Source organism: Dactylosporangium sp. NPDC000521 (assembly GCF_042898305.1).
Taxonomy (GTDB): Bacteria; Actinomycetota; Actinomycetes; order Mycobacteriales; family Micromonosporaceae; genus Dactylosporangium.
Window position 1 is genome coordinate 104,535 of sequence record NZ_JBIAYW010000019.1, and the last position, 55,377, is coordinate 159,911.

Annotated in this window: 55 protein-coding genes (1 of these 55 cut by a window edge); 26 read left to right on the top strand and 29 right to left on the bottom strand. The window is 73.1% G+C overall.

The window, feature by feature from the left end; translation table 11 throughout:
* The first annotated feature begins 199 nt into the window (after window positions 1–199).
* Entirely contained in the window at window positions 200–1,030 is an 831-nt protein-coding gene (locus ACFY3L_RS41760; RefSeq protein ID WP_389337841.1) for a class F sortase, read from the top strand.
* Window positions 1,031–1,054: 24 nt separating this feature from the next.
* The gene (locus tag ACFY3L_RS41765; protein WP_389337844.1) at window positions 1,055–1,279 is read left to right on the top strand and encodes a hypothetical protein; all 225 of its coding nucleotides are present in this window, start codon (window positions 1,055–1,057) and stop codon (window positions 1,277–1,279) included.
* Between the two features lies 1 nt (window position 1,280).
* Here ACFY3L_RS41765 and ACFY3L_RS41770 read toward each other — a convergent pair whose 3' ends face one another.
* Complete coding sequence (locus ACFY3L_RS41770) at window positions 1,281–2,051, bottom strand: EcsC family protein (protein ID WP_389337847.1); 771 nt, start codon at window positions 2,049–2,051, stop codon at window positions 1,281–1,283.
* 339 nt (window positions 2,052–2,390) lie between these two features.
* On the bottom strand, window positions 2,391–2,852 hold the full coding sequence (locus ACFY3L_RS41775) for a MarR family winged helix-turn-helix transcriptional regulator (protein WP_389337850.1): 462 nt from the start codon (window positions 2,850–2,852) through the stop codon (window positions 2,391–2,393).
* Between the two features lie 59 nt (window positions 2,853–2,911).
* On the opposite strand from ACFY3L_RS41775, the gene ACFY3L_RS41780 reads away from it, so the two are divergent.
* Both ACFY3L_RS41780 and ACFY3L_RS41785 read left to right on the top strand, forming a co-directional pair.
* Window positions 2,912–4,186: an FAD-dependent oxidoreductase gene (locus tag ACFY3L_RS41780; protein WP_389338045.1), complete on the top strand. Its 1,275-nt coding sequence runs from the start codon at window positions 2,912–2,914 to the stop codon at window positions 4,184–4,186.
* A 42-nt stretch (window positions 4,187–4,228) separates the two neighbouring features.
* Complete coding sequence (locus ACFY3L_RS41785; protein ID WP_389337853.1) at window positions 4,229–5,296, top strand: serine hydrolase domain-containing protein; 1,068 nt, start codon at window positions 4,229–4,231, stop codon at window positions 5,294–5,296.
* A 60-nt stretch (window positions 5,297–5,356) separates the two neighbouring features.
* Here ACFY3L_RS41785 and ACFY3L_RS41790 read toward each other — a convergent pair whose 3' ends face one another.
* From ACFY3L_RS41790 to ACFY3L_RS41800, 3 genes are read right to left on the bottom strand one after another with little or no spacing between them, the layout of a single operon-like run.
* Window positions 5,357–6,088, bottom strand: a complete 732-nt coding sequence (locus ACFY3L_RS41790; protein ID WP_389337856.1) for an SDR family oxidoreductase — start codon at window positions 6,086–6,088, stop codon at window positions 5,357–5,359.
* Between the two features lie 9 nt (window positions 6,089–6,097).
* Window positions 6,098–7,024, bottom strand: a complete 927-nt coding sequence (locus ACFY3L_RS41795; RefSeq protein WP_389337859.1) for a glutathione S-transferase family protein — start codon at window positions 7,022–7,024, stop codon at window positions 6,098–6,100.
* A 5-nt stretch (window positions 7,025–7,029) separates the two neighbouring features.
* Window positions 7,030–7,728: an SDR family oxidoreductase gene (locus tag ACFY3L_RS41800; RefSeq protein ID WP_389337862.1), complete on the bottom strand. Its 699-nt coding sequence runs from the start codon at window positions 7,726–7,728 to the stop codon at window positions 7,030–7,032.
* A gap of 85 nt (window positions 7,729–7,813) precedes the next feature.
* Between ACFY3L_RS41800 and ACFY3L_RS41805 the strand changes: the two genes are divergently transcribed.
* Genes ACFY3L_RS41805 through ACFY3L_RS41815 form a run of 3 tightly spaced genes read left to right on the top strand, consistent with a single transcriptional unit; the run spans window position 7,814 to window position 9,570 of the window.
* The gene (locus tag ACFY3L_RS41805) at window positions 7,814–8,413 is read left to right on the top strand and encodes a TetR/AcrR family transcriptional regulator (RefSeq protein ID WP_389337865.1); all 600 of its coding nucleotides are present in this window, start codon (window positions 7,814–7,816) and stop codon (window positions 8,411–8,413) included.
* Window positions 8,410–8,745 carry a DUF1330 domain-containing protein gene (locus ACFY3L_RS41810; RefSeq protein ID WP_389337868.1) on the top strand — a complete coding sequence of 112 codons (336 nt, stop codon included), beginning with the start codon at window positions 8,410–8,412 and terminating at the stop codon, window positions 8,743–8,745. Before ACFY3L_RS41805 ends, ACFY3L_RS41810 begins: the two co-directional genes overlap by 4 nt.
* Before the next feature lie 30 nt (window positions 8,746–8,775).
* Window positions 8,776–9,570, top strand: a complete 795-nt coding sequence (locus ACFY3L_RS41815; RefSeq protein ID WP_389338048.1) for an SAM-dependent methyltransferase — start codon at window positions 8,776–8,778, stop codon at window positions 9,568–9,570.
* Between the two features lie 30 nt (window positions 9,571–9,600).
* Here the strand turns inward: ACFY3L_RS41815 and ACFY3L_RS41820 are convergent, their stop codons facing one another.
* The 4 genes from ACFY3L_RS41820 to ACFY3L_RS41835 all read right to left on the bottom strand — a co-directional run bounded on the left by ACFY3L_RS41820 (window position 9,601) and on the right by ACFY3L_RS41835 (window position 12,477).
* Window positions 9,601–9,807, bottom strand: coding sequence for a hypothetical protein (locus ACFY3L_RS41820; protein WP_389337871.1), 207 nt, complete (start codon window positions 9,805–9,807; stop codon window positions 9,601–9,603).
* A gap of 412 nt (window positions 9,808–10,219) precedes the next feature.
* The gene (locus ACFY3L_RS41825) at window positions 10,220–11,458 is read right to left on the bottom strand and encodes an Ig-like domain-containing protein (RefSeq protein ID WP_389337873.1); all 1,239 of its coding nucleotides are present in this window, start codon (window positions 11,456–11,458) and stop codon (window positions 10,220–10,222) included.
* 87 nt (window positions 11,459–11,545) lie between these two features.
* Window positions 11,546–11,902: a DUF427 domain-containing protein gene (locus ACFY3L_RS41830; RefSeq protein WP_389337876.1), complete on the bottom strand. Its 357-nt coding sequence runs from the start codon at window positions 11,900–11,902 to the stop codon at window positions 11,546–11,548.
* Window positions 11,899–12,477, bottom strand: a complete 579-nt coding sequence (locus ACFY3L_RS41835) for a TetR/AcrR family transcriptional regulator (protein WP_389337879.1) — start codon at window positions 12,475–12,477, stop codon at window positions 11,899–11,901. Before ACFY3L_RS41835 ends, ACFY3L_RS41830 begins: the two co-directional genes overlap by 4 nt.
* A gap of 93 nt (window positions 12,478–12,570) precedes the next feature.
* On the opposite strand from ACFY3L_RS41835, the gene ACFY3L_RS41840 reads away from it, so the two are divergent.
* The 5 genes from ACFY3L_RS41840 to ACFY3L_RS41860 all read left to right on the top strand — a co-directional run bounded on the left by ACFY3L_RS41840 (window position 12,571) and on the right by ACFY3L_RS41860 (window position 16,490).
* The gene (locus ACFY3L_RS41840) at window positions 12,571–13,773 is read left to right on the top strand and encodes an MFS transporter (RefSeq protein WP_389337882.1); all 1,203 of its coding nucleotides are present in this window, start codon (window positions 12,571–12,573) and stop codon (window positions 13,771–13,773) included.
* Window positions 13,774–13,865: 92 nt separating this feature from the next.
* The gene (locus tag ACFY3L_RS41845) at window positions 13,866–14,057 is read left to right on the top strand and encodes a hypothetical protein (protein ID WP_389337885.1); all 192 of its coding nucleotides are present in this window, start codon (window positions 13,866–13,868) and stop codon (window positions 14,055–14,057) included.
* A 17-nt stretch (window positions 14,058–14,074) separates the two neighbouring features.
* Window positions 14,075–14,743 (top strand): VOC family protein, encoded by a 669-nt coding sequence (locus tag ACFY3L_RS41850; protein WP_389337888.1) that lies wholly within the window; start codon window positions 14,075–14,077, stop codon window positions 14,741–14,743.
* Window positions 14,744–14,811: 68 nt separating this feature from the next.
* Window positions 14,812–15,537, top strand: a complete 726-nt coding sequence (locus ACFY3L_RS41855) for an alpha/beta hydrolase (protein WP_389337891.1) — start codon at window positions 14,812–14,814, stop codon at window positions 15,535–15,537.
* Window positions 15,534–16,490 carry a hypothetical protein gene (locus tag ACFY3L_RS41860; protein WP_389337894.1) on the top strand — a complete coding sequence of 319 codons (957 nt, stop codon included), beginning with the start codon at window positions 15,534–15,536 and terminating at the stop codon, window positions 16,488–16,490. Before ACFY3L_RS41855 ends, ACFY3L_RS41860 begins: the two co-directional genes overlap by 4 nt.
* On the opposite strand, the gene ACFY3L_RS41865 is transcribed toward ACFY3L_RS41860, so the two are convergent.
* A complete protein-coding gene (locus ACFY3L_RS41865) occupies window positions 16,450–17,418 on the bottom strand; it encodes an NAD-dependent epimerase/dehydratase family protein (RefSeq protein ID WP_389337897.1) in 969 nt (322 codons plus the stop codon). The genes ACFY3L_RS41860 and ACFY3L_RS41865 overlap by 41 nt on opposite strands.
* Window positions 17,415–18,707, bottom strand: coding sequence for an enolase C-terminal domain-like protein (locus ACFY3L_RS41870; protein WP_389337900.1), 1,293 nt, complete (start codon window positions 18,705–18,707; stop codon window positions 17,415–17,417). Before ACFY3L_RS41870 ends, ACFY3L_RS41865 begins: the two co-directional genes overlap by 4 nt.
* Window positions 18,708–18,770: 63 nt before the next feature.
* Between ACFY3L_RS41870 and ACFY3L_RS41875 the strand changes: the two genes are divergently transcribed.
* Window positions 18,771–19,670, top strand: a complete 900-nt coding sequence (locus tag ACFY3L_RS41875; RefSeq protein WP_389337903.1) for an ROK family protein — start codon at window positions 18,771–18,773, stop codon at window positions 19,668–19,670.
* Here ACFY3L_RS41875 and ACFY3L_RS41880 read toward each other — a convergent pair.
* The gene (locus tag ACFY3L_RS41880; protein WP_389337906.1) at window positions 19,661–20,209 is read right to left on the bottom strand and encodes a DUF4291 domain-containing protein; all 549 of its coding nucleotides are present in this window, start codon (window positions 20,207–20,209) and stop codon (window positions 19,661–19,663) included. The genes ACFY3L_RS41875 and ACFY3L_RS41880 overlap by 10 nt on opposite strands.
* Window positions 20,210–20,239: 30 nt before the next feature.
* Here ACFY3L_RS41880 and ACFY3L_RS41885 point away from each other — a divergent pair, with 30 nt between their 5' ends.
* Entirely contained in the window at window positions 20,240–20,569 is a 330-nt protein-coding gene (locus tag ACFY3L_RS41885; RefSeq protein WP_389337909.1) for a MazG nucleotide pyrophosphohydrolase domain-containing protein, read from the top strand.
* 661 nt (window positions 20,570–21,230) lie between these two features.
* Here the strand turns inward: ACFY3L_RS41885 and ACFY3L_RS41890 are convergent.
* Window positions 21,231–22,253, bottom strand: coding sequence for a LacI family DNA-binding transcriptional regulator (locus ACFY3L_RS41890; RefSeq protein ID WP_389337912.1), 1,023 nt, complete (start codon window positions 22,251–22,253; stop codon window positions 21,231–21,233).
* A 156-nt stretch (window positions 22,254–22,409) separates the two neighbouring features.
* On the opposite strand from ACFY3L_RS41890, the gene ACFY3L_RS41895 reads away from it, so the two are divergent.
* Genes ACFY3L_RS41895 through ACFY3L_RS41925 form a run of 7 tightly spaced genes read left to right on the top strand, consistent with a single transcriptional unit; the run spans window position 22,410 to window position 28,996 of the window.
* Complete coding sequence (locus ACFY3L_RS41895; RefSeq protein WP_389337915.1) at window positions 22,410–23,732, top strand: ABC transporter substrate-binding protein; 1,323 nt, start codon at window positions 22,410–22,412, stop codon at window positions 23,730–23,732.
* Between the two features lie 4 nt (window positions 23,733–23,736).
* The gene (locus tag ACFY3L_RS41900; RefSeq protein ID WP_389337918.1) at window positions 23,737–24,660 is read left to right on the top strand and encodes a carbohydrate ABC transporter permease; all 924 of its coding nucleotides are present in this window, start codon (window positions 23,737–23,739) and stop codon (window positions 24,658–24,660) included.
* Window positions 24,650–25,507, top strand: a complete 858-nt coding sequence (locus tag ACFY3L_RS41905; RefSeq protein ID WP_389337921.1) for a carbohydrate ABC transporter permease — start codon at window positions 24,650–24,652, stop codon at window positions 25,505–25,507. The genes ACFY3L_RS41900 and ACFY3L_RS41905 overlap by 11 nt, the downstream gene beginning before the upstream one ends.
* Window positions 25,504–26,616, top strand: coding sequence for a Gfo/Idh/MocA family protein (locus tag ACFY3L_RS41910; RefSeq protein WP_389337924.1), 1,113 nt, complete (start codon window positions 25,504–25,506; stop codon window positions 26,614–26,616). Before ACFY3L_RS41905 ends, ACFY3L_RS41910 begins: the two co-directional genes overlap by 4 nt.
* A complete protein-coding gene (locus ACFY3L_RS41915) occupies window positions 26,613–27,461 on the top strand; it encodes a sugar phosphate isomerase/epimerase family protein (protein WP_389337927.1) in 849 nt (282 codons plus the stop codon). The genes ACFY3L_RS41910 and ACFY3L_RS41915 overlap by 4 nt, the downstream gene beginning before the upstream one ends.
* Window positions 27,462–27,491: 30 nt before the next feature.
* Window positions 27,492–28,004: an RNA polymerase sigma factor gene (locus ACFY3L_RS41920; RefSeq protein ID WP_389337930.1), complete on the top strand. Its 513-nt coding sequence runs from the start codon at window positions 27,492–27,494 to the stop codon at window positions 28,002–28,004.
* On the top strand, window positions 28,001–28,996 hold the full coding sequence (locus ACFY3L_RS41925; RefSeq protein WP_389337933.1) for a hypothetical protein: 996 nt from the start codon (window positions 28,001–28,003) through the stop codon (window positions 28,994–28,996). Before ACFY3L_RS41920 ends, ACFY3L_RS41925 begins: the two co-directional genes overlap by 4 nt.
* A 46-nt stretch (window positions 28,997–29,042) precedes the next feature.
* Here the strand turns inward: ACFY3L_RS41925 and ACFY3L_RS41930 are convergent, their stop codons facing one another.
* The gene (locus tag ACFY3L_RS41930; RefSeq protein WP_389337936.1) at window positions 29,043–29,744 is read right to left on the bottom strand and encodes a copper homeostasis protein CutC; all 702 of its coding nucleotides are present in this window, start codon (window positions 29,742–29,744) and stop codon (window positions 29,043–29,045) included.
* A 100-nt stretch (window positions 29,745–29,844) separates the two neighbouring features.
* On the opposite strand from ACFY3L_RS41930, the gene ACFY3L_RS41935 reads away from it, so the two are divergent.
* Both ACFY3L_RS41935 and ACFY3L_RS41940 read left to right on the top strand, forming a co-directional pair.
* The gene (locus ACFY3L_RS41935; RefSeq protein WP_389337939.1) at window positions 29,845–30,834 is read left to right on the top strand and encodes a LacI family DNA-binding transcriptional regulator; all 990 of its coding nucleotides are present in this window, start codon (window positions 29,845–29,847) and stop codon (window positions 30,832–30,834) included.
* A 28-nt stretch (window positions 30,835–30,862) separates the two neighbouring features.
* Window positions 30,863–31,774: a fatty acid desaturase gene (locus ACFY3L_RS41940; RefSeq protein ID WP_389337942.1), complete on the top strand. Its 912-nt coding sequence runs from the start codon at window positions 30,863–30,865 to the stop codon at window positions 31,772–31,774.
* Between the two features lie 4 nt (window positions 31,775–31,778).
* On the opposite strand, the gene ACFY3L_RS41945 is transcribed toward ACFY3L_RS41940, so the two are convergent.
* The 11 genes from ACFY3L_RS41945 to ACFY3L_RS41995 all read right to left on the bottom strand — a co-directional run bounded on the left by ACFY3L_RS41945 (window position 31,779) and on the right by ACFY3L_RS41995 (window position 45,168).
* Entirely contained in the window at window positions 31,779–32,726 is a 948-nt protein-coding gene (locus ACFY3L_RS41945; RefSeq protein WP_389338051.1) for a WxL protein peptidoglycan domain-containing protein, read from the bottom strand.
* A 72-nt stretch (window positions 32,727–32,798) separates the two neighbouring features.
* Window positions 32,799–34,007 (bottom strand): Ig-like domain-containing protein, encoded by a 1,209-nt coding sequence (locus tag ACFY3L_RS41950; protein ID WP_389337945.1) that lies wholly within the window; start codon window positions 34,005–34,007, stop codon window positions 32,799–32,801.
* Window positions 34,008–34,151: 144 nt separating this feature from the next.
* Window positions 34,152–34,970 carry a phosphate ABC transporter ATP-binding protein gene (locus ACFY3L_RS41955; protein ID WP_389337948.1) on the bottom strand — a complete coding sequence of 273 codons (819 nt, stop codon included), beginning with the start codon at window positions 34,968–34,970 and terminating at the stop codon, window positions 34,152–34,154.
* Between the two features lie 25 nt (window positions 34,971–34,995).
* Entirely contained in the window at window positions 34,996–35,982 is a 987-nt protein-coding gene (locus tag ACFY3L_RS41960; protein ID WP_389337951.1) for a sortase, read from the bottom strand.
* Window positions 35,979–36,677, bottom strand: coding sequence for a hypothetical protein (locus ACFY3L_RS41965; protein WP_389337954.1), 699 nt, complete (start codon window positions 36,675–36,677; stop codon window positions 35,979–35,981). Before ACFY3L_RS41965 ends, ACFY3L_RS41960 begins: the two co-directional genes overlap by 4 nt.
* Before the next feature lie 82 nt (window positions 36,678–36,759).
* Window positions 36,760–37,854: a hypothetical protein gene (locus ACFY3L_RS41970; protein WP_389337956.1), complete on the bottom strand. Its 1,095-nt coding sequence runs from the start codon at window positions 37,852–37,854 to the stop codon at window positions 36,760–36,762.
* A gap of 104 nt (window positions 37,855–37,958) precedes the next feature.
* Window positions 37,959–40,559, bottom strand: coding sequence for a hypothetical protein (locus ACFY3L_RS41975; RefSeq protein ID WP_389337959.1), 2,601 nt, complete (start codon window positions 40,557–40,559; stop codon window positions 37,959–37,961).
* A gap of 44 nt (window positions 40,560–40,603) precedes the next feature.
* Entirely contained in the window at window positions 40,604–42,184 is a 1,581-nt protein-coding gene (gene pstS, locus ACFY3L_RS41980) for a phosphate ABC transporter substrate-binding protein PstS (protein ID WP_389337961.1), read from the bottom strand.
* Entirely contained in the window at window positions 42,174–43,601 is a 1,428-nt protein-coding gene (gene pstA / locus ACFY3L_RS41985) for a phosphate ABC transporter permease PstA (RefSeq protein WP_389337964.1), read from the bottom strand. Before pstA ends, pstS begins: the two co-directional genes overlap by 11 nt.
* Window positions 43,598–44,620, bottom strand: a complete 1,023-nt coding sequence (pstC, locus tag ACFY3L_RS41990) for a phosphate ABC transporter permease subunit PstC (RefSeq protein WP_389337967.1) — start codon at window positions 44,618–44,620, stop codon at window positions 43,598–43,600. The genes pstA and pstC overlap by 4 nt, the downstream gene beginning before the upstream one ends.
* Window positions 44,617–45,168 (bottom strand): hypothetical protein, encoded by a 552-nt coding sequence (locus tag ACFY3L_RS41995; RefSeq protein WP_389337969.1) that lies wholly within the window; start codon window positions 45,166–45,168, stop codon window positions 44,617–44,619. The genes pstC and ACFY3L_RS41995 overlap by 4 nt, the downstream gene beginning before the upstream one ends.
* A 222-nt stretch (window positions 45,169–45,390) precedes the next feature.
* Here ACFY3L_RS41995 and ACFY3L_RS42000 point away from each other — a divergent pair, with 222 nt between their 5' ends.
* Both ACFY3L_RS42000 and ACFY3L_RS42005 read left to right on the top strand, forming a co-directional pair.
* Window positions 45,391–46,110, top strand: a complete 720-nt coding sequence (locus ACFY3L_RS42000) for a peptidylprolyl isomerase (RefSeq protein WP_389337972.1) — start codon at window positions 45,391–45,393, stop codon at window positions 46,108–46,110.
* Window positions 46,111–46,151: 41 nt separating this feature from the next.
* Window positions 46,152–46,547, top strand: a complete 396-nt coding sequence (locus ACFY3L_RS42005) for a VOC family protein (protein WP_389337975.1) — start codon at window positions 46,152–46,154, stop codon at window positions 46,545–46,547.
* A gap of 252 nt (window positions 46,548–46,799) precedes the next feature.
* Here the strand turns inward: ACFY3L_RS42005 and zwf are convergent, their stop codons facing one another.
* Window positions 46,800–48,320, bottom strand: a complete 1,521-nt coding sequence (gene zwf / locus ACFY3L_RS42010; protein WP_389337978.1) for a glucose-6-phosphate dehydrogenase — start codon at window positions 48,318–48,320, stop codon at window positions 46,800–46,802.
* A gap of 298 nt (window positions 48,321–48,618) precedes the next feature.
* Between zwf and ACFY3L_RS42015 the strand changes: the two genes are divergently transcribed.
* Window positions 48,619–49,074 carry a hypothetical protein gene (locus tag ACFY3L_RS42015; RefSeq protein WP_389337981.1) on the top strand — a complete coding sequence of 152 codons (456 nt, stop codon included), beginning with the start codon at window positions 48,619–48,621 and terminating at the stop codon, window positions 49,072–49,074.
* A gap of 64 nt (window positions 49,075–49,138) precedes the next feature.
* Here the strand turns inward: ACFY3L_RS42015 and ACFY3L_RS42020 are convergent, their stop codons facing one another.
* The 3 genes from ACFY3L_RS42020 to ACFY3L_RS42030 all read right to left on the bottom strand — a co-directional run.
* Window positions 49,139–50,032, bottom strand: coding sequence for an acyl-CoA desaturase (locus ACFY3L_RS42020; RefSeq protein ID WP_389338054.1), 894 nt, complete (start codon window positions 50,030–50,032; stop codon window positions 49,139–49,141).
* Between the two features lie 143 nt (window positions 50,033–50,175).
* A complete protein-coding gene (locus tag ACFY3L_RS42025; protein WP_389337984.1) occupies window positions 50,176–51,522 on the bottom strand; it encodes an FAD-binding oxidoreductase in 1,347 nt (448 codons plus the stop codon).
* Window positions 51,523–51,573: 51 nt separating this feature from the next.
* Window positions 51,574–55,377: the 3' portion of a BTAD domain-containing putative transcriptional regulator gene (locus ACFY3L_RS42030; protein WP_389337987.1), read on the bottom strand. 102 nt of this gene lie beyond the right edge of the window; only the last 3,804 of its 3,906 coding nucleotides appear in the window; its start codon lies beyond the right edge, outside the window — the gene reads right to left on this strand; the stop codon is at window positions 51,574–51,576.

Below are 55,377 nucleotides of genomic sequence, written 5' to 3' on the forward strand. Positions count from 1 at the left end.
GGACGAGGCGAGAGAAGGCCCCGCCACGCAGGACGGGACGGAGGGGAACCTTGCCGCGCAGCCCCGGATAAGTCCGGGCGCAGCCGCCGGACTTATCCGAAATTTCGTATCTGTCGTTAAGGCGGCGATCGGGAGTGGCGCTGCGGGGCGGGGTGGGGTTGGGCTGGTTGTCAGGCGTGGGTGGGAGCGGTGGTCGGCGGTGGAGGCTCGGCGGCGGCGGCGAGTCCTCGACGTCGTGACCGCCGTCTGTGCCGTCGCCGGGCTCACGCTCGTGATCGTGGGGGCCGCGCCGGCGGAGGAGCCGCGGCGCGCCGAGCAGGCCGCCGCGGCCGATCAGGAAGTGATCGGGCCGCCAGGGCCTAGCCTGTCCGTCCGAGCGACGACGGTCGCCGGCGCCGCGCCCGGTCCCGCGGCCGGCTCCACCACCGGCACCCCGTCCGGCTCCACCATCACCGGCACCGCGGCCGGGACAGAGCCCGGGGCAGGGGCTGGGCAAGGGGCCGGAGCAGGAGCTGGGGCAGGTGGGGGCGGCACGATCGAGCCCGCGGGCGGGGCGGTGGTGGGGATGGGGTTCTCGGTGCCCGTACACCTGGAGATTCCGGCGATCGGGGTCAGCACGGCGCTGATGGAGCTCGGGCTCAATCCTGACGGGACGATCGAGGTGCCGCCGCTGCGGGCCAAGGCGCCGGCGGGGTGGTACCGGCAGCTCGCCGCGCCCGGGGAGGTCGGGCCGGCGGTGGTCCTCGGGCACGTCGACACGAGAAGCGACGGGCCGGCGGTGTTCTACCAGCTGCGGGAGCTGCGGCCGGGCGACGAGGTCAGCGTGCGCAGGGCCGACGGGCGGACGGCGGTGTTCGGGGTGGACCGGGTCGAGGAGTACGCGAAGGCGCAGTTCCCGTCCGACGAGGTCTACGGTGCGGTCGACCGGCCGGCGCTGCGGCTGATCACGTGCGGTGGGACGTTCGATCGGTTGCGGCGGTCGTACCGTGGCAACGTCGTCGTCTTTGCGACGCTGCGCCGGGCCGGGTGAGGACGTGACCGTAGGGTCTGCAGGATGTTCGCGACGATGTTCGTGGCCGCGCTCATCGCGGTGGTCTACTGCCTGCTGATCGCCCGGGTCCTGGTGGTGGCCAGGGCCGAGCGCCGGGAGCGGCCGCTCGACGTGGAGAGCGCGGCGGCGCGGGGGCTGCTGGACGGCACGGTGACCAGGGCCGCGTACCGCGCGACGATGGAGTCCGTCGCGCGGCAGGCGGGGCACCTGATCAGGGTGCCGGAGTGAGTCAGCCCCGCTTCGGGGCGGGCGGCAGCTGCATCGGCGGGCGTTGCATCGGCAGCGCCGGCCGGCCGTAGAGCTCGATCGCCTTCTTCGCGAGTGCCTTCGTCGCGCCCGCGTTGGCGAAGCTGCCGAGGATGATGGCGGCGCCGGGGACGATCTTCGCGAAGAGCCGCTTCGCGGCCTTGACGCCGGCCATCTGGGCGAGCTTGAGGCCGAGGGTCAGCAGCATCTGGTTGATCGGCCGGCGCTTGTCCGGCAGCAGCGCCCCGATGCCCTCCCGGCCGCGCGCGACCTGCAGCGCGGTGCGGGCCGTCTGCGTGTACTTGTGCACCCCCTGCAGCACGAGCAGCTCGGTGGCGCGCTCGGGGTCGGCCGGGTCGTGCCCGTACGCGACGGCGATGAGCAGCACCATCTTCGCCTGCGTCCAGGCCAGCACGCCGACGTCGAGCACCGCCCCGGCCAGCCCCACGGCGCCGGAGACCGCCCCGGAGAGCCGGGCGTGGTTGGTGTACCGGTAGGCCACCATGCTCGCGATGGCCTCCGGCGGGGCGCCCGGGTTCTGGGCGCGCAGCTTCTGCAGCTCGAGGACCATCTTCGGCCCGATCCTGGTGACGGCCTCGAGCGCGAGGTGCTCCGGCGCGTACTCGGGGTCGGCCCGCATCTTCTGCCACAGCCCCGGCGACGGCCCGTCATCGACACCGTCGGGCGACGGCTGCGAGGGCTGCGGCCCGGGGCCCTCGTCGCCGGGCACCCACGGCGGACCCGGATCGACCATCGGCGCCCGCGGCGGCCCGCCGTCGTCGACCCCCGCAGCAGCCCCGGCGAAAGGCGCGGCAAAAGGCGCAGGACCAGCGGAAGGCCCGGCGAAAGGCGCGGAACCAGCGGAAGGCCCGGCAGAAGGCACAGGACCAGCGGAAGGCCCGGCGAACGGCTCACCGGAAGACGCGGCAGTGGACGCCCAAAGCGGAGCAGGCGGAGCGGCTTGCGAGGCGCCGTCGGCGTGGTCAGGGTTCTGCGGCGGCACGTCGGTCACACGAAGACTGTAGGAGATCCACGCAAACAGCGCGCGGACCGATATCCGACCCCCAGAAGCCGCGGCCCGCCGGCCCGCGACTCAATCCGCGAGCCGCGCCGCGTGCCGGTGCTGCTGTTCGGTGGCGAACGACACGAACTCGATCATGTGGCGCAGCGTCGCGTCGTCGTACCGGGCGAGGTGGGCCTTCCCCTCCGCCACGATCGGGCCGTAGATCTCCGCGACGACCCGGTGCGCGTGCGGCGTCGGGTGGACGGTGACCCGGCGGCGGTCGGCGGAGTCACGCTCGCGGGTCACGTACCCGGCGCGCTCCAGGCGGTCGATCGCCGTCGTCACGCCGCCCGTGGTGAGCCCGGCGGCCGCCGCGAGCTCCCCCGGGCTGAGCGGCGCCGGCGCGAACAGCAGCTCCAGGCAGCGCATGTCGGTCCGGTTGAGGCCGAGCCGGTCGGCGACGCGCTGGTCGAGCACGTCGATGGCGCGCTGGTACGCCTGCATGACCTGCCCCAGCTCGGCGAGCAGCTCCGCGCGTGCGGTCGTTCCCACTTGTCGATCGTACGGGACCCCTCGTACGCTAAGACACTAGAAAATCTAGCTACTAGACAATCAAGGAGAACTCCGTGCGTGTGATCGTGATCGGCGGCGGTACCGGCGGCATGTGCCTCGCGCACGGCCTCCGGCGGGCAGGGGTGGACGTGCGGGTCTTCGAGCGCCACCGGACGCGGACCGACGGGCTGCACGGCTACCGGGTCGGCATCGACCCCGACGGCAGCCGGGCGCTGAAGGCGTGCCTGCCCCCGGACGTGTACGACCTGTTCGTCCGCACCTGCGCGCGGCCCCCGGAGACGTTCGCGTTCCTGGACGAGCGGCTGCGCCGGACGCTCACCGTGCCGCTGCGTACACCCACCGACGACGTCAACGACGAGAAGTCCGTCAGCCGGATGACGCTGCGGCAGGTCCTCTACACGGGCATGACCGACGTCGTCCGCTTCGGCAGCGACTTCACCCACTACAAGCAGACTGAAACCGAAGTCACGGCGTATTTCGCGGACGGCAGCGAAGTCACCGGTGACCTGCTCGTCGGCGCCGACGGGACCAACTCGCGGGTGCGGGCCCAGAAGCTGCCGCACGCCCGCGTCGAGGACTCCGGCATCGTGGCGATCGGCGGGAAGGTGCCGCTCACCGGCGAGACGCGGGCGCTGCTGCCCGAGGGCGTGTTCCCCGGCATCGGCCTGGTGCTCGCCCCGCGGGGCATGGCCTGCATCCTGCACGTCATGGAGTTCCCGTGGGGCACCGGCGGCGGCTCGCCCCTGCCCGGCGACCCGACCGGCGATCACATCAACTGGGGCGTCTCCGCGCACCGCGACCGCTTCCCGGCGGACGTCACCGGCTTCGACGGCCCGCGGCTGGTCGCGCAGACCCTCGCCATGACCCCGCGGTGGAGCCCGGCCCTGCGGCGGCTCTTCACGCTCACCGACCCCACCACCTGCTTCCCGATCAGCGTCCGCACGTCGGTGCCGGTGCCGGCGTGGCCGACCGACCGCGTCACGCTCCTCGGCGACGCCATCCACACCATGACCCCCGGCCAGGGCGTCGGCGCCAACACCGCGCTGCGCGACGCCCACAACCTCGTGCGGGCACTCACCTCCGGGAGCCGTTCGCCGCAGGTGTACGAGCGGCAGATGCTCGGCTACGGCTTCGCCGCCGTGGCCGCCTCGAAGGCCCGCACCGGCGGCGACCAGCTGGTCCACCGGCCGGTGATCGGGCGGCTGGCCCTGGCGGGCCAGCGGGCGTTCCTGCGGACCACCGACCGGGTCCCGGCGCTGAAGCGGAGGTTCGAGGCTTCGCTGTACACCTCCCGCGGCGGCGACCGGGAGTAAATCCCCGGCGCGCGTCCCCAGGGCCCCGGTAGGGTGCGGCGCGTGACAGAGCGCGGGACAGACATGGTGCGGGGCAGCGTCGCCCCCGGGTTCGAGCCGGTCCGCGCGGCGTTCGAGGAGCTGTTCGCCTCGGGCGCGGAGACCGGCGCGTCGGTCGCGGCCTACGCGGGCGGCACCCTCGTCGTCGACCTGTGGGGCGGCTGGGCCGACGCGGCGCGGACGCGCCCGTGGGAGCCCGGCACGCTGTCGACCGTGTTCTCCGCCGGCAAGCCGGTCGCCGCGATGGCCGTGCTGCGCAGGATCGCCGACGGCAGGATCGACCTGGACGCGCCGATCGCCTCGTACTGGACGGCGTTCCCCCACCAGACCGCCACGGTCCGCCACGCCCTGTCCCACCAGGCGGGCCTGCCTGCGGCGGCGGTCTCGGAGGTCGCGGAGATCCTGGACAGCGCCCGCTTCGCGGCGGCGATCGCGGCCACGCCGCTGGAGTGGGAGCCGGGGACCGCGTTCGGGGAGCACGCCCTCACGTACGGCACCATCCTCGGCGAGATCCTCCTCGGCGCCACCGGCGAGACGGTCGGTGAGGTGGTGCGCACCTTCGGCGTGGACGTCCACTTCGGGCTGTCCGCCGCGGACGCCGCCCGCTGCGCCGAGGTCGAGCACGCCACCCCCGACTGGCCCGAGCGCCAGCTGACCGGCCACGGCGAGCTCTGGTCCCGCGCCCTCGGCCCGGTCGAGCTGCTCGCCACCGAGGTCGTCAACGGCCCGCTCTGGCGCACCGGTGAGCTCCCCGCCGTCAACTGCCACGCGACCGCCCGCGGCCTCGCCGCCCTCTACGAGGCCCTGCCCCGCCTGCTGCCCGCCCCGCTGCTCGCCGAGGCGCTCGCCCCCCAGGCGGTCGGCGTCGACCGGCTGCTGGAGGAGGACGCGACCTGGACCCTCGGCTGGCGCCGCGACGGCGCCTGGTTCGGCATGGGCGGCATCGGCGGCTCCTCCGCCGGCCACGACGAAGCGCTCGGCTACAGCCTCGCGTACGTCACCCGCCGCCTCGGCGACCACGACCGCGGCGACACCATGTACGACACCCTCGAGGCCGCCCTCCGCGCATGACCCCACCGCCGGACCAGCACCGGACCCCTCGGCGGGATCCGGGGCGTGCGGCGGCCGGGGTCAGCGGCCGCCGGCCACTCGCAGCGTCGCGCCGGTGGTGTACGAGGCGGCGTCGCTGAGCAGCCAGGCGATCGCCTCGGCGACCTCGGCGGGCTCGCCGGGGCGGCCGAGCGGCAGGTTCGGGCCGGCCTTCTCGGCGCGGTCCGGGTCGCCCGCGACGGCGTGCATCTCGGTGCGGATGATGCCGGGGGCGACGCCGTTGACGCGGACGCCGGCCGGGCCGAGCTCCTTCGACAGGCCGAGGGTCAGCGTGTCGAGGGCCGCCTTGGTGGCGGCGTAGTGGATGTACTCGCCGGGGCTGCCCAGGGTGGCGGCGCCCGAGGAGACGTTGACGATGGCGCCGCCGCGGGGCAGGACGCGGGCGGCCTCACGGGCGCACAGGAAGGCGCCGATGAAGTTGACGTCGACGACGTGGCGCAGGTCGGCGGTGCGCAGGTCGGCGAACGGGCCCATCGGGGACGTGACGGCGGCGTTGTTCACCAGGCCGGTGACGGGGCCGAGCTCGGCGGCGGCCGTCGCGAAGAGCCGGACCACGTCCTCCTCCACCGACGTGTCGACCTGCACGGCGACCGCGTGACCGCCCGCGGCCGCCACGGCCGCGACGACCGAATCGGCCGAGGAGGCCGATCGCTGGTATCCGACGGCGACCCGGTGCCCGTCCGCGGCGAGCCGGACGGCGGTCGCCGCGCCGATGCCCCGGCTGCCGCCCGTGATGATCGTGATCTTCTCCATGCGCGGAGCCTAGGCGAGCGCGGCCCGGTCGTGGGGCAGCTGCCAGCCGGACAGGTCAGGGCCGAGGGGCACGACGCCCGACGGGTTGATGTCGCGGTGGACCTCGTAGTAGTGGCGCTTGATGTGGTCGAAGTCCACCGTGTCGCCGAAGCCCGGGGTCTGGAACAGGTCGCGCGCGTAGTCCCACAGGACCGGCAGCTCGGTGAGCTTGTTCCGGTTGCACTTGAAGTGGCCGTGGTAGACCGCGTCGAACCTGACCAGCGTGGTGAACAGGCGGATGTCGGCCTCCGTGATCTGGCCGCCGACGAGGTACCGCCGGGTCGACAGCCGCTCCGACAGCCAGTCCAGCCGCGCGAACAGCCGCTCGTAGGCGGCCTCGTATGCCTCCTGGGTGCCGGCGAACCCGGCCCGGTACACGCCGTTGTTGACGTCCTTGAAGACCAGCGCGTTGACCTCGTCGATCTCGTCGCGCAGGGCCGGCGGGTACAGCTGCGGCGAACCCGGCCGGTGCAACTCCGCCCACTCCGTGGAGAGGTCCAGGGTGAGCTGCGCGTAGTCGTTGGTGACGACCTGCCCGGTGGTGACGTCGACGACGCACGGCACGGTGATGCCGCGCTCGTAGCCGGGGAAGCGGGCGAAGTACGCGTCCTGGATGCGCTCGATGCCGAGCACCGGGTCGCGCCCGCCCGGGTCGAGGTCGAAGGTCCAGCTGCGCGCGTCGTGCGTCGGGCCGCAGACGCCCATCGAGAGGACGTCCTGCAGCCCGAGCAGCTCCCGTACGATGATCGCCCGGCTCGCCCACGGGCAGGCCCGGCTCACCACCAGCCGGTAGCGGCCGGGCTCGACCGGGTAGCCGTCCCGGCCGTCGGCGGTGATGCGGGTGGTGATGTAGTTCTGGTCCCGCTTGAACTCGCCCGTCGACCGGTATGCACCCATGCGACCTATGCTGCCACTCGCGCGTACCGCTCACCCGGCTCAGCGGTCAGGGACTGCTTCGCGCCGCGGGACGTGTCGTCGGCGAGGACCTCGTCGCGGTCCTGCTCGATCGCGTCGAAGACCTGGACGGCTACCGCGCCGGGGCTGACCTTCGGGACGTCGAACGACGCGGTCATGTCGGTGTCGACGTAGCCGACGTGCAGGCCCGTCACGCCGATCCCCTGCGGCGCGAGCTCCAGGCGCAGCGCGTCGCTGGCGGACCACAGGGCGGCCTTGGTCGCGCTGTACGACCCGCCGAGCGCCACCCATGACAGCGCCGAGTGCACGTTGACGATCCGGCCACCGCCGTTGGCGAGCAGCTGCGGCACGAAGGCCCGCGTGACGTTGAGCGGGCCGTAGAAGTTCGTCTCGAACTCGCGCCGGACGTCCGCCAGGTCGCCGGTGACGTAGCTGGCCCCGACGTAGATGCCGGCGTTGTTGATCAGGACCGTGACGTCGCCGGCACGCTCGGCCGCCCGCCGCACCGACTCGGGGTCGGTCACGTCGAGGGCCACCGCCTCCACCCCCGGCGCGGTCACCGTACGCGGGTCGCGGGCCGCGGCGTACACCTTCCGCACGCCCCGCGTCCGCGCCTGCGCCACGAGGGCCTCGCCGATGCCCCGGTTGCCGCCCGTCACCAGCACCACTGCCTGCTTGAGATCCATGTCAGCACTCCTTCCGCAGCAGCCGAAAACCGATCGGTTTCCGGCCTCGATGGCAACGATAAACCGATCGGTTTACGATCGGGGTGTGACCTCTCCGACACGGGACCGCCTCTTGCTTGCCGCCGCCGACCTGTTCTATGCGGAGGGCGTCGGCGCGGTCGGCGTCGAGCGCCTGTGCCAGACCGCGGGCGTGTCGAAGCGGTCGATGTACCAGCTGTTCGCCACCAAGGACGACCTGGTCGCCGAGGCCCTGCGGGTGCACGGCCCCGCCACGGTTGCACGCTACTTCGCTCCCGAGGACGCCCGGCTCACTCCTCGGGAGCGGATCCTGCACGTGTTCACGACGCTGGAGGAGCAGGCGGGCTCCCCTGGCTTCCACGGTTGCCCGTTCGCCAACACGACGATCGAGCTGCACGACGCGTCGCACCAGGCCAGCCGCGTCGCGCTGGCGTTCAAGGAGCAGCTGGAGGGGTACTTCCAGCGCCAGGCCGCCCTGCTCGGCGCCCGCGACCCGGAGCTGCTCGGCACGCAGTTGCTGATGCTCTTCGACGGCGCCTCGGTCCGCGCCGTCATGCGCGGCGCGGCGATCGGCGACGTCGCCAGTCGCACCGCGGCGATGATGCTGGACATGACGTCCGAGGTAATCGACCCGCCTACCTCCGGCGGGCGAGAATCTGGGGCATGACGGCTTACGCGCTCGCCCACCTGCACACCCCGACGACCAACGAGGACGTCCTGACCTACCTGGAGCGTATCCAGGGGACCCTGGACCCGTTCGGCGGCACGTTCATCGTCCACGGCCCCGACGTCGAGGTCCGCGAGGGCGACTGGCCCGGCACGGTCGTGATCATCGCCTTCCCCTCGCTGGACGCCGCCCGCTCGTGGTACGACTCGCCCGCCTACCAGGAGATCCTGCCGCTGCGCACGGATCACATCGCCGGCTCCGCGATCCTCTTCGACGGCGTGCGCCCCGGCCACGATCCCGCGAAGATGGCCGCCGCGATCCGGGCTTCCTGACAGCGGGCGTATACAGTTTGGCGCGTGTCCATGGACCGGATCGACACCAGCGTCGCCCACCCCGCGCGGCGGTACAACTACTGGCTCGGCGGCAAGGACCACTTCGCCGCCGACCGAGCCTCGGGCGACGCGATCGCCGCGGCCTGGCCGAGCGCGCCGATCGCGGCCCGGGAGAACCGGCACTTCCTCGGCCGCGCGGTCCGGTTCCTGGCCGGCGAGGCGGGCATCCGGCAGTTCCTGGACATCGGCACCGGCCTGCCGACCGCCGGCAACACGCACGAGGTCGCCCAGGCGGTCGACCCCACGGCCCGGGTCGTCTACGTCGACAACGACCCGATGGTCATGGTCCACGCCAGGGCGCTGCTGACCAGCGCCCCCGAGGGCCGGACCGCCTACCTGGAGGCGGACCTGCGCGACCCGGGCCGCATCCTCGCCCACCCCGACCTGCGGGCGACGCTGGACTTCACGCGGCCGGTCGGCCTGATGCTCGTCGCGGTCCTGCACTTCATCCACGGCGAGGGCGCCGGCGCGCCGATCGTGCGGGAGCTGCTCGCCGCCCTGCCCGCGGGCAGTTACCTCGTCGCCAGCAACGCGACGAAGGACTTCCTCCCGCCGCAGATCGCGCAGGTGTACGACCGGATGCTCGCGGCGGGCCAGACCGACATCTGGCCCCGCACCGGTGCCGAGTTCGGCGCGCTGTTCGAAGGGCTGACGCTGGTCGACCCGGGCGTCGTCGCGGTGCACGAGTGGCGCCCCGACACCGCACCGGACCCGGCGCTGACGCCCGCGGACGTGTCCGTCTACGGAGCCGTCGGCAGGCTGTAGCTCCCGGCGTGCGCGGGTTCAGCGCTCTGTTCAGCGCTCACGGAGGCTGTCCACGTCGGCACCGTGGTCGAGCAGGAACCGCACGGCCCGGTCGAGGTCGGCCTGCCGGAGCACGAGCGCCCCGACCCGCGTCTTCCGGGCGTCCTGGGCCCCGCGGTCGTACACGTCGACGCCACGCGCCCGCACCTCCAACCGCCACCGCCCGTCATCGGTGACCAGCACCCGCATCCCCCGCACCGCATGATTCTGGTGCCGCGACGCCCCGACTTGCCGCCTAAATCGCAAAAATCGGATTTGTCCGGCGAGGGTCGCACAGATGAGGCGTGAGTGAGGGCCGGACAGAGAGGAGCGGGTGAGGGTCGGGCAGATGAGGCGCGGTGGGCGCAGCCCAGACCAGGCAGGGTGACACCGGGCAGAGAGGCGCGGGTGAGAGCCGCACAGATGAGGCGCGGCGGGCGCAGCCCAGACCAGGCAGGGTGACACCGGGCAGAGAGGCGCGGGTGAGGGCCGCACGGATGAGGCGCGGCGGGCGCAGCCCAGATCAGGCGGACAGAGACCGGCCCGAAGCGGCACCGACGATGATCCGGGAGAGTCTGTGCACCCCGGCGGGTGCGAGGTCGGCCGGATCATCGGCGGCGAAGTGCGTGGGTCACCACTGGGCGTAGGGGATGTTCCAGTCGCCGAGGCCGTCGGTGAGGGGCAGGTTCTTGGGGGTGTTGCGGACCTCGACGACGTCGCCGACGTCGAAGGTGTCGTAGAACCACTTGGCGTGGTCGGGGGCCACGTTGATGCAGCCGTGGGAGGTGTTCTCCTTGCCGTGCTTGGGGATGTTCCAGTCGGCGAGGTGGACGTACTCCCCCGAGAGCGAGATGCGGCACGCCAGCCGGATCTTCTCCTCGTAGTAGTTCGGGTCGCTCTTGTTGGTCACGCCGTAGCTGGCGGAGCTCATGGTGACCACGGGTTCCTTGGTCATGAGGACGTGGACGCCGCTGGCGGTCAGGTAGTCGATCTTCTCGCCCTTGGAGCCGATGGTGCCCTTGCCGCCCTTGCCCATGCTGCAGGGGATCCGGCGGACCATCTGGCCGTCGATGTAGCACTCCATCTGCTTGGTGTTGGAGTCGGCGATGGCGATGCGCGACTTGCCGATGGAGAAGTTGGCGGAGGCGTTGGCGCCGCCGTAGACGCCGTTGCCGATGTCGACGCCGAGGAGGTTGGCGCTGACCTTCACGGTGGTGCCGGGGGCCCAGTACTTCTCGGGGCGCCAGTGGGCGCTCTGCGCGCTCACCCAGTGCCACTTGCCCTCGACCTCGGGCGAGGTCGTCACCTTCATGGCCTGCTCGACGGCGTCCTTGTTGGTGACGGCCTTGTTGAAGAAGACGATGACGGGCTGGCCGACGCCGTACGTGTTGCCGTTCTTCAGCGCGAGCATCGGGTTGGCCTGGAACGTGATGCCCACCGTGCTGGCGGGCTTCAGCGTGGTGAACGTCGCGGTCTGGTTGACGGCGGCGCCGGCCGTATCGGCACCGGTGACCGTGACGGTGTAGGTCTGGCCGTACGCGAGGGCGCCCGTCGACTGCCAGCCGTGCTTGTCCTCGGCGAGCGTGCCGGCCAGGGTCTTGCCGCCCGCGGCGACCGTGACGGTGTCGAGCGTGCCGTTCTCGATCGCGACGGTGACCGGGCTCGACGGCGCGACGTCCTTGCTGTCGGCGGCGGGCGTGATGGTGACCTTGGCCGGTTGGGCGCCGCCGCCGCCACCGCCCCCGCCGCCCGCGTCGCCGGTCGCACCGGCGGCCGCGCCGGTCTTCTTCGGCGTGTCGGAGCACCCCGCCAGCACCGCGGCGGTCGCGACCCCCGCACCCGTAACCAGCACCTTGCGACGACTCAGCATGTCTCGTCCCTCCCCGCCCGCGAACGCTACCCACACGAAGACGTCCCGCAAAACCCTTCGCGTTGCATTCGACAGTGAGGAAGGCGTCTACTCCACGGTCAGCTCGACCTGGTTCGGGTAGAAGGCGACCCGCTTCGCGATCGGCGCGACGGCCGGATAGGGCGTCTCGTAGGTCCAGATGACGTTGGTCAGCTCCCGGTCGGGGGTGACGACGCTGTAGTACGACGCGTCGCCCTTGAACGGGCAGTGGGTCTGGTGCTCGGTGCGCCGCAGCAGCGACTGGTCCACGTCGTCCAGCGGCAGGTAGTACACCGGCGGGTAGGTCGACTCCTGCAGGGTGAGCGCGTCGGTGGTGTCGGCGACGGTGACGCCGTCGACGCGGACCGTCACCCGGCGGCCGGTCGGCGTGACGGTGATCGGGTGGCTCGCATCGGGAATCTTCATGGTCCCGACCCTAGCTCGGCGTCAGGCGCGGCGCGGCCCGTCGCGAGCAGCCGGTCGACGTACCGCTCGGCGAGGCTGGGACCTTCGGTGAGCGTCCAGGGCAGGAAGATCACGCGGTAGATGATCGGCGCGATGACCAGGTCGATGAGGTCGTCGGCGGCGAACGGCGCGCCGGACCGCGAGGCGAGGACGACGGCCTCGGCCCGGCGGTTGCGCAGGCAGTCGGACTCGGTCTTGCCGGCGGAGGCGGCCCCGCCGCGCAGCAGGGCGGCGTTGACGGGCTTGGCGTAGTGCTCGACGATCTCGCCGGCCCAGGCGACGAGGTCGGCCCGCAGCTCGCCGGTGTCGGGCAGCGGGCGGGCGGGGTCCAGCCGGTAGGTGGCGATGTCGTTGAGCATCGTCGCCAGGTCGCCCCACCGCCGGTAGATCGAGGTCGGGTTGACGCCGGCCCGTTCGGCGATCAGCGGGATGGTGACCCGCTCGGCGCCACGCTCCCGGACGAGGTCCTCGACCGCGGTCCTGACCTGCGCGAGCACGGCGGCGCTGCGCCCGCCGGTCCGCTTGCCCGTCGACATGTGACGCTCCTAACGCAACGATATTTGCTTTAACTGGCACACAAGCGCGTAGCTTCAGCCTAACGCAATGAAATTTGCTTTAGGGGGTGCGCCATGACCACCGCGCTGGCCAGACCGTTCACACTGCCCGCCGGCGTCGCGTTCGCCGGCACGGGTCTCGCGTTCTCGTCGCTCTACCTGGCGGCCGGCGCGCCGACGCCGCTGCTCGTGCTGTTCGAGCGGGAGTGGGGCTTCGCGCCGTGGGTGCTCACCGTCGCGTTCGCCGCCTACGCGCTGGGGCTGCTCGCGTCGCTGCTCGTCGCCGGCTCGCTGTCCGACCACGTCGGCCGCCGCCCCGTGCTGGTCGGCGCGCTCAGCGTCGAGGTCGTCGCGATGCTCATGTTCGTGTTCGCGCCGGACATCGGCTGGGTCATCGCCGCCCGCGTCGTGCAGGGCGTCGCGACCGGCGCGGCCAGCAGCGCGTTCACCGCCGCGCTCGTCGAGCTGGCGCCGCCGCACCGCAAGCGCCTCGGCACGGTCGTCGCCGGCGCGGCACCCGCCGGCGGGCTCGGCCTCGGGGCGCTGCTGACCGGCACGGCCGTGCAGTTCACCGGCTCGGCGAACCTCATCGTCTTCGGCACGCTCGCCGTCATCATGGTGCTCGGCACGCTCACCGCCGCACTGTCCGGCGAGACCGTGGCCCGCCGCGCCGGGGCGCTCGGCTCGCTCAGGCCGCGGGTGACGGTGCCCCGGGCGGCCCGCCGCGAGTTCGGCGCCGCGATCCCCGTGCACCTGGCCAGCTGGATGTTCGCCGGGCTGTTCATGGGCCTCGCCCCGACGATCGTCCGCGACATCTTCCACCTCGACAGCGGCCTGCTCAACGGCGCGACCGCGTTCCTGCCGCCCGCGGCGGCCGCCACCGCCGGCTACCTCCTGGGCCGGCTGCACCCGCGCCGCACGATCCTGCTCGGCGGCACCGCCGTCCTACTCGGCGCCGCGATCGTGCTCACCGGCATCGTCGCCGTCGTGCTGCCGCTCGTCTGGATCGGCGGGATCGTCGGGGGTGCCGGGTTCGGGGCCACGTTCTCCGGGGCGCTGCGGGCCGTCGGCCCGCTCGCCGAGCCGCACCAGCGGGCCGGCCTGTTCGCGGCCGTGTTCATCGTCGCCTACCTGTCCTTCGGCGTGCCGGCGATCGTCGCCGGGCAGCTCGTCGCCCCGCTCGGACTGCTCACCACGGTCCTGCTGTACGGCACCGCGATCCTCACCGCCGCGGCGGCGGGCCTGCTCACCCAGTGGGGGCTGACCCGGGCCGGATGACCCGGGCCGGATGATCGGCACGGAACCTCTTCAGGGTGGGGTGGCGGTGCCGATGTGGACACGACCAGCCCGGCGAGCAGAGGAGACACAGCGTGGACGTCGGTTCGATCGCATCGTCCATCACCTGGAGCGTCCCGGCCGCCGGCCGTGGCGTCGACCCCGCCACCGCCCAGGCACAGGTCAACGCGCAGGCCGACACCCTCAGCGCGCTCATGGGCACCAGGCACAACACCGCGATCGCCGCCGGCCTCTCCGACGGCAAGGGGGTCGACATCTACCTGTAGGGACTAGATTCGGTCGAATGAACCGGCAGGAAATCAGTGACGCCGTCATCGACGTCGGATGGCGGTACATCCTCGGCACGATCATGACCATGGTGCCCGTCGGATCGGTCGGGCAGGCCGCCGAGGTCGCGGCCAGGTGCACCGCGGTGGCCGGCGACGACGCCGACCGGCACCTGTGGCTCGACCTGCGCGCCGACCACGTCCTGCTCACCCTCCAGACCCTCGGCGAGGCCACCGTCACGGCTCGTGACATCGAGCTGGCCCGGGCGCTCACCGGGTCGCTGCGGGAGATCGGCCTCGGCACCGTGCCCTCGACCGGCCGGGCCGCGCAGCTCATCGAGGTCGCCGTCGACGCGATGAACATCCAGGCGGTCCGCCCGTTCTGGAAGGCCGTGCTCGGCTACGAGGACGAGGCCGGCGGCGAGGGCGACCTCGGCGCGCCCGTCGTCGACCCGCACCGCCTCGGGCCCGCCGTCTGGTTCCAGCAGATGGACAAGCCGCGGGTCGAGCGCAACCGCATCCACCTCGACATCAGCGTCCCGCACGACGCGGCGGCCGACCGCATCGCCGCTGCCCTCGCCGCCGGCGGCGTCCTCGTGTCGGCGGCCGCGGCGCCCGCGTACTGGATCCTCGCCGACATCGAGGGCAACGAGGTCTGCATCACCACCTGGCAGGGCCGCGACTGATGACCGACGTCGCCGCGTTGCGCAGGGGCGGGGCCGAGCGCGCCGCATCGCGTCCGCCCGGTCCGCCGATGCCGGTGGCGGACGGCACCATCCATGGTGTCGGGATCCGCCGGTACGAGCAGCGCGGCGACGACACGATCGTCTTCGCCCACGGTGGCGGCTTCGTCCTCGGCGACCTCGAGACCCACGACGCGTTCGCCCGGCGGATCGCCGACGCCACCGGCCGGACGGTCGTCGCCGTGGACTACCGGCGGGCGCCGGAGCACCCGTTCCCGGCGGCGCTCGACGATGTGCTCACGGTGCTGGACGCCGTGCTCGACAGCCGGCCGGACGGCAGGGTGGCGCTCGCCGGCGACTCCGCCGGCGGGTTCCTCGCGATCCTGGCGGCCCTGGCCCGGCGCGACCGGGTCGACGGGCAGCTGCTCGTGTGCCCGGTCGCGGAGGTCACGCTCCCCGGCACCAGCCGCAGCGTGGCCGAGAAGGGCACCGGCTTCGGCCTCGACGTCGCGGAGCTGCGGGAGTGGATCGGCTGGTGGGCGCCCGGGAAGGCGCCGGACCCGCGCTCCGAGGACCTCACCGGCATGCCACCGGCGCTCGTCGTCACCTGCGAGCACGACCCGCTCCGCGACGGCGGCGACCAGTACGCGCGGCGCCTCCGACAGGCCGGGGTGCCGGTCGTACACCGGACGGAGCCCGGACTCGAGCACAACTTCGCCCAGTCGGTGCACCAGTCCCCCGCCTGCGCCGAGGCCGACGCCCGCTGGCTGGGCGACGCGGCCCGGATCCTGCGGTGAGCCGGACCGAGCGGCACGAGCGGGTGTCCTCGCGGCTGGCGCTGCTCAGCGACGCCGCGGTGGCGGCGATGCTGGACGACGCGCGGCCGGACGCGGTCGGCATCGGCGGGCACACGGCGACGCTCGACGTCGGCGGGGTGTCCGTGTTCGTCAAGCAGGTGCCGGTCACCGAACTGGACCTGGCGCACCCGCACTCCACCGCGAACCTGTTCGGGCTGCCGATGTACTGCCAGTACGGGGTCGGCTCGACCGGCTTCGGCGTGTGGCGGGAGCTCGCCGCGCACCGCGTCACGACCGGGTGGGTGCTCGCCGGCCGGCACCCGGCGTTCCCGCTGCTGCACCACTGGCGGATCCTGCCGGCGGCCTTCGCCTGGGAACGCGTCGACATCGAGGAGCGGGTCGCCTACTGGGGTGGCGCGCCGTCGGTGCGGCAGCGGCTGACACAGCTCCAGGAGGCCCCGGCGCGGCTGGTGCTCTTCCTCGAGCACCTCCCCCAGACCGTCCACGAACTCCTCAGAGACCGGCCGGAAGCGGCGCCCGGCGTCGACGTGTGGCTGCGGGACGCGATCGCGTTCATGAACGGCGCCGGGCTCTGGCACTTCGACGGGCACTTCAACAACATCCTGACCGACGGCCGGCAAGTGTACCTCGCGGACTACGGCCTGGCCCTGCACGAGGGCTTCGAGCTGACCGCTCCCGAGCGCGCCTGGCTGCGCGGGCACGCCGACTACGACCTGCGGTACACGACCGGGCACCTGGCCACCTGGCTGGCGGAGGAGTTCCGCGGCGACGCGGACCGCGCCGCCGTGCTCCGCGGCGAGGCGCCGTTCCTGGGCCCGCCCGCCGCCGCTTCGGTGATGCGCCGATACGCGGACCGGGCCCTCGTCACAAACGCGTTCTTCCACGCGCTGGTCACCGGGGCGAAGACGACGCCGTACCCCGTGATGGCGTGAACCCGAGCAGCCGCGTCGCGGCGCCGGTGTCGATCGGTACGCGGCGGCCCGGGATCGGGGTCCGGACCGGCACGCCCGGGTGGTGGGCGGCGATCAGCTCCTCGGTCGGCGTGTCGCAGAACGTCTCCGGCGCGGCGAGGAAGCACCGGTGGAACCCCGTCAGCGGCACCGTCGCGGCCAGCCACGCTGCCTCGGCGGCGTCGTCGACGTGCAGGTACGCCCACGAGTTCCGGGCGCCCTTCGCCGGGTCGGCGCGCACGTCGGCGGCCGCCTTCGCGAGCCGGTCGGTGTCGCCGGTGAACGGGAACCGCAGCGCGACGACGTCCATGCCGTCGCGGCGGTGGAACATCTCGCCGGTCAGCTCGTCGACGAGCTTCGACAGCGCGTACGGGTCCTCGATCCGCGGCGGGGCGGCCTCGTCCAGCGGGTAGTACGGCGGGTGCAGGTCGTGCGGCGAGAACGGCATCCCGAGCAGCGCGTAGCTGCTGGCCAGGACGGCCCGGCGGACCCCGCGGCGGGCGGCCTCGTCGAGCACCACGAAGGTGGCCCGGGTGTTGCCGCCGAACACCTCCAGGCCGGTGCCGAGGGTGGGCGCGGGGATCGCGGCCAGGTGGATGACGGCGTCGACCGGTCCCTCGAACGCCGCCGCGACGACGTCCGGGTCCCCGGCCGATCCGATGACCACGTCGACGCGGCCGCCGCCCCCGTTGCGCGCCTCTGGGGCGCCGGCCGTAACGGCGCCGGAGCGGCCGCCGCCGTCGACCCCGGTACGTGCGTCCGGGGCGCTGGCGGTACCGACGCGGGAAACGACGTCAGGAAAGGTGACGGGCTCCAGGGACAGGGCCACGACGTCCGCGCCGGCGGTGCGCAGACGGGCGACCGTGGCGCGGCCGATGTTGCCCCCGGCGCCCGTGACGACGATCCTCACGGTGCCTCCAGCGAGCCGTCCGGGCGGCGGACGACCGCGGCCCACCGGTCGAAGAGGAACTTCGTCGGCGGGTACTTCGCCGCCTCGGCCTCGTCGACGTCCACGCCCCAGCCGGGCCGGTCCGACGGGTACATGTAGCCCTTGATCACGTCGGGGCAGCCGGGGAAGACGTCGTGGGTGGCCTCGTTGTACTCGTGCGACTCCTGGAACCCGAACGCGTGGCTGGAGATGTCGACCGCGAGGTTCGCCGCGACGCCGACCGGGGACACGTCCGCCGGGGAGTGGAACGCGGTCCGCACCCCGCACAGCTCGGCGAGCGCCGCCAGCTTCCGCGTCGGGGTGAGCCCGCCGACCGCGGACGTGTGCAGGCGGATGAGGTCGACGCCGCCGTCACGGATCAGCCGGGCCGCGTCGGCGACCGAGCTCACCTGCTCCCCGACGGCCAGGGGCACGGGCGACGCGGCGCGGATCTCGGGCAGCCGGTCGTAGAGCTCCGACGGGATCGGGTCCTCCAGGAACGACAGCCCGTAGGGCTCCAGGGCCCGCGCCAGGACGACGGCCTGCTTCGGGGAGAGGCGGCTGTGGACGTCGTGCATGAGGTTGACGCCCGTGCCGAGCCGCTCGCGGGCCGCCGCGAACAGCGACGGGGTGCCCCGCAGGTAGCGCTCCGGGTCCCAGCCGTCCGGGTTCGGCGAGTCCGGGTAGTGGCCGCCCGTCCCCGCGTGGCCGTAGCTGCCGAGGCCGGGCTCCGCCCGTTGGAGGCGGATGCAGCGGTACCCGAGGGCGATCAGCCGCTCCGCCTCGTCCAGGACCTCGCCGGTGTCCGCGCCGGACGCGTGCGTGTAGACCTCGACGCCGCCGCGGACCCGCCCGCCGAGCAGTTCGTGCACCGGCAGCCCGGCCCGCTTCCCGGCGATGTCCCACAGTGCCTGGTCCAGGCCCGACAGGGCGTTGTTGAGGACCGGCCCGTTGCGCCAGTACGACGAGAAGTGCACCGTGCGGGTGATGTCCTCGATGTCGGCCGGGTGCCGCCCGACGGCCAGGGGGCCGACGTGCTCGCTGACCGCCGCCGCCACCGCCGCGTACCGCTGGGTGAAGGTCGCGCAGCCCAGCCCGTACAGCCCCGGCTCCGTCGTCTCGACCTTGACGACGACCAGCGGCAGGCCCTCGGGCGCCGTGACGATCGGCCGGACCCTGGTGATCCGGAGGCCGTCGCGGGCCGGCCACGGCGGCACGGACTCCGGCAGGCCACCGTCCGGCCCGAGCAACCGGTTCGGGTCGTGGTCCACGGCTTCCCCCTTCGGCGGTGGTCGCTCATGATCCGTCGATCATGGGTGCGCTAACGTTACGCCGTGCACTTGCCCTCTTCCGACGCCGACACCCGGCCGATCTGGGTCCTCGAGGTCGGGGGCAGCCACGTCACCGCCGCCGGCGTGCTGCTGGACGACCGGCAAGTGATCCAGCGGCAGCGCCACCCGCTCGACCCGAGCCTGTCTGCCGACGGCATCGTCGACGCCCTCGCCCGCGCCGCGAAGCTCCTCGACCCGCAGGCCGGCGACCGCTGGGCGATCGCGATGCCGGGCCCGTTCGACTACCGCACCGGCGTGTCCCTGCACGAGGGCGTCGGCAAGTTCGACAGCCTGCACGGCCTGGACCTGCGGGCCGCCCTCGCGCACGCCATCCCGGCCGCGGCCGACGCCTTCACGTTCGTCAACGACGCCGACGCGTTCCTGCTCGGCGAGTGGGTCGACGGCGCCGCCAAGGGCGCGTCCCGCTGCGTCGCCATCACCCTCGGCACCGGGATCGGCTCCGCGTGGCTCGCCGACGGCAGCGTCGTCACCACCGGCCCGACCGTCCCGCCCGACGGCGAGGTGCACTTCTGCACCATCGACGGGGTCGAGCTGGAGGACGTCGTCTCCGACCGCGCGCTCATCCGGGCGTACCGCGACGCCACCGGCATCGACGTGGACGGCATGCGGGGCCTGGCCGTCCGCGCCCGGGAGCTGGACGCCGCCGCCCAGACCGTCATCGACACCGCGTTCGGCGCCCTCGGCCTGCTGCTGACGGAGTGGCTCACCCGCTTCGACGCCGAGGTGGTCGTCTTCGGCGGCTCGATGACCGGCGCCTGGGACCTGATCGAGCCGGCGCTCGCCCTCACCCTCCCGGCCCGGCCGGTGTCGGACACGGAGCACGCCGCCCTGATCGGCGCCGCCTGGGCCGCCGCCCACCCTTCCGCCGCCGTCTACGGGTAGGCCCTTTCCGGCGGTAGCAGCGCGGCGGCCTCGTCCAGGGCGCGGGCCTCGACCAGGGCGTGGATCTCGTGGGCCAGCGGCGTGACGTCGCGGATGCCGACGGTCCAGTCGTCCACGTACCGGTGGACCGCGGCGCCGCTCAGGCCGAGCTGCAGCGAGCGGTGCTCCAACGGCCGCAGGTGCAGGTCGCGCTCCGGGTCCCACTGGACGCGGACGGGGCTCGTGCGCAGGGCCCGCGACCAGGCCTCGCGGCTCTCGTGGACGCCCGGCACGTAGTGGCTGAGGCAGGCCTCCGAGACGGCCTCGTCGAACCCGGCGCGGCGCAGCCGGACCGCCAGGACGTGCTCCTGGCCCTCCTTGGTGGCCCAGCCGCTGCGGTACATCATCCACAGGAACGACGGCTTGACCCACGTCATCCGGTCCCGCTTGAACGGCGCCACGAACCGCTGCGCGTCCAGGGCCGGCAGCGCGATCGCGGGGCTGTATGCCTGGTAGACGGTGATCGTGTCAGCGTCGAAGACGGCGCGGATCTCGTGCATCACGGACGACGGTAGAGGTTAGGGTGCGGTGTGTCATTCGCATTGAACGACCTGCCCGCGACCGCAGCGGACGTCGCCGCCCACCTGGAGGCGGCCGGCTTCACGGAGTCGGCGCAGCTGCGGCAGACCCTGGCCCTCGCCGAGGAGGTCGGCGAGTTCGTCGGCGCCGTCCGCCGCCACGCCGGGATGGCCCGCCGCTCAGGCCCGTTCAGCGCCGTCGAGGAGGAGCTCGCCGACGTGGTGCTGACCGCGTTCGTCACCGCCCACACCATGGGCATCGACCTCCGCCAGGCTCTCGAGAACAAGCTGGCCGTCGTCTACTCCCGCGGCTGGAAAGACCCCACCAACCCCGCTCCGTGATCCCGAACGACTCCAGTAGCTCCGGCTACCAAAAACCATTCAGGATCACGGAAAGCCCAGCCCCGCCACCGCAGCAGGTGCACCGAATCCGACGCGCACGCAAAGCCCCAGCCAGACCCAGCAATGCGAATCGCGGCGCCGGCAGCGTTTCCGTGATCCCGTGCGATTCCAGTAGCCAGGACTACCAAAACCATTCGGGATCACGGAAAGCCCAGCACCGGCCACGCGTAGGGCAAGCACCGTATCCGGCGCGCACGCAAAGCCCCAGCCAGCAAGGCGAAGTGCAGCGGCCGGCCGCGTTCCGTGATCCCGAACGATTCCAGTAGCCAGGACTACCGAAACCAATCGGGAACATGAGAGGGGTGCGCCCCGCCAGCGCTGCGGCCGGCCGCTGCCCCCGTTTCCGTGATCCGGAAGACTTATTGCTGCTCTGGCGACAAGAAGTCTTCCGGATCATGAGGAACCCCACCCCAGCCACCGCGGAGGGCGACCACCGGATGGGCGCGGATGCGCAATCCGGCCGCGCGGAGCGCTGGCTGTGCGAGCGCAGCGGGCATTGGGGGTCCGGGGTGAGAATCCCCCGGCGGGACCCGCCGCGCCAGCGGTGGGGCGGTGAGCCCATTGCGAAGCAACAGGCGGGAAACAGCGCTATAGCCGAAGGCTACTGGCGGGTAACCGGGCCGGTGGAGCCGCGGACGGTCAGGTGGACGGGCAGCATCACCGACTGGCGCATCGCCGGGGCGGCCGGGTCGAGGCGGGACAGCAGCATCGACACCGCGACCCTGCCCGCCTGCTCGATCGGCGCGGTGAGCGTGGTCAGCGGCGGGTGGCAGAAGTCGGCGCCGAAGATGTCGTCGCAGCCGACGACGCTGAGGTCCTCCGGCACCCGCACCTCCCGCTCCCGCAGCCGCTGCAGGATGCCGATGGCGAGCAGGTCGTTGAAGACGATGCAGGCGGTCGCGCCGGTGTTGAGGACCGCGTCGGCGGCGGCGGAGCCGGAGCGGCGGCCGGAGGGGAACGGCCCGACGCGGGTGAAGGTCAGCCGGTGCCGGGCCGCGACCGCCCGCACGGCGTGCCAGCGGGCCTCGTTCGGCCACGACCGTTCGGGGCCCGAGACGTAGGCGATGTCGCGGTGGCCCAGGGAGATCAGGTGCTCGGCCGCCTGACCCATCCCGGCGGGGGTGTCGATGATCGCGCTCGGCACGCCGCGGACGTTGCGGTTGATGGTGACCAGGGGGATGTCCTGGGCGAGCGCCGCCAGGGCCCGGTCGGGCAGCCGGGACGCGGCGAGGATCGCCCCGTCCAGCGAGCGGCGCATCTTGTGCAGCAGCTCCACCTCCAGGTCGCCGGAGTCCTCGGTGTCGATCAGCAGCTGCGCGTAGCCGGCGGCCTTGAGCTGCATCTGGGTGCCGCGCAGCACGCCGAAGTAGAACGGGTTCGTCACGTCGGAGACGAGGACGGCGATCGCTCCGGTACGACCCGAGCTCAGCGCCCGGGCCTGCGAGTTCGGCACATAGCGCAGCTCGCGGGCCGCGGCCTCGATCCGCTCCCGGGTCGCCGGGTTGACCCGGCCGGGGTTGTTCAGGGCGCGGGAGACCGTCGACGCGGCGACCCCCGTGGCCGCGGCGATGTCGTTGATGGTGACGGGCCGGTCACCGGATCCGAACTGATGCGCACGGGGCATGGGACGAGAAAAGCAGATGATGGCAAACGATGGCAAGCGGTTGCCACCACAAAGACGGCGCTGATAGCGTCCGCCCCCAAGCAGCAATGAAAGACGCCCGCCAGCAGCAACGATGCGCTCCGTCACACCCCCAGTGAACGAGGAGTGGACACCCCTATGAAACGCGTTTCCATCATCGCCGCGAGCCTTGTGTTCTTAGCCGCCTGCGGCGGCGGCGACACCAAGTCCGGCGAAGACACGGGCCTCAACGGCGCCGGCAAGACGCTCAACGTCCTCGTCCAGGCCAACACGATCTACCCGGACCAGCAGCGGTCGTGGTTCACGGAGATCAACGACAAGTTCAAGGCGCAGACCGGCGCCGAGGTGAAGTTCGAGACGTTCGCCTCGCCCAACGACGAGCTGACGAAGATCCAGACGTCGGTGCTGTCCGGTCAGGGCCCCGACATCTACTCTCTCGGCACCACGTTCACCCCGACCGCCTACGCGACCGGGGCGTTCCTGGAGCTCAAGGACGACGACTGGAAGAAGCTCGGCGGCAAGGACGCGTTCCTGCCCTCGACGCTGGGCATCTCCGGCCCCGACGCGGAGCACCAGGTCGGCATCCCGTTCACCAGCCGGCCGTTCGTCATGGCCTACAACACGGAGCTGCTCAAGGCCGCCGGCATCGACAAGCCGGCGACGAGCTGGGACGAGCTGCTCGTACAGGCGAAACAGCTCACGAAGGGCGACACCTACGGGCTCGCGGTCGCCTACGCCGACGGCTTCGACCCGTGGAAGTTCATCTGGGCGATGAGCGTCCAGGCGGGCAACCCCCTCGTCAAGGACAAGAAGGCGTCGCTGAACGACCCGGTGACCCTGAAGGCCTACCAGACCTACCTCGGCTGGCTCGCCACCGACAAGGTCGTCAACCCGGCCGCCGTCGGGTGGAAGAACGCCCAGGCGATCGCCGACTTCGGCGCCGGCAAGGCCGCGTTCCTGCCGATGGTGTCCGCCACCTCGAAGGTCACGCTCGACAAGTCGCCGGTCGCCGGCAAGTACGCCTACGCGATCATGCCGACCGTCCCGCCGGGGCAGACCAGCACGCCCGGCGTCGGCGCGACCAGCATCCTGTCCGGCGACAACCTCGTCGTGGCGAAGTACACGAAGAACAAGGACCTCGCCCTCGCGCTGGTGAAGCTGCTGACCAGCCCGGAGCAGCAGGAGTCGTACTACAAGACGTTCGGCGAGCTGCCCACGAACGCGACCGCGGCGAAGAAGCTGCAGGCCGACCCGGCCCTCGCGCCGATCATCGACTCGGCGTCGAAGGCGAGCGGCACCCCGTTCAACGGCGCGTGGAGCCAGGTGCAGCTGGCGCTGGTCAACGTCGTGGTGCAGTCGATCCCGGCGCTGAAGGACGGCAAGCTCGACGAGGCGAAGCTGAAGCAGCTGATCGCCGACGGCCAGAAGGCCGCGCAGGACGCCCTGGACAAGAGTAAATAGATTCATGGCGATCGAAACTGCCGCACCGCCGGCGGCCCGGGGCACCACGCCCGGGCCGCCGGCCCGCCGCCGCCCCCGGCACCGTCCACTGTGGATGCTGACGCCGGGCGGCGTCCTGCTCGTCCTGGTGATCCTGGTGCCGCTCGGCGTCGCCCTGACCGTGTCCCTGCTCGACCTCGACCAGTACACGCTGCGTGAGTGGACCGGCGCGCCGTTCATCGCCCTCGACAACTACGTCGAGGCGGTCACCGACACGCCCCTGCCGCACGCGATCTGGGTCTCCGTCGGCTACTCGGCGCTCGTCACCGTCGCGACCCTGCCGATCGGCCTCGCCGCCGCCCTCGCCACCCAGCAGCGCTTCAGGGGCCGCGCCCTCGTCCGGTCGGCGTTCCTCATCCCGTACGTGCTGCCCGCGTTCGTCGTCGGCACCGTGTGGCGGACGATCCTCATGCCGTCCGGCCCGGCGAACTCGCTGCTCGGCGACGAGCGCCTGTGGCTCAACGGCCCCGACAGCTACTGGACCCTCGTGGTCGTGCAGCTCTGGACGTCGTGGCCGCTGCTGTACCTCCTGGCGGCGTCGGGCCTGCAGAGCATCGCCGAGGAGGTGCACGAGGCGGCCGCGCTGGACGGCGCCGGCTGGTGGGCGAAGCTGCGCTACGTCGTCCTGCCGCACCTGCGCGGCGTCCTCGCCCTGGCGCTCATCATCGCGTTCCTGCACAACCTCAACAGCTTCACGCTGCCGTACGTGCTGTTCGGCGTGCCCGCCCCGCACGACGTCGAGGTGCTGCCCGTGCTGACCTACGTGGAGAGTTTCCAGAACTTCCGGTTCGGGCTCAGCGCCGCCATGGCCGTGCTGTCCCTGGTACTGGTGGCGATCCCACTGTCGGTGTACCTGCGCGCGGTGAGGCTGAACCAGCATGAGGACTGACGTACAGAGAGTGCTGCCCCGCAGTGTCCAGGCAGCCGTCATCACAATCCTGCTCGTCTTCGTGCTCACCCCGGTGCTGTACATGCTGTTCGCGTCCGTCAACGACGACCTCGCCGTCGCCCGCGGCGCGTTCTGGCCGAAGGGCCTGCACCTGGACAACTACAGCAAGATCTGGTCGACCGTCGCCCTCGGCGCCGGCCTCGGCAACAGCGTGGTCGTCGCCGGCAGCGTCGCCGTGGTGTCCGCGCTCGTCGCCGTCGCCACCGCGTACGTCCTCGTGCGCTTCCAGTTCCTCGGCCGCGGCCTGATCCTGCGCGGCCTCCTGGCGCTGCAGTCGATCCCCGGCACGCTGATGCTGCTGCCGGTGTTCGTGCTGTTCGCGAACCTGTCCGCGGTCCTCGGCGTGCAGGTCATCGGCACCCGGTGGGCGCTGTTCGTCACGTACCTGACGTTCGCGCTGCCCTTCTCGACGTGGGTGATGGTGACGTACCTGCGGGGGCTGCCCGCGGAGCTCGACGAGGCCGCCCGCCTCGACGGCGCCTCCTCGTGGCGGATCCTGCGCTCGATCGTCATCCCGCTCAGCTGGCCCGGGCTCGTCGTGGCGAGCATCTTCGCGTTCCTCCTCGGGTGGAACGACGTGCTGTTCGCCTCCGTGATGACCAACCCCGACAGCCGTACCGTCGCGGTGGCCCTGCAGGTGTTCGGCGCCACCCAGGAGGGTGGCGCCATCCCGGTCTACGGGCAGCTGATGGCCTCCGCGCTGATCTGCGCACTGCCGGTGGTGGTGTTGTACCTGGTATTCCAACGGTTCCTGGTCGGCGGCCTGACGGCCGGGGGAGTGAAATGACAGACCTGATCAACGTGGCGATCGTCGGCAGCGGCATCATCGGCGGCAACCACGCCGACGCGATCCTGCGCCATCCCCGGCTGCGGATCGTGGCCCTCGTCGACGCGGTCGACGCGGCGAACGCGGCCCTGGCCGCCCGCATCGACCCGCCGCCCTCGTGCCACCGCACCCTGGGCGACGCCCTCGCGGCGGAGCAGGTGGACCTCGTCGCGATCTGCACGCCCAGTGGCCTGCACGTCGAGGCCGCCGAGGAGACCCTGCGGGCCGGCGCGCACCTGCTCGTCGAGAAGCCGCTGGACGTGTCGCTGCCGAAGGCCCGCGCGTTCGCGAAGGTCGCCGCGGAGGCCGAGCAGCGCGGGCTCGTCTGCGCCGTCGTCAGCCAGCACCGTTTCGACCCGGCGATGGTCGCCGTGCAGCGGGCCGCGCGCGAGGGCCGGCTCGGCCGGCTCACGTCCGCGGTCGTGTCCATGCCGTGGTGGCGGGACCAGGCCTACTACGACTCCGCCGACTGGCGCGGCACGTGGGAGTTCGACGGCGGTGGCGCCGTCGCCAACCAGGGCATCCACCTCGTCGACCAGATGCTGGCGCTGCTCGGCCCACCGGTCGAGGTCACCGCCCGCACCGCCCGCGTCGCCCACGAGCGGATCGAGGTCGAGGACCTCGCCGTCGCCACGCTCCGCTTCGCCGGCGGCGCGCTCGCCGTGCTGCACGCCAGCACCAGCGCCCACCCCGGCCTGCCGGTGCGGCTGCAGCTGCACGGCACCCGCGGCTCCGCCGTCCTGCACGACGACCAGCTCGAGTACTACCACTGCGCCGACACCGGGGAGACGGCCGCCGACCTCGTCGCCGCCGAGGACCTGTACGGCGCGCCCAAACCGGCGGACGGCTTCGTGCTCGGGCACCTGCGCCAGTACCAGGACCTCGTCGACGCCATCGACCAGCGGCGGCCTCCCGGGGTACGGGTCGCGGACGGCCTGCTCGCGCTCGCCACGGTGCGGGCCGTGTACGTGGCGGCCACCCTCGGCCGCCCGGTGCTGTTCGACCAGGTCCTCGACGGCGTCCACGACGACGTGCAGCCGGCGGTCTCGACAATGGAGGTTTCCTCGTGAGGTTCTCGGTCTTCACCGCGTCCACCCCGGACTGGACCCCGGAGGAGGTCGTGCGGCACCTCGCCGCGCAGGGCTGGGACGGCGTCGAGTGGCGCGTCGTCGACCAGGACCCCGCCCCTGACGAAGCCCCCCAGCCCGGCTTCTGGAAGGGCAACCGGGCCACCTGGCCGCTCACCGGCCTCGAGGCGGCGCTGCCGGAGATCGCCGCCCTCACCCGCGGCGCCGGCCTCGAGTACTCCGGCGTCGGCGGCTACGCGCGCAGCTTCGAGCACGACGACGTCGCCCGGCTCCTCGCAGCCACCGCGATCCTCGGCGCGGGCCGGGTCCGGGTCACCATGCCGCTGCTGTCGACCGGCCGCTACCCGGACCTGTTCGACGCCACCCGCAAGGACCTCGAGTGGGCGACCGGGCTCGCCGAGCAGCACGGCGTCACGATCCTCATCGAGCTGCACCACGAGACGATCGTGTCGTCGGCGTCCGCCGCGATGCGCCTCGTCGACGGCCTCGACCCGCGGCACGTCGGGGTCATCCACGACCTCGGCAACCTCGTCATCGAGGGGCACGAGGACCACCGCGCGGCGTTCGAGCTGCTGGGGCCCTACCTGCAGCACGTACACGTGAAGAACGTCGCGTGGAGGCCCGTGGACACCGCCGCCGACGGCACCGTCACCTGGGCGCACGACTGGGCGCCGCTGCGGACCGGCCAGGCCCACGTCGGCCGCTACCTGCGGGCGCTCACCGCGCACGGCTACGACGGCTGGGTCACCGTCGAGGACTTCTCCACGGAGGTGCCCCTGGCGGAGCGGACCGCGGACAATCTCGGATATCTGCGGAGCCTGCTGTAACCACTCCCCCGGCGGCGACATAACCGAGGTATGGACGACGATCGTGACACCGGCTGGTTCCGGGGCGTGTACGCCCGGCACTACGCCGACGTCGTGCGCTACGGCATGCGCCGGCTCGACGGCACCGCGGCCGCGGAGGAGCTGGCCCAGGAGGTGTTCCTGGTCGCCTGGCGCCGCCGCTGGGACGTGCCACCGGTAGCGCTGCCGTGGCTGTACGGGGTGGCCCGCCGCCTGCTCGCCAACCAGCGGCGGGCGCAGCGGGCCGCCCCACCGACCGTCGAGCTCGCCGAGCACCCTGCCGCCGATCGGCACGACGGGGTCACCGAGCTGCTCGACGTGCGGGCCGCGCTCACCCGCCTCTCCGACGACGACCAGGAGATCCTGCGGCTCGTGGCGTGGGAGCAGCTCGCCGTCGGCGAGGCCGCGCTCGTGCTCGGCTGCGGCGTCACCGCGGCGAAGGTGCGCCTGCACCGCGCCCGCCGGCGCCTCACCGACCTCCTCGCCGAATCCCCGACGCCGGCCCGCCTGGGGGGTGCCCGATGAACGACCGGACCCTGGACCTCCTCGCCGCCGCCGACCCGGCCCGCGAAGCGCCCGTCGCCCCCGGTGACGTGGAGGCGCTGCTGCGGCGCGCCGCCCACGACGTCACCAGCTACGAGGTGCGCGTCCCCGACCGCCGCCGGCGGGCCCTCGTCGCGGTCGCGGCGGGCGTCGCGGTGGCCGCGGTCGCCGGCACCGCCGTCGCCGTGCTCACCGGCCCCGGGGCGGGCCCCGCGGCACCCGTCACGACCCCGCCGGGCGCGGTGCCGTCCAGCGTCGCCACCAGCTGCCTGGAGCGGATCGCCGGCGACATCCACGCCGCGCCGTACGACACGGCGGCGGGCGCCTACGAGTACCTGAGGACCTGGTCGCACGGCGGCGACACGGTCCAGCTGCAGGACGGCCGGTTCGCGCGGGCGGCCTACCAGGTCGAGCTGTCCACCTGGACGGCCGCGGACGGCGCACAACGCCGCCGGACCGTGGTCCAGCAGGTGACCTACGCCGACGAGACGTCCGAGGCCTACTTCCGCGCCCACCCCAGCCAGCGCCAGCGGACGGACCCCAGGGTCGAGGACGTCCCGGCCGGCCGGACACCCGTCCCCGCCGCGGACCCGGCAGCGATGGCCGACGCCCTGTTCCGGCCACGGGAGAACGGCCCGTCGCAGGCGCTCGTGGGTGTCGCCGACCTCGTCCGCGTCCGCGTCCTGGACGCCGCGCACCGGGCCGCGCTGCTGCGGTTCCTCGCCCGCACCGACGGCGTCACGTGCGGCGGCGAAGCGACCGACCCCACCGGCCGCACGGGCGTCACGGTCACCGCCCCGATCGGCAAGGGCCCCCAGCCGAGCCCGGGCGACCACGGCTCGGAGCTGCTGCTCGTCGACCCCGCCACCGGCGACATCCTCGCCGCCGGGTACGCAGACGGCACCGGCACCATCTGGCGGGACACCTTCCTCGAGCGCGGCTTCACCGACTCCCGGCCTCCGGTGACCCCGTAACGGCACCGCTCCCCATGATCCGAACGGTTCCGATGGCCGGATCGGATCATGGGGCGTGGGGCGGGTCCAGGGTGAGCCGCAGGCCGCGCACCAGGAGCGGGTCGACGGGGGCCGTCCAGGTGCCGCCCTCGCGGACCGCGCTGCCGGAGTGGAACGCGGTCACGCCCGCCGCCCGCAGCGGGGCGACGTGCTCGTGCCGCAGGCCGCCGCCGGCCAGGATCCGCGGACCGGTGGCGGTCCGCGATCCGGCGCGGGCCTCGGACAGGATCGTGGCCAGGCCGTCGGGCAGGCCGGTCGGGGCGCCGGAGGTCAGGACCGTGTCGAGGCCGGGCAGGCCGGCGATCGCGGCCCAGGCGGCGGCCCGGTCGGCGGCGTGGTCGATCGCCCGGTGGAACGTCCACGGGGCGCCGCCGAGGACCTCCAGGACCTCCAGGACCGCCGGGAGGTCGACCTCGCCGGCGGGAGTGAGGAAGCCCAGGACGAACTCGGTGGCGCCGGCCGCCAGGAGGTCCTTCGCCGTGTCGCGCAAGGACTGGACGTCGCCGGCGGCGAAGCCCGCGGCCGCCCGGACCATCACGCGGACCGGCAGCTCGACGGCGGCCCGGACCGCGGCCACGGTGGCCGGGGCCGGGCTGAGGCCCGCGGCGGCCATGTCACTGACCAGCTCCACGCGGTCCGCCCCACCCTCCGACGCCAGTCGCGCGTCCACGGCGTCGAGGGCGATGACCTCCAGCAACGGCCTGATCATGAACCAATCGTGCCAGCGCCGCGCCCGGACCTGCCCGTACAGGGCCGCCGAGGTGTCCGGCGGCACACCCGGGCGGTGCTGGGGCGCTAGGGTTGGCGCGGTGCAGCACAAACGCCCCACCCTCGACGACGTCGCGCAGGCCGCCGGGGTGTCCCGGGCCACCGTCTCACGGGTCATCAACGGCAACCCGCGCGTCGCGGCGGACGTCCGCGAGCTGGTGGACCGGGCCGTCGAGCGGCTCGGCTACCGGCCCGACCCGGTCGCCCGGGCGCTCGCCCGCGGGCACGGTGACGTCATCGAGCTCATCGTCATCGACGACGAGCCGACGTGCTTCGGCACCAACCCGTACTACGGGCGGGTCGTCGCCGGGATCGTCGACGGGCTGCGGCGGTCCGAGGCGCAGATGCGCGTGCACGTCGTCGGGCAGGCCGACGCGCCGGGGCTGCTCGACCGCGTCGCGCACACCGTGAGCGCCGGCGCGATCCTCGTCAACGTGCCCGCGCCGCTCGCCGCGGCCTTCCACGCGGTCTGCCCGCGCGTGGTGTCGATGGGGCGCACCGCGGCGCCCGTGCCGTCGATCGTGCCGGACAACACGACGGGCGCGTACGCGGCGGTCCAGCTGCTGCACCGCAACGGCCGGAAGCGGATCGCGGCCGTGCCCGGGCCCGCGCACATCGCCGACGCCGTCGACCGCCGCGCGGGCTATCTCGCCGCGGTCCGTGACGCGGGGCTCGAGCCGATCACCGGCGAGGCCGGCGAGTTCAACCGGACGTCGGGTGCGGAGACCACCCGGCGGCTCCTCGCCGAGCACCCGGACATCGACGCGCTGTTCGTCGCGTGCGACCTGATGGCCTCCGGGGCGCTGCAGGCGCTCGCCGCCGCGGGCCTGCGGGTCCCCGAGGACGTGGCGGTCATCGGGTTCGACGACAGCCTCATCGCCACGTGTACGACGCCGCCGCTGACCTCGGTCCGCCAGCCGGTGGAGGAGATGGCGGCGGCCGCCACCCGCGCGCTGCTCGGCGGCGAGACCGGGCCCGGCTGGCAGGGCACGTTCCCCACCACACTGACCGTCCGCGGCAGTTCAGGCTGAGTTCTCCTACCGGCGCTACGTTTCCGGCATGGCTGCCCGTCAGACATTGATCTCGGGGGTACTGACCACCGCCGCCGCCGGCACGCTCGTGCTGCAACTGCTGATCCTGCCGGTGTGGCTGCTGCCCGCCGACCCGCGCTGGGGCTGGCTGCTCGTCCCCCTCGCGCTCACCACCGTGCCGCTGTGGTCGCTCATCCACGAAGGGATCCACGGCACCCTCCTGCGCGACCGGGCGTGGAACGACCGCCTCGCCAGGGTCCTCGCGACCGGTTACGGCGCCCCGTTCTCGCTGCTGAAGGCCGGGCATCTGCTGCACCACCGGTACAGCCGCACCCGCCGCGAACGGACCGAGGTCTACGACCCGGCGGTCACCACCTGGCTCGCCGCCGCCCGCGGCTACTACCCGCGCCTGCTCGGCGGCCTCTACGTGCTGGAGGCCGCGTCGGTGGTGCTCGCCGTCGTGCCCGCCGCCGGGTGGCGGTGGCTGGTGCGCCGCACCGACTCCCTCGACTCCGTCACCGGGCTGCTCTTCGAGCGGGTCTCGAAGCGGGACACGCTGCGCCGCTTCCGCGTCGAGGCCCTGGCGGTGGTCGTCGTCCACGCCGGTGCCGTCGTCGGCTACGGGCGGCACGCGTGGATGCTCGCGGTCGCGGTCGGCGGGCGGGCGCTGCTGGTGTCGTTCGCCGACAACGCCTACCACTACCGCACGGAGCTGGAGCGCCCCCTCGAGGCGATGAACCTGCGGCTGCCCCGGCCCTTGGAGCTGTTCGTGCTCGCGTTCAACCTGCACAGCGTGCACCACCGGCACCCCGGCCTGCACTGGTACGAGCTGCGCGCCGCCTTCCACGCCGACGCCGACGAGTGGCATCTCGGCTGGGGCACCGCGGTCGTGCGCCAGCTGCGCGGGCCGATCCCAGAACCGGCCCTGCGACAGCGTTGAGGGCTCAGGCGCGCAGCAGGCGGCGGCGCAGCCGCCAGCGGACGACCAGCGCGACCGCGCCCAGCACCAGGACCAGCAGGCCGACGAGCCCCCACGGCGACGCCCACACGGCGGCGCTGCGGCTGGCGATCGGCAGCCGGCCCTCCTTCGCCTCCGCGTTGACCGTCACCGCGGCCGTCAGGCGCCCCAGCGACATGACGCCCGGGATGCGCTTCTGAACGCTCAGCTCCGCGCCCGGCAGCAGCTCCGGCACCGTGATCTCCTCGCTCTCGCCGAGGCCGACGCCGAGCAGCCCGCTGGCGCGGACCCGGGCGGTGCCGTGGACGCGGACGTTGCCGGCGTTCTTCAGCCGGTACGTGACGACGAGGTCGCCGGTGCCGAACGGCAGCGCGGGCGAGCCGTAGTCGACGTCGAGCGAGGACACCTGCACGAGCGGCTGGACGGGGCCGGCGACCCGCAGGTACATGCGGGCGGCGATGCGGCGGTCGACGTTGACCTGCTGGCCCTGCGGGTTCGTCTGGCGCTCGATGACCGAGGCGACGATCCCGCCGGCGTGGTCGCCGGGCGTCGCGTTGGTGGGGACGCGCAGCGTGAAGGCGATGTCGGCACGCTTCTTCGGCTGCACCGTGTACGACTTCGGCGTGAGGTCCGTCCACGCGCCGATCCCGGTCGGCTGGGTGGCGCCGGTCAGCAGCGCGAACGCGCCGTCGGGCGCGGTGAACGCGTCCGTCGAGTAGACGGTGAAGGTGATCGCGGCGTCGCTGAGGTTGCTGACGCCGACCATGTCGGTGATGACGTCACCGGGCTTCGCCTCGAAGTCGAAGGCGGCACGGCCGTTCGGGCCCTCGGGCCCCGACGGGGTCACCGCCCAGCGCAGGTCCTCACCGTCGCGTGCCGACGCGGGGGTGGGCGCTACCAGTACCGACGCGGCAACGGCCAGGACGAGAAGCATTCGACGCACGGAAGACCTCCTACGACGCAAGGGTGCGGCCCGTGACGGACCGCACCCCGCTGGATGAACCGATCAGGCGAGCGTCAGCGTCAGCGTGGCGCTGTACGCACCGGGCGCGACGTTGTCCGGGATGACCAGGGTCAGGCCGGCGCCGCACTCGAACGTGCCGGCGCTGCTGCCGACATTCGACTTGCACAGGGTGGAGGGGTTGCCGAGGCCCGACGCGTTGGCGCCGGTGACAACCGCGCCCGAGCCGCTGACCTTGGTGGACGAGGGCGCCCAGCCGAGGTTCGAGCCCGGGATGGTGCTGGTGGCACCGCTGAAGTCGCTGACCTGGCCGACGAGGTTCCAGCCGGCGTTGGTGCCGCGCAGGTCCACGACGGTGGCCTTGTTCAGGTTGCCGGTCGCCTGGCCGCCGACGGAGCCGCCGGTCAGCGAGACGTTGGTGCCGGCCACGTTGAGCGAGAACTGACCCGGCGCGATGTCACCGGTGATCGTCTGCTCCTTGGTGATGGTGCCGGCCGGCGCGGTGACGGTGAACGGGACGTTCACCGACGCCGAAGCCTTGTACTCCGCCGTCGCCGGCGAGAAGGCCGCCGAGAGCGAGAACGCGCCCACCGGCAGGTTGCCGACCGTGAGGGTCGCGGTGCCGTTGACGACCGGCGCGGTGCCGATCGCGGTCGCGCCGCGGTTGAACGTGACCTGGCCGGTCGCCGCGGCCGGGGCCACGGTGGCGGTCAGGGTCACCGGGGTGCCGGCGACCTGCGGGCTCGCCGGGGAGACCGCGAGGGAGGTGGTGGTGTCGACGGCCGGCTCGGCCGCGCCCTTCACCTTCCAGTTCTCACCCGTGACGGTGATGACCGTGCGAAACAGGTCCGGGTGGTCACCGGTCGACTCGCCGGTGCACAGCACGGCGATCTCGTAGTCGCCGTTGCTGAGCGCGGTGCCGCCGTACGCCGAGACCATGGACCGGTTCGCGTCGAGCGTGAACGCGGCCTGGTCGTAGTTGCCGGCGTCGCCGACGCGGGCGAGGTTGCGGTAGTCGCCGCTGCCGACCTTGCCGATCTTCAGACCCGCGTTGGTGCCGTAGTTCGCGGGGCAGGCCACCGACGTGAGCGCCGACAGGGCCGGGTTGGTCGTGGTCAGGCCCTGGGTGGGCGTGAGCGTGAGCGTGCCCAGGTCAGCGGCGTTGGCCGGGGCGGCGGCGAGGCCGACGACCGCCACGGAGGCCGCGGCGGCCAGGACGACCGCCCGGACCAGCAGGGACTTCGGACCCTTCATGAATCACTTCCTCTACTCGAAAGAGGCGCGCTTGCGTTGCGGGATCAGGTTTTCGGCGCGGCGTTGCCCGGCGGGCAGGCCAACTCATACGCCGGACATGCGCAAAGCGAATTCGAGGTGTCAGCCCTCGTTCGCGACGGCCGTCTAGCCGAACCGGCCGTGGACGTAGTCGGCGGTGCGGCGGTCCTGCGGGGTGTCGAACATCGCCGAGGTCAGGCCGTGCTCGACGATGACGCCGGGGGTGCCCTGCTCGGCGAGGAAGAACGCGCAGTGCTGCGACACCCGCTGCGCCTGCTGCATGTTGTGGGTGACGATGACGATGGTGACCTCGGCGGACAGCTCGCCGATCGTCTCCTCGATCCGCCGGGTCGAGGTCGGGTCCAGCGCGGAGCACGGCTCGTCCATGAGCAGCACCCGCGGGCGCACGGCCAGGGACCGGGCGATGCACAGCCGCTGCTGCTGGCCGCCGGACAGGGCCCCGCCGGGCGAGCGCAGCCGCGCCTGGACCTCGTGCCACAGCCCGGCCTTGCGCAGGCACTCCTCGACGAGGTCGTCCTTGGTGCGGCGGGACGCCCGCACCGCGGTGAGCTTCAGCCCGGCCAGGACGTTGTCATAGATGGACATCGCCGGGAACGGGTTCGGCTTCTGGAACACCATGCCGACGTGGCGCCGGGCGTCGGTGATGCGGCGCGACGGGTCGTAGAGGTCCTCGCCGTCCAGCAGCACCTCCCCGGCGAGCTCGGCGCCCGGGACCAGCTCGTGCATCCGGTTGAGGATGCGCAGGAACGTCGACTTGCCGCAGCCGGACGGGCCGATGAGCGCGGTGACCTGCCCCGCCGGCATCCGCAGCGAGACGCGGTCGAGGACCTTGTGGCCGCCGAACCACGCGGAGATGTTCCTGGCGTCCAGCTCGGCGGTCGTCGGGGAGTCGACGGTGGACGGGTCGAGCGTCGTGCTCGTCACGGCAGTGCCCTCGCAATCGGTGTGGTCACAGGACGTTCGGCAGGAGCCGGACGGCGACGTCGGACGTGGCGGTGCCGAGCACGGTGAGGACGGGGACGCCGACGATCCACGCCTGCGCTCCGCCCCAGCGCCGGCGCGCCCAGGTGATGCCGAGGCCCGCGGCGAGCAGCGCCTGCCCCCACAGCACCAGCGGCATCCAGGCGGCGTCGTCGCCCGCGAGGACCCGCTCCGACGCCGGCAGCTGCTTCGTGCCGAGCGGCCGCGGCGGCGACGGCACCGTCTCGGTGCCGTTGTCGAGGTCGGCGTCGACGCGGACCACGTCGGACGGGAAGAACATCGTCCCGGCCGCGGTCATCAGCGTGACCCGGCTGCGGCCCGCCGCGACCGGTGCCGGGGTGAGGTCGCCGGCGTGGCGCACGCCGAGGACCACGAACACGAACTCGCCCTGGCCGGTGACGACCTCGATCCGGTCGCCGGAGTTGAGCCGGAACAGGCCCGCGAACGGGGCGCCGTAGGCGGCGTTCCGGCCCATGATGACGCTCGTGCCGGCCTGCCCGGGCAGCGGCGTGTCGCGGCGGTGGCCCGGCCCGGACTGCATGACCTCGCCGGTGGTGCCCTCGAACACGACCTGCTGGAGGCCGAGCGCGGGGATCCGCAGCACGGCGACGGGCGTGCCGAGGGCCAGCAGCCTGCCGTCGGGGCCGGTCTGCCCGACGGGGGCGGTGGCCTCGGCGAGGGCGCCGCGGAAGTCGGCGTACGCGGTCTGCTGCACCCGGGCGTACCCGAGCTGGGACAGCAGCGTCACGTGCAGCGTGAAGCCGACGAGCAGCACCGCGAGGATGCTCAGCCCGTTGCCGGCGATCCGCAGCCCCGACGCCGGCCGGTCCGGCGGTGTGTCCGGCCGGTCCGGCTGCTCGATCTTGTCGGGCGTCGCCTCCGGCGCCTCGAGCAACGGTTCGGCCGGCGGGAGCTGCACGGTGACCGCGCCTCCGCTGCGCTCCGGGCCGCTCATGCCAGCCGCCGGCGGCGGACGAGGCGGACGATCAGTACACCGGCGGCGACCAAGCCGAGACCGACGGCCGCGATCTGGGCGACCGCCGAACCGGTCCGCGGCAGGCCACCTCCGGTGGTGCCGGTCGGCGACGGTGAGGCGCTCGTCGCGGCGGGGCCGACCTCCGTGTTCAGGGTCTGCTTGTTGCCCGTGCCGCCGGTGGGCCCGGTGGTCGGGCCGGTCGTGGGGCCGGGGCCGCCGCCGCTCGCGGTCCAGGCGGTGCCGGTGACCCGGATCGTGGTGCTGAACACGTCGGGGTGGTCGCCGGCGCTCTCGCCGGTGCAGACGATGACGAGCGTGTAGTCGCCGTCGGTGATCGGGGTCGTGCCGAACGCCGCCCGCATCGACCGGTTCGGCTTCAGCGTGGGCGGCACCGCGTCGTAGTTGCCGTCGTCGCCGACCCGGGTCAGGTTCGCGAACTGCGACGTGCCGGCCCGGGCGATGCGCAGGCCGGCGTTGGTGCCGTAGGTCGCGGGGCAGGCCGCCGATGCGGTGGCCGAGGTGAACATCGGGTCGGTGTCCACGCTGCCGCTCGCCGGCGTCACGGTGATCGTGCCGAGCGGCGCGGCGTGGGCCGGGGCCGTCAGGGGACCGGGCAGGGTGACGGCGGCCACGGTGACGGCGGCGGCCACCGCGGCGATTCGGCGCAGGCGCATGGAGGATCCTCGTCTCGACAGGGATGGCCGGGCGTCCACAGTGGACGCCCGGCCGGTTGGCCTTACAGTGCGGTCGCGGTGCTCAGGACGCGGCCTTGAGCGTGGTCGAGCCGCAGGCACCCTCGAACAGGGTGGCGCCGGCCGTGGCGCGGTAACCGAAGCCGAACAGCTCGATGACCGACTGGTTGGCGCAGACCGCGGACGTGGCGCCGACGAACGTCTGCGCGATGACCGGCTCCGCCAGGCGGCGGGTCGGGACCACGTTGTAGACGTCACGGATCAGCTGCGGACGGAAGTTGATGTTGAGCTTGCCGTTGACGATCGGCTGGAGGCCGTTGACGCGGCCGATGCGGGCGGTGCCGCGCCGGTCCTCGACGACGACGCCGGTCTGGGTCGCGATCGTGGCGGCGTTGCCCTGCGCGATGAACTGCCCGACCGAGAACGGCACGATGTAGTCGTTGTGGCCGGCGAGGACCCGGGCGTCGTGCTCCTGGATCTGCTGGCCGTTCACCGTCTGGATCAGGCACGGGTAGTCACCGTTGGCGATGTCGGTCTCGGCGATGCCCATCTTGCTGAGCCAGAAGGACCGGGTGCCCGAGCCCGCCTGCACCAGCAGCGGCTTGACCGGTACGCCGCTGACGACCGTGGTCAGGCAGCGGTAGATGCGCTGCAGCTGCACGAAGGTCAGGCTGGTCGGCAGGTCACTGTCGGTGTTGACCGCGAACGACACCGCGTCCACCCCGAACGGGATGTACGTGTAGTTGCCCGTGGTCTGCGGCGAGGAGCCACCGCCGTAGCTGGACGAGCGCGCGAAGTCCACGCACCCGGTGACGTTGACGCCCTGGTAGACGTTGCCGCCGTCGTTCTCGGACGCCTTGAGGGCGGTCCGGCCGGCGCCGGAGCCGTCGGGACGGTTGAACTCGCAGCCGGTGGTCTTGGTCTTGATCAGGCCGGTCGGGCGGGCGTCGTAGGACGCGATCACCTTCGTGCCGCCGCTGACGATGGTCTCACCGAGACCGTTCAGCACGTCCTGGGTCGTGTCGGAGCCGACGCCGGCCAGCTGGCGGTACTCGCCGGCCGGCGGGTTGGCGGCGGCGGGTGCCGCGGTGACCGTCAGGGCGACAGCCGCGACCGCGAGGCCGAGGCTGACAGCCCGTCCGAAGGTCAGCACCTTCATGCGTTTCCCCTTCTACTTCAGCGTGTTCGAGAGGCGAACGGGGTCATCATTCGCAGGCGGTTCGTAGCGGGCCGGTCGCCAACATGTAGGCCGGATGAACAGGCTCACCGGCGTTCGCGTCGCCGGGCCAGGCCGGTCAGGACCGGACCGGTGGCGGCCGCGAGGAGCCCGGCGCCGAGGACCATCGACAGCAGGTACCGCTGCGCCCAGTCGACGGGCTCCGGGTCGGTGGACCGGGCCGCCGGCACGGGCGCCACGGACAGGCTCGGCCGGGCGCTCACCGGCGCCGCCGACGGCGTGGATCCGCGCGCGGGCACGGTCCCGGCCGCCGCGGGGGTGGTGGCCTCCGCGGGCTCCGGCGGCGCGGTCCAGCCGGCCCGGATCGCCACGGCGGCGCTGCGGGCCTTGGCCTTCAACGCGTCCGGCAGCGGCACGTACCCGGGCGGCAGGTCCCCGACCGCGACACCTTCGTGCTGGCCGTCCCCGGCGGCGAACTCCACGAACGCCGCGTAGCCGTCCCGGACCGCCTTGCCGCGGCTCGGGTCGACGGCGGCGTAGGTGAGCATCGTCAGCGGGTACGCGCCCGGCTTCTTGAGGCTCGGGTCCAGCGCGAGGACGTCTGGGTTCGCCGTCGCCCCCATCGCCGCGACCGCCGCCTGCAGGCTCTGCCTGGTCGGCGCGACGTACTGGCTCAGGTCGCCGGGGTCGGTGCCGTTGAGCAGGCTCGCCGAGTAGAGGCCGAACCGGGCCGCCGACGCCGAGTCGGTGATCGCCATGACCCACCGGTTGCCCTGCTGCTGCGGCGGCGACCGCTTCAGCGTGACGATCTGGTGGTCGCTGCTCTCGTACTTCGCGACGTCGAACTCGACCTCGGCATGGGTGTCGGTCTTCAGGGTCTGCTGCGCCCCGTCGGTCATCGACGAGGTGTACGGCTGCTTGTTGAAGATGCACGTCTTCAGGTCCGGCACGATGTCCGGGGCCGGCTGGCTGCAGGTGGGGTCCGACTTGGGGAACCGGTCCGGCACCACGCCGTCGAGGCCGAAGTTCTGGTAGAACGAGTTGACCTTCATGTGGTACGTGACGCCGGTGACCGGGTCCGTGTACGCCGGGTCCGGGACCCCGGACAGGAAGTCGCGGGCCGGCTTGTCCGCGAGGATCCACGCCCACACCGCCCGGTTCGCCGCGGAGCCGCCCAGCGGCACCATGACCGGCTGGATGTCGCGGTTGACCCGGGAGAAGCGGAAGTCGGGGTTGATCGTGCGGAACTCGGGGTCCGCGACGATCGTGCGGTAGTTGTCCTTGAGGTGCTCGGCCTTGGATCCGTCGGGGATGTCGCGCTGGTACGAGGACGTGAGCAGCTTCGCCATCAGCTTCGGGGTGAGCCGCATCCCGTTGACCTGCCTGGCCCGCAGCAGCTCCTCCTCCGGGTTCGTCGAGCCCGGGTTCACCTGGTTGTCGATGGTGAACGCGACGACCACCGACGACAGCGCGACGGGTGCGTGCACCGGCGTCGGGCCGCCGGGCCGCGCGGTCATCGGACTGGAGGTGAACCCGAGGCCCGGCGAGCCGTCGCCGGTGCCACGGACCTGAACGGCCGTCTCGTCGTCGGAGGTCGGCGTGTACCCGTAGACGTTGCCGGTCTTGCCGCACAGCGCCGGCTGCCACGCCTGCATCGCCGGCGCGATCATCTCCGAGCCGACCGTCGGGCGCTCGGCCTGCTCGATGGGGCACGGCGTGTGGACCGACCGGAAGTCCAGCCGGACCGCGACGTGGTGCTTCCAGTGGCTGACGGCCATGGGTGAGCCGCTGACGGGCAGGCCCGTGCCGGTGAGGTCCGCGCCGGTCAGCGGGTCGGTGTGGCCGCGCGGCACGATCACCAGCCAGCACGGCTGGATGACACCGGCGGAGTCCGGCAGGCCGCAGCCGAGGTGCGGGGCCTCCATGTCGGTCTGCGTCTCGAACACGACCCGGCCGGTGCCGTCGCCGGCGGTGTAGCCGTAGGGGATCTCGTTGGTCTTGTTCCGGTCGAAGTACTGGGCCATGACGACGTCGGAGCCGGTCTGCGGGCCCAGGCCGCCGGGGTACGGGTCCGACGGGCCGCCGTGACCGATCCGCGGGCCCTTGACCGGACGGAACGGCGCGATGACCGCGTCCTCGGGAAGGGTCTCGTCCGGCTCGTGCACGCCGTTGATGCCGATGGTGCGGATCGTGCCGCCGCCGGGCGCGTTGTCCCCGCCCCACAGCGGGGTGTCCAGCAGCGCGCCGAACTGGCACGTCTCCCGTCCCCAGTTGGGGTCCGGCTTCCCCGGCACGTGCGGGTCCGGGTCCGGCGCGTCGGGGTTGCCCCAGCACTGCATGAACGCGAACACGTTCTGCCCGAGCGTCGCGTCGGGGGTCGGCGGCGCGCCCTTCCAGGAGATGGTGATGCCCTGGTTGCCGAGGTCGCGGGTCTGCGACACGGTCATCGTCGTGCCGGCGAACTCGCCGGTCAGGTTGATCGTCTGCGCCGACGGGGTCGGCACGTCGACGCCGAGGGGCGGGGTGAACGTGTCGCCGGCGGTCGCCGACGTGCCCCGCACGAGCGTGCCGAGCAGCAGCATCCCGACCACGCCGGCGCCGGTCAGGCGGCGGCGCCACGCCGCGCGGGTCGCCGTCCGCGCCGCCCGGCCCGACGGCGGCAGGTCTTCCGTCGCGGGGGCGCTCATCGCCGCTCCGCCCGACGGCGGCGGGCCTTCGGTCGCGGGGGCGCTCATCGCCGGCCGCCGTCACGGTCGCGCCGGCCGCCGAGGGAGCGGGCCAGCAGGGGCGGGCCGAAGATCAGGCCGAGCAGCAGCGCGGCGGCGACGACCATCAACGCCCGGCGCAGGCCCCACGTGCCGGCCTGGTCCAGCGACACCGGCACGCCCGCCACGTCGTTGCCGGCGGCCCGGGCCGCGTCGACCGTCTCACCGGTGTCCGGGTCGACGACGGCGGGCGCAGACGACGACGCCGTCGGGCCCCCGGACGCCACCGGTCCGGCGGTGCCGCCGCCTCCGCTCGTCCGGGTCGGCGTCTTGCTGCCGCCGGTGCCCGTGGCGCACTGGTCGCCGCTGGCGACGTTGTCGCACTCGGGCGGGAAGGGCGCCGTCGCCGCCAGGGCGTTCTCGCCGTTGGGGCCGAAGGTCGGGTTCTGGCACTTGGTGACGTCCCACGGCGAGGACGCGCTGCCCGGGACGCGCGCGACCTGGGCCGCGGCCGCGTCGACGAGGTTCCTCGGCAGCGGTGAGTAGCCGAGGTTGTCCGCCTGGGCCTGACCCTTGCACAGGAAGTAGTGCGCGAACTCCGCGAGGGTGTAGCCCCTGTCCTCGGTCATCCGCATCTGGGTGTCGGTCGGCAGGATCATGTACGAGTACGACGACAGCGGGTAGGTGCGCTTGTCGTCGTTCGAGTAGACGTCGTCGAGGTTCTGGGTCAGGTCACTGTTGATCTTGGCGTGGGTCAGCGCCACCGCGACCGCGGTCGCCGTCGGCTCGACGAAGTACCCCTTGTTGTTGAGCACCTTCACCACGGGGAAGCTGGCGGTCTTCGCGTACGAGTACTCGACGTAGGTGATGGCGCCCTCGTACCGCGGCTGCGCGACGTAACCGGCGACGCCGTTGGAGCCGCTCTGCCCGATGTTCTTGCCGCTGATCACGGGGAAGTAGGAGGTCAGCCCGCACGGGCTCTGGTTGCGGCCGACCGAGCGGCAGAAGTCGCCCCAGATGGCCTGATGCTGCTTGCTGAGCCAGAGCGTGAACTGGGCGCTGGTGCCGGAGCCGTCCGAGCGCACCACGGGAATGATCTTCCGGTTGGGCAGGGCCAGCTTCGGGTTGTCCTTCTTGATCTGCGCGTCGTCCCAGTACGTGATCTTGTTCGTGAAGATCTTCGCGATGGTGTCGCCGGACAGGCGCAGGTTGGTGACCCGCTGGCCGCCGATGGTCAGGTTGTACATGAACGAGGTGCCGCCGGCGACGATCGGCATGTACGTGTAGCCCCGGCCGGTCGGCGGCGAGTCGATGTCGCGGGTGGCGCTGTCGGGCATGCCGTACGGGATCTCCGAGACACCGAAGTCGACCTTGCCGTTGGCGAACTGCTTGCGGCCGTCGGTCGAGCCGGTGTCGGCGTACGACACCTTCAGGCCGAACTGGGTGACGTTGCCGATCCACGCGCGCAGCGCCGGCTGGCTCCAGGTGGAGCCGGCGCCGGTGATCTGCACCTTGATCGGGGCGGCGTACGCGGGACTCGGCTGCGCCGCGACGGCCAGAAGACCGAGGACGACCCCGGCGGCGGTCTTGGCGACGCTACGGAACATCGAGAAACTCCTTATCGGGTTCACCGTCGGGATTCGCCTGCCGGCGGTGCTGGGACGTGCCGTCGAGGTCCGCCTGCCGGCGGCGCTGGAACCGCTTGACGTCGAGGGCCGACGCGACCGCCCGGCGACGCAGCTGCCCCGGGGAGAGCTCGCCGGGCCCGCGGCCGCCGATGACCCGCGCCGCCGCGAAGAGCACGAGGACGAGCAGCATGAGCACCGCGCCGGCGCCGAAGCCGCGGGTCACCATCTCCTGCTGCGGGAAGCGCACGCTGTTGAACACCAGCAGCGGCAGCGAGACCTGCGGGCCGGCCGCCGGGTTGAGCGCCATGAACTGGGTGAACCCGGCGGTGATGAGCACCGGCGAGGTCTCCCCGATGCCGCGCGCGGTGCCGAGGATGACGGCCGTCGTCAGGCCGGAGCGGGCCGTCGGCAGGACCACGTGCCAGACGGTGCGCCACTGGGAGGCGCCCAGCGCGAACGACGCCTCCTTCAACGTCCCCGGCACGAGCCGCAGCACCACGTCGGCGGCGCGGATGATGATCGGCAGGGTCATCACCGACAGCGCGATCCCCGCCGCCAGACCCGACTTGCTCTGGTCGAGCGCCAGGATGAGGCCGGCGTAGATGAACAGGCCCGCGACGATCGACGGCAGCGCCGTCATCGCCTCGACGAGCGTGCGCACGAACCTGCTGAAGCGGCCCGGGATCTCGCCGAGGAACACCGCGCAGGTGATGCCGAGGGGCACCGACAGGATCAGCGCGATGCCCATCTGCTCGAGCGTGCCGACGATCGCGTGCAGCGCCCCGCCGACGTCCAGCGGGCTCGCCGGCTGGACCACGCTCATGTCCTCGACCCAGAAGTTGCCGTGCACCAGCGCCGGCCACGCCCGCCAGAACGTGAACCCGACGACGATGACGAGCAGCGCCAGCAGCAGCATGCCGATGCCGGTCATGACGGCCGCGGCGATCCGGTCGCGGATCGCGGGCCCGTCCTCGGTGAGTGAGGTCAGCAGCCCGAGGAACGCCAGGAACGCGAAGAACACCACCACGACGAAGCCGAGCACGCCGTCGAACGGGGCGATCTGGCCGAACAGCAGGGCGGTGAACGCGAGCGCGGCGAGGAGCGAGCCGGTCACGTTGAGCCGGTCGAGGCGCCGGCCGGCGCGCAGCTCGCGGCGCCGCTCCTCGCCCGGGGCGGCCTCGGGCAGCGGCCGCCGCACGAAGGTCCGGGCGTCGTCGGGCCGGGCGTGCCGCGGTCCCCCACCGGTCTGCTCTGGCTGCCCGTGTACCGGCTGAGCCGGCTTCAGCAGGTCGACACGGGTCTGCTCGACGACCTTCGCCGGGTCGGGCGGGCCGCTCGACGACGCTCGCGTCGCGTCGGGCCGGCCGGCCGGCGGGGCGGTGTGCGTGGAGGTCATGTGCCGGCTCCGGATCGGCTGCGGCCGATGACGATCGACGCGGCGAAGTTGACCAGCAGGGTCATCACGAACAGTGCGAGCCCCGCGGCCATCAGCGCGGAGACGGCGAAGTCGGCCGAGTCCCCGTAGCGCAGTGCGATCAGCGACGACACCGAGATCGCGCCGGTCTGCAGCACGTGCCACTGGATGTCGAACACCGGCGAGATGATCATGTAAACGGCGATGGTCTCGCCCAGCGCCCGGCCCAGGCCGAGCATCGAGCCGCCGATGACACCGCCGCGGCCGTACGGCAGCACGACGGTGCGGATCATGCCCCAGCGGGTGCCGCCGAGGGCGTAGGCACCCTCCCGCTCCCCGATCGGCGCCTGCGAGAAGACCTCGCGCGAGATCGAGCAGATGATCGGGGTGACCATCATCGCCACGACCGTCCCCGCGACGAAGCTCGACGCGGTGAACACGGTGATGCTCGACAGCGGGTTGGTCGTGTCGTAGTCGGCGACCTCGAAGATCGGGATCCAGCCGAGGTACGTGGCGATCCACCGCGACAGGTGGATGATGTTCGGCTGCAGCAGGAACACACCGAACAGGCCGTAGACGACGCTCGGCACGGCCGCCATCATGTCGACCAGCGTCACCAGCATCCGGCGCATCCGCCGCGGCGCGTACTCGCAGATGTACAGCGCCGTGCCGACCGCGACCGGCACGGCCAGGACGATCGCGATGCCGGCGATGATGACGGTGCCCGGGACGACCGCGGCGATGCCGAAGCTCCCGGAGACCGGGTCGGGCTCCCACTGCTTCGTGGTGAAGAAGCTCCACCGCACGACCTTGAGGGCGGTCACCGCCCGGTACGCCAGGAACGACCCCACGAGCAGCGCCACCAGCAGCACCGTCGCGCCGGCACCCCGGGCGACGCCCCGGAAGACCCGGTCGGCCGGCGACGGGCGCCACTTCAGCCGCCGCGGCTCGTCGGCCTCCCCGGTCCCGGCGGCGCCGGAGCGCGCCTCGACGACCGTCATGCCGGCGGGTTGCCGGGGGTCGCCCGGTACATCAGGCGGGCGCCCTGGGCCCGCACGTCGCGCTCCCCGAGGCGGGGGCGGTCGGCGTACGGGCCCCGGGCGCCCCGCGGCGCCGGGCGCGGCGGAAGGACCGCCGTGTCACCGCCGGCGCCGAGCACCAGGGGATGACCGCCTCGGACACTGCGGGTGCCGGCCACCACGACCGCCGCCGGCACGGCTTCCAGGAAGCGCTCGAGGTTGTAGTGGCATTCCCTGGCGCGCAGATAGGAACGGCTGGACATTCCGACGGTGTCGCCGTCGATCTCCACCCGCCAGACCCACTGCCCGCTGGACTCCACCGCGGCGACCGTGCTGCTCGCGCCGGCGAACCCGGCGCGCAGGTGCAGCACCGAGTCGCGGCACGCTCCATAGGTCTCGAACAGCCGCGCCGCTCTGCCCAGCGGCCGGTTGTTCGGCGAGACCAGCATCCAGGTCGTGGCCTCGGCTACCGCGCCGTCATCGGCGGCCGCCGCGGCCAGCGATAAGAAGACGAACCTCGATTGTTGCACCAGCTGCCCCTTCGTCCACCCGGCACGCCCACCCGCTGGGACACACGCTCGGGACAGCGCATGACCAACAGGCGCGGCCGTGTGCGCACGCCGGACATGCAAGAGGTGAACAACGGGAAGGGGCAGTGCCGCAGCTATGCCGCCGTTCCGGGCCCAAACGGGCATCGACCTTGACGCGGTACATCGACATCCGTTAGACCTCTTGGAGATTCCCAATCGTCGATGGAGGACAACGTGGTCCGGATCCGTGCCGTCGTGGTCATGCTCGCGGTGGCGGCGTTCGCTGTCGCACCTACCCCAGCCTCAGCCGCCGACCCGGGCGGACCGACGACCGGGCCCTGCGCGTACACCCCGACACCCGACGACCCTGCGGTCCGGCCGGTGCCACTGCCCCGCGACCCGAGGCACACGCCGTCGCGCGGCACGGTGACCGTCACGCTCTTCACCAACCTGGGCCTCATCCCGCTGACCCTGGACCGGGCGCAGGCGCCGTGCACCGTGCAGAGCTTCCTGCACCTGACCCGGCACGGCTTCTACAACCGCACGATCTGCCACCGGCTGACGACGTACCCGACGCTGAAGGTCCTGCAGTGCGGCGACCCGTCCGGCACCGGCGAGGGCGGGCCGGGCTACAAGTACAAGGACGAGCTGCCGACCGGCCTGCCGCCGGCCCCGACCGACCCGACCGGCGCCCGCAAGGTCTACGCCCGCGGCGTGCTCGCCATGGCCAACGCCGGCCCCGACACCAACGGCAGCCAGTTCTTCCTGGTCTTCGCCGACTCGGCGCTGCGCCCCAACTACACGATCTTCGGCAGCGTGCGCCCGCTCGGCCTGCACACCCTGGACCGGATCGCCGCGGGTGGCGTCGCCCCGACCGGCGACGACCCGGCCCCGGTCGACGGCGCTCCCGCCCTGCGCACCTCGATCCTCCTGGCCGCGTAGCCGAGTGCCCTGACGGCGGGCGCCCCGGTACATTCTGCGCCGTGGCTCATTACAGCAGGCTGTACACGATCGTCCTGGACGTGCCCGCGACCGACGAGGACACGACCGTCGCGTTCTGGCGGGGCGCACTCGGCGCCCCGCTGGAGCGGGTCGGCAAGTACCCGGACTTCCACGGCGCCCGGATCCCGGGCCACGACCTGCTCCTGCTGACCCAGCGCCTCGGCGCCGCGGACCCGGCCGGCACCCCGCGGGTCCACCTGGACATCCACACCGACGACCTGGAAGCCGAGGTCACCCGCCTGGAGTCCCTGGGCGCCACCCGCGTCGAGCGCCACGACCGCTGGTGGATCATGCGCGACCCCGCCGGCATCACCTTCTGCGTCGTCCTCGACCACCCAGGCACCCTCGACGCCACCAACGCCACCGAATGGCCCTGACCCGCGTTTCCGTGATCCGCGTTTCCGTGATCCGGAAGACTTATTGCTGCTCTGGCGACAATATGTCTTCCGGATCATGAGGAACCCCCACCCCAGCCACCGCGGAGGGCGACCACCGGATGGGCGCGGATGCGCAATCCGGCCGCGCGGAGCGCTGGCTGTGCGAGCGCAGCGAGCATTGGGGGTCCGGGGTGAGAATCCCCCGGCGGGACCCGCCGCGCCAGCGGTGGGGCGGCGAGCTATAGCCGAAGGCTACGGGCGGGAAACAGTATTGCGCCAGGCTCGGCCGCTGCGTTCGATGAGGCGGTTGGCCTCCGTCGGGCCCCAGGAGGCGGCCTCGTACGTGGGGATCGGGCCGGTGTCCTCGGCCCAGCGCTCCAGGATCGGGTCGACGATGCGCCAGCACTGCTCGACCTCGTCGGAGCGGATGAAGAGGGTTGTGTCGCCGATGAGGGCGTCGAGCAGGAGCCGCTCGTAGGCCTCCGGGGACTCCTCGCGGAAGGTCTTGTCGTAGGAGAAGTCCATGCTCGCCGAGCGGACGCGGAACGAGTGGCCCGGGACCTTGGCGCCGAAGCGCAGGGCGATGCCCTCGTCGGGCTGGATGCGCAGGATGAGGGCGTCGGGCTGGAGCTCGGTCAGCTGCCGGTTGGGGATCGGCAGGTGCGGCGGGCGCTGGAACTGCAGGGCGACCTCGGTGACCCGGCTCGGCAGGCGCTTGCCGGTGCGGACGTAGAACGGCACGCCGGCCCAGCGCCAGTTGTCGACGTCGAGGCGCAGCGCCGCGTAGGTCTCGGTGCGCGACAGGGGGTCGACGCCGGGCTCCTCGCGGTAGCCGGCCATGAGCTCCTCGCGGGAGCCGCCGCGCGTGTACTGGCCGCGGACCGCGATGTCGTCGATGGCCCGCCCGCTCGGCAGGCGGATGGCCTGCAGGAGCTTCACCTTCTCGTTGCGGACCGCCTCGGCGCTGAACGACGCGGGCGGCTCCATCAGCGCGAGCGCGAGGACCTGCAGCACGTGGTTCTGCACGATGTCGCGCATCGCGCCGGCGTGCTCGTAGAAGCTGCCGCGGGTGCCGACACCGAGGGTCTCCGCGACGGTGATCTGCACGTGGTCGACCCAGGTGCGGTCCCAGATCGGCTGGAAGATGGCGTTGGCGAAGCGCAGCGCGAGCACGTTCTGGACGGTGTCCTTGCCCAGGTAGTGGTCGATGCGGAAGACCTGCGACTCGTCGAACGCGGCGTGCACCGTGGTGTCGAGCTGCTTCGCGCTGGCCTCGTCGTGCCCGTACGGCTTCTCGATGACCAGCCGGGCGAACGACCCTTCGCGGGCCCGGTGCAGGCCGGCGCCGGCGAGCCCGTTGATGACGAGCGGGAACGCCTCGGCGGGCGTCGACAGGTAGAAGATCCGGTTGCCGGCGGTGCCCCGGTCGCGGTCGAGGTCGTCGAGCACGCCCGCGAGCCGCTTGTAGGTCTCCGGGTCGTCGTAGCCGCCGGCGATGTACCGCACGGCGCCGTTGAGCTGCGGCATGCCGGACAGGCCACGGTCACCGAGGACGGCGTGGACGAACTGGTCGTCGTCCATCGGCGTGCGGGCGACGCCGACCACGGCGAACTGCTCCGTGAGCCGGTTGTGCCTGGCGAGGCTCTCGATCGCGGGGATCAGCTTGCGCCGGGTGAGGTCACCCGACGCGCCGAAGATGACGACGGTCGCCGGTGGGGCGTGCCGGTCGTCGGACTCCTGCGGGATGGTGACGTGCTCACTGTCGCTCAGCATGGATGGGCGCCTCTCCTCGGACTGCCGCCGTGACATTACGAGTCAACCGCCGCGCACAGCAACGATTCCAGAACGTGACCGGCGTCTCGCGGATCCCACCCTACGGCCCTACAAGCGTTTGCATGACCCTCGATCTGTCCGGAACGTCCCAGTTGGCGGGACACAGCACCCTCATCCAACACAGGGACAACACTGGACACCACGCAGGCGGTCGGGTGGTTACCGGCCGCCCAGCCGGGTACCTTTGAGTGGTCAAGAGCATTCGGAGAGTAATCGTGTCGCAGGACGGGGATGCGCGATGTCGATCACACCGGTAGCAGCCACCACCACCGGTCTCACCGCCACCCAGGTGCAACAGAACCGCCAGATCGATCTGGTCGACCAACAGCGCCTGGACGACCAGCGGAGCCAGGACCGGCTGCAGGAGCAGCGGCTGCAGGACCAGCGCCTCGAGGAGCAGCGCAGGGTCGACGACCAGCAGGCGCTCCGCCAGGATCTGGTGCGGCAGGACCAGCGCCGCACCGACGACCTCCAGCAGTACCGCGACGAGCAGTACCGTCTCGAGCAGCAGCGGCTGCAGGACGACCGCCGCCTGGAGGACCAGCAGCGGATCCAGGACCAGCTGCGGCTGGAGGACCAGCTGCGGCAGCGGGCCGAGGACGCGCGCCTGCAGTTCGAGCGGGCCGCCGACGCCGCCCAGCGCCTGAACCCGACGAACGGCATGTTCAGCGGCCGGGTCGACGTCTACCTGTAAAGGCCACCCTGTAATAGGTCTCCAGGTATGACATCCATCTGTAGGACGTCCACCGGTACGACATCTACCTGGCGGCGAGGCGCGCCAGGCGCTCCGCGCTGGGCCAGCGCACGTCCCACGCCCACCCGGCCCGCTCGAAGAGCCGGATCAGCGCCGCCGACACGTCGATCTGCCCGGGCAGCACGCCGTGCCGGGCGCTGGTCGGGTCGGCGTGGTGCAGGTTGTGCCACGACTCGCCCATGCTGAGGACCGCGAGGGGCCAGAAGTTCGCCGACCGGTCCCGGGCCGCGAACGGCCGGTCGCCGATCATGTGGCAGACCGAGTTCACCGACCACGTGACGTGGTGCAGCGCCGTGACCCGCACGAGACCGGCCCAGAAGAACGCGGTCGCCGCGCCCCACCAGCTCCAGGTGGCCAGGCCGCCGATGACCGCCGGCAGGATCAGCGTGAGGATCGTCAGCGGGCCGAAGAGCCGGTGCACGAGCCGGATGTCGCGGTCGGCGAGCAGGTCGGGCACGAAGCGCCGCTGGTTGGTGAGGCCACGGTCGAGCACCCAGCCGAGGTGCGCGTGCCAGAAGCCGCGCACGAGCGCCGCCGGGCCGGTGCCGAAGAGCCACGGCGAGTGCGGGTCGCCTTCCTTGTCCGCGAACGCGTGGTGCCGGCGGTGGTCGGCGACCCAGTGCAGGATCGGCCCCTGCACCGCCATGCTGCCGGTGACGGCCAGGGCGATCCGCAGCCACCGGCGGGCCTTGAACGCGCCGTGGGTGAAGTACCGGTGGAACCCGACCGTCGCACCGAGGCACGTCACCGTGTAGAAGGCCACCGCGAGCGCGACGTCGAGCCAGGTGAGCCCCCAGCCCCAGGCGAACGGGACGGCGGCGACGAGCGCCAGGAACGGCACCGTCACGAACGCGTACACCGCCACCTGCGCGGGCAGCGGGCGCCTTGCGGCCAGCATCGGAAGTGCCACGCCCGCCACGCTAGGCGGCGACGGTGACCGGCACGCCGCGCGGAGGATGCCGGTCGGCGACCGCCAGGATGCCGGACGGCGAAGCGCAAGCATGCCGGACGGCGAAGCGACAGGACGCCGGACGGCGACGGTCAGATGGCGTGGTTGGCGAGGAACAGCCCGGCCGGGTCCACGGCGGCCCGGATCGACCGCAGCCGCTGCCACGCCGCCGGCTCGTAGGCGGCCTCGGGATCGGCCGGCTCCTCCACGAAGTTCAGGTACTTCGCGCCGGTCGACCACGGCGCCATCGCCGACACGACCCGTGCGGCGTCCTCCCCGGCCGCCGCGCCGAGCGCGGGCGAGGCCGCGATCCCGGCCGCGTACAGCGCGAACGACCCGTTCAGCGACGGCAGCGCGCCGGCGCCCGGGGCGGGCCGCCCGAGCGCGCCGCCGAGGTGCCGCAGCTCGGCGGCGACGAGCAGGGACGTGCCGGAGTCCGGGCCGGCGACCGCCAGCAGCGCGTCGGCGGCGGCCGCCGGCAGGCCGCCGAGCAGCGCCGACTTCGACACCGCCGGGGTCGGGCCCTCCGGGTCCAGGTGCAGCCGGATCAGCGACGCGGCCGGCGCCTCGTCGAACGTGTCCAGGAACGGCCGCAACGCCCGCAGCGGGGCGATCGTGGCAGGGCCGGCGGCGCCGAGCACGGCACCGTCGATCACGATCAACTGGCGGCCCCGCAGGGCCGGTGGGAGTTGCGGCATCGGCGGGACCTGCAGCAGCCGCAGCGCCGTCGTCGCCTCGTCTGGTGCGGTCGCGGCCCAGTCGAGCCACGCCGGCAGCACCCGCGCGGCCTCGCGCCAGTCCCAGGCGAGCAGCCCCGCGTACGCGGTACGGATGGGGAACAGGTCGAACTCGACGGCGGTGACCACGCCGAAGTTGCCGCCGCCGCCCCGCAGCGCCCAGAACAGGTCCGCCTCGGTGGAGGCGTCGGCCCGCAGCAGGGTGCCGTCGGCCGTGACCAGCTCGGCGGCGGTGACCGCGTTGGCCTGCAGGCCGAGGGAGCGGGCGTACCAGCCCAGGCCGCCGCCGAGGGAGTAGCCGGCGACGCCCACGTCGGGCGACGACCCGTGCAGCGCGGCGAGCCCGTGCGGCGCGGCCTGCTCGACCACGTCGATCCACAGCGCGCCGGCCTCGGCCCGGGCGGTGCGGCCGGTGATGGTGACGCTGGTCATGGCGGACGTGCGCAGCAGGACCACGCCGTCGAGCGGGCCGAGGGCCCCCGCGTTGTGGCCGGTGCTCTGCACCGCGACGCGCAGCCCGGCGGCGGCCGCGGCGCGGACGACCGAGGCGACCTCGTCGGCGTCGGCCGGGTACGCGACGGCGGCGGGCCGCTGGTCGACCGTGACGTTCCACGGGGTCCGCGCCGTGTCGTACCCCGGGTCGCCCGGGAGGTGCACCGCGCCGCCGCACAGGCCGCGCAGTGAGTTCGCAACAGTGGTCATGCCGTACACCCTGCGGCCGGCCCCTTGGGACGAACTTGCGGAAGACCTGAGTCAGACGTGCGCGCGCAACTCCGCGAGGGTCGTGACACCCAGCTTGCGGCGGATCGCGGCGAGCGTGTCGCTGACGGTGTGCGGGGTGAGGAACAGCGCCTGCGCGATGTCGCGGTCGTCGGCGCCGCCGACGGCGAGGGACGCGATGCGCCGCTCGCCGGTGGTCAGCGTCACGGACGGCTCCGCGGGGACGGTCTCGCCGAGGCCGGTGAGCGCGGCGGCGACGGCGGCGCGCAGCGGGCCGGCGCCGCACTCCTCGGCGAGGCCGAGCGCCGCGCGCAGCGTCGCCGGGTCGCGGTCGAGCTCGCCGAGCGCGAACAGCGCCCGCGCGTGCTCGAGGCGCGCGTGCGTGCCGGCGAGCAGTTCGACGGCGGCCACGAGGTCCGCCCGGTCGCCCCGCAGGGCGCCGACGACCCGCAGCGCCCGCCCGACGCCCTGCGGCGCCCCCCACCGCCGCATCTCCGACAGATCCGACAGCGCCAGGGAAAGCGCCTCGGACGTGCGCCCGAGCGCGGCCAGCGCGGCGGCCCGCAGCGACCGCTCCTCGTACCAGAGCGGATTGCCGACCGCGTGGGTGTCCAGCAGCCCGAGTGCCGCGTCGAACCGGCCCTCGGCGGTCAGCAGCGCCGCCTCCGCCTGCCGGAACAGCCGGATGCCGTCGCCGACCCGCGGCCGGTCGCGGTGCTCGTCGACGAACGCCCGCGCCTCCGCCAGCTCGCCCCGGTCGACGAGGGCCCGGACCAGGCACGCCTCGCCGTAGGAGATGCCGATCGCGGGCGCGCCGCCCCAGCGCAGGCTCTGCTCGTTGGCCGCGATCAGCGACGTGCAGGCCTCGGGCAGGTCGCCGCGCTGCCACTCCCGCCACCCGCGCCACAGGTGCGCGGCGAGCACGGTGAACAGCGACCCGCGGGTGTGCCCGAGCGTCAGCGCGTCGTCCCAGAGGGTGCCGGGATCCTGGTCGGCGCCTTCCAGTACGACACCCGCGATGACCCAGAAGAGCCCTGGATCGCCGCGCATGAGGATGTTGTCGACGAGCGCGAACCGGGCCAGCCGGACTGCCTCGTCCAGGTCCGTGCCGCGGGCGAGCAGCTCCCAGGCGCGGCACGCGGCGAGCATCCGCGCCCCGAGCCCGTCGCCGGAGATCACCGGCACCTCGGCCGGGAACGACTCCGGGTCGCCGCTGTACATGTATCCGGCGATGCGCTCCAGGGCCTGCATCCCCTGCCGCTCGTCGACGAACCCGGCCGCGAGGCGCGCCGACGCCCGCCGCGCGAACTCCGGCGCGTTCCCCTCGGGCCCGGCGAAGATCAGCGTGTGGATGAGCATCCGTGCCACCGCGGCGAACGTGACCGGGTCGGTGATCGGGTCGTCGTACGCGGCCCGCAGGTGCGCGATCGCCGCCGGCCCGTCGTTGAGGGTCTCCACCTGCCCGAGCGCGAGCAGCACCGCCGGCCGCTGCGGCGGCACGGGCGGCTCGGCCAGGGCCCGCCTCAGGTAGGTCGCGGCCCCCTCGGGCGCGCCGCGGTGCAGCGCCGTGTCGGCCGCGGCCCGCAGCACGTCGACGACCCACTGGTCGGCGCGCTCCGGGATCTGCAGCAGGTGCGCGGCGACCTGCTCCGGCGCCGCGGACAGCCCGCTGAGCACGCGGGCGGCCCGCTCGTGGTGCAGCTGCCGCTCGCCGGGCGGCAGGTCCTGGTAGACGGCGTCGCGGACGAGCGGGTGCACGAACCCGACCGGGTACTCGTGCCGCACCACCTCGGCCCGCGCGAGCGCCGCGACGGCGGCCGCGGCGGTGGGCTCGTCGACGCCGGCGAGCGCGGCGATCGTGGGCAGGCCCGCCCCGTCGCCGAGGACCGCGATGGCCCGCGCGACGGCGGTGCTCGCCGCCGGCATCCGCCGCAGCCGGATGAGCACCATGCTGGACACGGCCCGCGAGCCGATGGCCGTCACCGTGCCGGCGTGGGCGTCGGTGGGCCGCACGCCGTTGGCCTCCAGGGCGCGCAGCAGCTGCCGCACCAGCAGCGGGTTGCCGGACGTGGTGCGGTGGCACGCGTCGACGAACCGCGGCTCGGCGCCGTCGCCCAGCCGCTGCCGCACGAGGTCCGCGACGCCGGCGGCGCTCAGCGGGCCGGGGCGCACCGGCGCGGCCGCCGGGTCCAGCTGCAGCTCGGCGAGCAGCGCCTCGTCGTCGTACTGCTCCCCCGTCCGCAGCGTCGCGACGAGCAGCACCGGCAGCCCGTCGAGGCGGCGCACCAGGTACGCGAGGAACCGCAGCGAACCGGTGTCGCACCACTGCAGGTCGTCGACGACGATGGCGACCGGCCGGTTCGCGGCGACGTTCGCGGTCAGCCAGTAGAGCCCGTGCAGCGCCGCGAACGTGTGGTCGCCGCGCTCGCTGTGCACCGCGAGGTCGAACACCGACGCGGCGCTCGCGGCGGCGCCCGCCAGCAGCCGCTCCCGCTCGGCCGGGTCGGTGAGCAGCGCCTCGAACAGCTGCCGCACGACCCCGAAGCCGAACTCCTTCTCCAGCTGGCTGCCGCGCGCCGTCAGCGTGAGCGCCCCGTGCCCGTCGGCGATCCTGCGCGCCTCCGTGAGCAGCCGGCTCTTGCCGATCCCGGCCGGACCCTCGATCATCGCCAGCCGCGGCACCCCACCGAACGCGTCGGCCGCCGCCATCCGCAGCTCGGCGACCTCACCATCCCTGTCGACAAGGTGCTCGTCCGGCGTTTTCCGCGTCTGTACCGTCTGCGGGTCGACCGGCGCCTGCGGCGCTCCGCGGGCCGGACCGGTTGCTGCCACAGGCGAGCCGTGCCCATCGGGCTGATGGGCCGGTGCTGCTGGCCCGCCGGCCGGTCGCCCCGCCGCCGCGCCGGCACCGCCCGCCGCGCCCTCCCCTGCCGGCTCGCCCTCTCCGCCCGGCACACGCGATCCTGCCGGCGCGCCCGCCGCCGGCGCGTCCGTAGCGCCCACTCCTGCCGCCGTGCCCGCTCCTGCCTGCGTGCCCGCTCCTGCCTGCGTGCCCGCTCCTGCCGCCGTGCCCACTCCTGCCGCCGTGCCCGCTCCAGCCGCCGGGCCCGCTCCAGCCGCCGGGCCCGCTTTCGCCGGCGTGGTCAGCGCGGTCGGTACATCGAGCGACGCCGACTGGGCGAGCACCTCGGCCTCCAGCGCGCGCAGCGCCGGTCCGGGGTCGACGCCGAGCTGCTCCGACAGCGTGTGCCTGGCCCTGCGGAGCGCGGCGAGCGCATCGCCCTGCCGGTGCGCGCGGTACAGCGCGAGGACCAGCAACCGCCAGCGCTGCTCCCGCAGCGGCTCCTCCGCGACGAGCGTCTCCAGCTCGGGCACCAGCAGCGCACTGTCACCCAGCGCCAGCCGCGCCGCGAGCAGCTGCTCCCGAGCCACCTCGCGCAGCTCCCCGAGCCGCGCCGCCTCCGCCTGCGCCCAGGACTCGTCCGCGTACTCCGCGTAGGCAGGGCCGTGCCAGAGCCGCAGCGCCGCCTCGAGCAGGTCCCGCTGCGCGGCCGGGTCCGCGGTGCCGAGCGCCCCGGTGATGCCCCGGTCGAAGCGCCACGCGTCGACCGCCCCGGCGTCCAGGTTCAGCGCGTAGCCGGGCGGGCGCGACACGATGACGTTCCCGCGCGCCCGGGCCGTCGCACCGGGCTCGAGCCGCCGACGCAGGTGCGACACGTACGCCTGCAGCGCCCCCGCCGCGTTCGCCGGCGGCTGCCCGCCCCAGACGCAGTCGATGAGCCGGTCGGTGGGCACGATGTCCCCCCGGTTGATCACCAGCACCGCGAGCACCGCCCG

Bases quoted from the DNA above. Each gene is read 5' to 3' on its own strand.
- pstC (WP_389337967.1), bottom strand. From the start codon at position 44,620: ATGACGGTCGTCGAGGCGCGCTCCGGCGCCGCCGGGACCGGGGAGGCC.
- ACFY3L_RS41940 (WP_389337942.1), top strand. From the start codon at position 30,863: ATGGCTGCCCGTCAGACATTGATCTCGGGGGTACTGACCACCGCCGCC.
- ACFY3L_RS41850 (WP_389337888.1), top strand. From the start codon at position 14,075: ATGAACCGGCAGGAAATCAGTGACGCCGTCATCGACGTCGGATGGCGG.
- ACFY3L_RS41810 (WP_389337868.1), top strand. From the start codon at position 8,410: ATGACGGCTTACGCGCTCGCCCACCTGCACACCCCGACGACCAACGAG.
- ACFY3L_RS41795 (WP_389337859.1), bottom strand. From the start codon at position 7,024: ATGGGTGCATACCGGTCGACGGGCGAGTTCAAGCGGGACCAGAACTAC.
- ACFY3L_RS41900 (WP_389337918.1), top strand. From the start codon at position 23,737: ATGGCGATCGAAACTGCCGCACCGCCGGCGGCCCGGGGCACCACGCCC.
- ACFY3L_RS41770 (WP_389337847.1), bottom strand. From the start codon at position 2,051: ATGGTCGATCCGGGTCCGCCGTGGGTGCCCGGCGACGAGGGCCCCGGG.
- ACFY3L_RS42020 (WP_389338054.1), bottom strand. From the start codon at position 50,032: ATGCTGGCCGCAAGGCGCCCGCTGCCCGCGCAGGTGGCGGTGTACGCG.
- ACFY3L_RS41790 (WP_389337856.1), bottom strand. From the start codon at position 6,088: ATGGAGAAGATCACGATCATCACGGGCGGCAGCCGGGGCATCGGCGCG.
- pstS (WP_389337961.1), bottom strand. From the start codon at position 42,184: ATGTTCCGTAGCGTCGCCAAGACCGCCGCCGGGGTCGTCCTCGGTCTT.
- ACFY3L_RS42025 (WP_389337984.1), bottom strand. From the start codon at position 51,522: ATGACCACTGTTGCGAACTCACTGCGCGGCCTGTGCGGCGGCGCGGTG.
- ACFY3L_RS41800 (WP_389337862.1), bottom strand. From the start codon at position 7,728: ATGGATCTCAAGCAGGCAGTGGTGCTGGTGACGGGCGGCAACCGGGGC.
- ACFY3L_RS41960 (WP_389337951.1), bottom strand. From the start codon at position 35,982: ATGAGCGGCCCGGAGCGCAGCGGAGGCGCGGTCACCGTGCAGCTCCCG.
- ACFY3L_RS41970 (WP_389337956.1), bottom strand. From the start codon at position 37,854: ATGAAGGTGCTGACCTTCGGACGGGCTGTCAGCCTCGGCCTCGCGGTC.
- ACFY3L_RS41825 (WP_389337873.1), bottom strand. From the start codon at position 11,458: ATGCTGAGTCGTCGCAAGGTGCTGGTTACGGGTGCGGGGGTCGCGACC.
- ACFY3L_RS41835 (WP_389337879.1), bottom strand. From the start codon at position 12,477: ATGTCGACGGGCAAGCGGACCGGCGGGCGCAGCGCCGCCGTGCTCGCG.
- ACFY3L_RS41930 (WP_389337936.1), bottom strand. From the start codon at position 29,744: ATGATCAGGCCGTTGCTGGAGGTCATCGCCCTCGACGCCGTGGACGCG.
- pstA (WP_389337964.1), bottom strand. From the start codon at position 43,601: ATGACCTCCACGCACACCGCCCCGCCGGCCGGCCGGCCCGACGCGACG.
- ACFY3L_RS41920 (WP_389337930.1), top strand. From the start codon at position 27,492: ATGGACGACGATCGTGACACCGGCTGGTTCCGGGGCGTGTACGCCCGG.
- ACFY3L_RS41925 (WP_389337933.1), top strand. From the start codon at position 28,001: ATGAACGACCGGACCCTGGACCTCCTCGCCGCCGCCGACCCGGCCCGC.
- ACFY3L_RS41950 (WP_389337945.1), bottom strand. From the start codon at position 34,007: ATGAAGGGTCCGAAGTCCCTGCTGGTCCGGGCGGTCGTCCTGGCCGCC.
- ACFY3L_RS41945 (WP_389338051.1), bottom strand. From the start codon at position 32,726: ATGCTTCTCGTCCTGGCCGTTGCCGCGTCGGTACTGGTAGCGCCCACC.
- ACFY3L_RS41910 (WP_389337924.1), top strand. From the start codon at position 25,504: ATGACAGACCTGATCAACGTGGCGATCGTCGGCAGCGGCATCATCGGC.
- ACFY3L_RS41905 (WP_389337921.1), top strand. From the start codon at position 24,650: ATGAGGACTGACGTACAGAGAGTGCTGCCCCGCAGTGTCCAGGCAGCC.
- ACFY3L_RS41895 (WP_389337915.1), top strand. From the start codon at position 22,410: ATGAAACGCGTTTCCATCATCGCCGCGAGCCTTGTGTTCTTAGCCGCC.
- ACFY3L_RS41890 (WP_389337912.1), bottom strand. From the start codon at position 22,253: ATGCCCCGTGCGCATCAGTTCGGATCCGGTGACCGGCCCGTCACCATC.
- ACFY3L_RS42000 (WP_389337972.1), top strand. From the start codon at position 45,391: ATGGAGGACAACGTGGTCCGGATCCGTGCCGTCGTGGTCATGCTCGCG.
- ACFY3L_RS41765 (WP_389337844.1), top strand. From the start codon at position 1,055: ATGTTCGCGACGATGTTCGTGGCCGCGCTCATCGCGGTGGTCTACTGC.
- ACFY3L_RS41830 (WP_389337876.1), bottom strand. From the start codon at position 11,902: ATGAAGATTCCCGATGCGAGCCACCCGATCACCGTCACGCCGACCGGC.
- ACFY3L_RS41815 (WP_389338048.1), top strand. From the start codon at position 8,776: ATGGACCGGATCGACACCAGCGTCGCCCACCCCGCGCGGCGGTACAAC.
- ACFY3L_RS41880 (WP_389337906.1), bottom strand. From the start codon at position 20,209: ATGCACGAGATCCGCGCCGTCTTCGACGCTGACACGATCACCGTCTAC.
- zwf (WP_389337978.1), bottom strand. From the start codon at position 48,320: ATGCTGAGCGACAGTGAGCACGTCACCATCCCGCAGGAGTCCGACGAC.
- ACFY3L_RS41840 (WP_389337882.1), top strand. From the start codon at position 12,571: ATGACCACCGCGCTGGCCAGACCGTTCACACTGCCCGCCGGCGTCGCG.
- ACFY3L_RS41975 (WP_389337959.1), bottom strand. From the start codon at position 40,559: ATGAGCGCCCCCGCGACGGAAGACCTGCCGCCGTCGGGCCGGGCGGCG.
- ACFY3L_RS41965 (WP_389337954.1), bottom strand. From the start codon at position 36,677: ATGCGCCTGCGCCGAATCGCCGCGGTGGCCGCCGCCGTCACCGTGGCC.
- ACFY3L_RS41855 (WP_389337891.1), top strand. From the start codon at position 14,812: ATGCCGGTGGCGGACGGCACCATCCATGGTGTCGGGATCCGCCGGTAC.
- ACFY3L_RS42015 (WP_389337981.1), top strand. From the start codon at position 48,619: ATGTCGATCACACCGGTAGCAGCCACCACCACCGGTCTCACCGCCACC.